The following is a 49,892-nucleotide window of genomic DNA, read 5'->3' as shown; positions in this document are numbered from 1 at the left end:
GCGACGGCCTCAGCCCGAGCGTCCGGTCACATGCTCAGACCGTCTCGGGCAGCTCTTCCAGGCCCTCGGAGACCAGCTTCGCGAGCCGGTCGAGGGCCTCCTCGGCCCCCTCAGCCTCGGAGGCGAGGACGATCTCCTCGCCTCCCTCCGCGCCCAGGCCGAGCACACCGAGCATGGAGGCCGCGTTGACGGGGTTGCCCTCGCCCTTCCGGACGGTGACCGGGACCCCGGCAGCCGAGGCGGCACGGACGAAGATGGAGGCGGGGCGGGCGTGCAGCCCCTCGGCCCAGCCGACGGTGACGCGGCGCTCAACCATGGTGTTGCCCTTCGATCGTTATGGTTGTCTAGACCAGTCTTGCACGGTCGCCGAGGTGCTCCAGGAACCGGCGGACGCGGTCGCGGACGCGGGTGCGGAAGCTGCGGCGTTCTTCCCGCGACGATACGACGCACTGGCGCATCCCTGAGCAGGCGCCCTCCCCGAGCCGTACGCTGGGCCCCATGCCGAGCCCCGAGGAGCGCGCCTACCCGGCCCACTGGGAAGCCGACATCGTGCTGCGTGACGGCGGTACGGCCCGGGTCCGGCCGATCACTCCCGACGACGCGGAGCGGCTGGTCAGCTTCTACGAGCAGGTGTCCGACGAGTCGAAGTACTACCGGTTCTTCGCGCCCTATCCCAGGCTGTCCGACCGCGATGTGCGCCGCTTCACCCACCACGACTACGTCGACCGTGTCGGCCTCGCGGCGACCATCGGCGGCGAGTTCATCGCGACGGTCCGCTACGACCGTATCGACGAGTTCGGCCGCCCGGCCGGTGAGCCCGCCGACGAGGCCGAGGTGGCCTTCCTGGTCCGCGACGACCAGCAGGGCAGGGGAGTGGCCTCCGCGCTCCTGGAGCACATCGGTGCGGTCGCCAGGGAGCGCGGCATCCGCCGCTTCGCGGCCGAGGTGCTGCCCGCCAACACAAAGATGATCAAGGTGTTCACGGACGCCGGGTACTCCCAGAAGCGCAGCTTCGAGGACGGTTCGGTCCACCTCACCCTGGACCTGGAGCCCACCGAGCGTTCGCTGGCCGTCATGCGGGCCCGTGAGCAGCGTGCCGAGGCGCGGTCCGTCGCCCGGCTGCTGGCTCCCGGTTCCGTCGCCGTCGTGGGGGTCAGCCGTACCCCCGGCGGTGCGGGGCGTGCGGTCCTGGGGAGCCTGCTCACCGGCGGCTTCCCCGGACGGCTGTACGCGGTCAACCACGCGCTGGACCTCGGGGCGACGTCGGCCATGCCGGCCGGGGTGCCGGGCCACCGTTCGGTGAGGGAGATCCCCGAGCACGTCGACCTGGCCGTGCTCGCCGTCCCCGCCGACCAGCTGCACACCGTCGTCGGCGACTGCGGTGAGGCGGCCGTGCAGGGGCTGGCCGTCCTCTCCGAAGGAGTCGGCCGGGACGAGCAGCGCGAGCTGGTACGGCTCGCCCGCTCCTACGGGATGCGGCTGATCGGCCCCGGGGCCCTTGGACTGATCAACACGGCGGACGACGTACGGCTCAACGCGACCCCCTCGCTGCGGATGCCGGCGCGCGGCAGGATCGGCGTCTTCACCCAGTCCGGTGCCATCGGCATCGCCCTGCTCGACGGGCTCGACCGGCGCGGCGTCGGGCCCTCCTCCTTCGTCTCGGCGGGCAACCGCGCCGACGTCTCCGGCAACGATCTGCTCCAGCACTGGGACGAGGACGCGGCGACCGACGTCGTACTCATGTACTTGGAGTCCATCGGCAACCCCCGCAAGTTCACCCGGCTCGCCCGGCGCACCGCGGCACGCAAGCCGGTCGTCGTCGTCAAGGGAGCCCGGCAGCGCGGCAGCGCACCCCCGCCGGGCCACGCGGCCCCGGCGTCCCGCACCCCCGACGCCACCGTCTACGCGCTGCTGCGCCAGGCGGGCGTCCTGATGGTCGACACCTTCACCGAGTTGCTGGACACCGGCGTCCTCCTCGCCGAGCAGCCGCCGCCCGCTGGCCCGCACGTCGGCATCCTCGGCAACACCGACGCGATGAGCCTGCTGACGTTCGACGCCTGCCTCACCGACGGGCTGCGCCCGCGCCCCGTCGTGGCGCTGCCCACCTCGGCCGCTCCTGACGACTTCGGCCGGGCACTGCGCGAGGCGCTCATCGACGCGGCCACCGACGCCGTGCTGGTCACCGTCATCCCCACCGTCCCCACACAGCTGCCGGGCACGACCGACGCGAGCGACGCGACGGACCTGAGCGGCGCGCCCGGCACGACGACCGACGTGGCCACGCCCCAGAGCCTGCCCGACGGCCATGTCGAGGCCCTCGCCGACGCGCTGCGGGAAGCCGTCGAGGCCGTCGCCGCCACCGAGGGCGCCCCGCGCAAGCCGGTCGCGGTGGTGCACCTGGCGATGGAGGGGCTGCAGAAGGCGCTGTCCAGGCGCGGCCTGCCCTCCTATCCGACGCCCGAGCGGGCCTCTCGCGCCCTGTCGGAGGCCGTGCGCTACTCCCGGTGGCGAGCGGAAGCCGGTGACCCCGGCAAGGTGCCCGACCTGGACGTCGACGAGTCGGCGGCCGCTGACCTGCTGGCCCGCTGCACGCCCCTGGCCCCGGGCCGCGGCCGTGCCCTCACCGACGAGGAGACGGCACGCCTGCTGCGCTGCTACGGCATCGCCGTCCAGCCCACACTCGCGGCGCCCGACGCCGACGCGGCCGTGGCGGCGGCCCGCACCCTGGGGTTCCCCGTTGCGCTCAAGACGACGGCCCCCCACCTGCGGCACCGCGCCGATCTGGGCGGGGTGCGGCTGGACATCGCGGGGGAGGCGGGGTTGCGCCGCGCCTACGGGGAGCTGACCGAGGCGCTCGGCGCTCCCGAGGAACTGCGCCCGGTGGTGCAGTCCATGGCGCCGCGCGGGGTGGGCACCGTGGTACGGGGGACCCTCGACCCGGCCATCGGCGCGGTCCTCTCCTTCGGGCTGGCGGGGGCACCCTCCGAACTGCTGGGCGACACCGCGCACCGTCTGGTGCCCGTCACCGACAAGGAGGCCGCCGGGCTGGTCCGCGCCATCCGTTCGGCGCCGCTGCTGTTCGGCTGGCGCGGGGCCGAGCCCTCGGACACCGCCGCGCTGGAGGAGGTGCTGCTGCGGGTCTCGCTGCTGATGGACGATCACCCGCAGGTGGTCGCCGTCGAGCTCGACCCGGTGGTGGTGGCGCCCCGAGGAGTGACGGTACTGGACGCGGCTGTCCGTGTCGCCGACCCCGGAACCCGTCCCGACCTGGGCGCCCGTAGGCTCCCGGCGTACTGAGGGCGCGGCGGCGGCGTACGCGGTGGCGTACAGGGGGGAGCGGGCCGGGGCTGCGTCGCCGTACGGCCCTTAGGATGGCTGTCATGGCGAAGACCGGTACGACGACGCAGGGGCTGCGTGAGGCGATCGAGCGCAGCGGCTACTACCCGGCCCTCGTAGCCGAGGCTGTCGAGGCGGCGGTGGGTGGGGAGCCCGTGGCCTCGTACCTCGTGCATCAGGAGACGACGTTCGACTCCAACGAGGTCCGCCGCCACGTCACGGTCCTGGTGCTCACCCGCACCCGCTTCCTCGTCAGCCACACCGACGAGCAAGCGGCCGACGGCACCTCGCCCTCCCCTTACGCCACTACCTCGACCGAGTCCGTGAAGCTGGAGCGGATCTCCTCCGTCGTGCTCTCCCGGGTGGTGGCCAACCCCGAGTCCTACACCCCCGGCACCCTGCCCCGCGAGGTCGTCCTCACCATCGGCTGGGGCGCCGTCTCCCGCCTCGACATGGAGCCCGCCACCTGCGGCGACCCCAACTGCGAGGCCGACCACGGCTATACGGGCTCCGCCACGGCGGACGACCTCTCGCTGCGGGTCAGCGAGGCTGGCGACGGCCCGGACACCGTCCGCCAGACCCTCGCCTTCGCGCAGGCGCTCTCCGAGGCCACCGCCGGCGCCACCCGGGTCGGACCCCCGCAGTGACCTTCGAGCACACCCCGCACCCGCTCCCCACGGCCCCGCACACCCCGCACGGCAGCGCTGTGCCGGGCACCCCGCTCGACCCCCGGACCGCGCCCGTCCCGCGCTACGGCTCCGGCTCGCTGGCTGATCTGCTGCCCTCCCTCGCCGCCGGGCTGGGTGTCCCCGGTATGACGGCCGGACTGCCGCTGGAGGCCGCCGACCGCGTCTGTGTCTTCCTGGTGGACGGCATGGGCTGGGAAGCCCTCAAGGCGCACCCCGGGGAAGCGCCGTTCCTCACCTCGCTGCTCCCCAGCTCCACCGCCGGCACCGGGGAGCCGATCACCTCGGGCTTCCCCTCCACCACGGCCACCTCGCTGGCCTCCGTCGGCACCGGTCGCGTCCCCGGCGCGCACGGACTGCCCGGCTACACCGCTCTGGACCCGGCCACCGGCCGGCTGATGAACCAGCTCCGCTGGCAGCCCTGGACCGAACCGCATGTGTGGCAGCCGTACCCCACCGTCTTCCAGCAGGCAGAGGCCGCGGGAGTGGCCGCCTGCCAGGTGACGGCCCCGCACTTCGAGCACACCCCGCTCACCAAGATCGCACTGTCCGGCGGGACCTTCCTGGGCCGGCTCTCGGCCGAGGACCGCATGGACCTGGCCGCCGAGCGCCTCGCCGTCTCGGGCCGCACCCTGGTCTACACGTACTACGCGGAGCTGGACGGCAACGGCCACCGCTACGGCATGGACTCGGACGCCTGGCGCGGCCAGCTGATGTACGTCGACCGGCTCGCGCAGCGGCTGGCCGAGCAGCTGCCGCCACGCTCAGCGCTCTACATCACTGCCGACCACGGCATGGTCGACATCCCCGGCACCCCCGAGGCCAGGATCGACTTCGACGAGGACTGGGAGCTGAGCGCCGGCGTCGCCCACCTGGGCGGCGAGGGCCGGATGCGGCACGTCTACGCCGTCGCCGGTGCCGCCGGTGATGTGCACACCGTCTGGCGCGAGGTGCTGGCCGAGCAGGCGTGGGTGGCCACTCGCGAAGAGGCCATCGAACTGGGCTGGTTCGGGCCCGGCGTCGAGCCGAGGGTACGCGGCAGGATCGGCGATGTGGTCGCTGCGATGCACGACGACGTCGCGGTGGTCGCGACCCGGCGGGAGCCCAAGGAGTCCGAGCTGATCGGTATGCACGGCTCCGCGACCGCCGCTGAGCAACTGGTCCCGCTGCTGGAGGTCCGCAGCTGACCGACAACCCCTCCGACCCACCCCGCGCACGCCTGCCCCGCGTAGTGCGGGCGCCCGCCCGAGCCCGCGGGGCACCCCCGAGGAACCGCACGAGAAAGGCCCGAACCGCCCATGCCAGAGCTGGTGTTCTTCTCCGGGACGATGGACTGCGGAAAGAGCACGCTCGCGCTCCAGATCGAGCACAACCGCTCGGCGCGCGGCCTCCAGGGCATGATCTTCACCCGCAACGACCGCGCGGGCACCGGCAGGCTCTCCTCCCGGCTCGGCCTGGTCGCCGAGGCCGTCGAAGTGGCCGAGGACCTCGATTTCCAGCACCACCTGGTCCGCCATCTGACCGCCGGAGGGCGCACGGACTACGTGATCGTGGACGAGGCGCAGTTCCTGGCGCCCGAGCAGGTCGAGCAGCTCGCCCGCGTCGTCGACGACCTGGGCATCGACGTCTACGCGTTCGGCATCGCCACCGACTTCCGCACCCGCCTCTTCCCCGGCTCCCAGCGGCTGATGGAGCTGGCCGACCGGCTGGAGACGCTCCAGGTGGAGGCGCTGTGCTGGTGCGGAGCGCGCGCCACGCACAACGCGCGGACGGTCGGCGGCCGGATGGTGGTCGAGGGAGCCCAGGTGGTGGTGGGCGACGTGGGCGAACCCAGCGGTGAGGTCGGCTACGAGGTGCTGTGCCGGCGCCACCACCGCAGGCGGCTCACGGCGGCCTCGGCGGGCGCGGGAGCGCTCTCGCCGGACGTCCTGCCGGTCGACGAGCCCACCTCCGCACCGAAGGTGCCGCCGGGGCGCGGGCTCAGCGATCCGCTGCGACGGGCCGGATCACACTGAAGTGCGCACCCTCCGGGTCGGCGAGCGTCGCCAGGCGTCCGTACGGTGAGTCGTCGGGCCCGCGCACCACATGGCCGCCCAGCCCCTCGGCCCGGTCCGCCATCCCGTCCGGGTCCTCCACCGCGAAGTACGTACGCCAGTGCGGCCCACGGTCGCGCGGCAACGCGTCACCCACACCGTGGATACCGGCCACCGGCGCACCGTCCGTGCACAGGGTCAGATAGTCGAAGCCCGGCGCCTCGATGCTCTCCACCTCGTAACCGAACACCGCTTGGTAGAACTTGACCACCGAACCCGTCTCCCGGGTGACGAGTTCGAACCAGACCGGAGCGCCCAACGTGCCCCGCGGCGCCGTCCCCAGGCCCGGAACGTGCATGTCCTGCCACAGCCCGAACGGGGCACCGTGCGGATCAGAGACGATGGCCATCCGCCCGGCGGACTCCGCGTCCAGCGGGCCCACCGCGACCGTGCCACCGTAGGAACGGACCGCTGACGCCGTCTCGTCGGCGTCCGCCGTGGCCAGATACGGCAGCCACGCGACCGGCAGCTGTCTGCCGTCCGCCTTCTTCCCCAGCCCCGCCACCTCGTGCCCACCCGCGACCGCCCGCACATAAGGGCCCAACTGCTGGGGCCCGGCCCGGAACTCCCAGCCGAACAGGGACTGGTAGAACTCCGTGCCGGCCTCCAGCCCGTGCACCATCAGGCTCGCCCACGCGGGCGCGCCAGGCGTGTGCCGTAGCCGAGTCGCTGCCTCGGTCATCTGCTTCGCTCCTTGACCATCATCGATGCGGTCGTGCGGGTGGAAGTGCTCCGGCGTCCTTGCCGGTGCTCCGTGACTACTCGCCAGTGCAGATGCTGTCACCACCTGTCGTGCCGCGCTCCCCGGCCGCGCCGCTTTTCGCCGCTTCCGGGCGAATATCCCCGATCCGTGTGCCGTCGCCGGGCCCCCGGCCCGGCGAGCGGGCGACTGCGCGAAGATGGCGCCATGACAGCCATCATCTCCGTACCGGCACTCGCGAGCGACCTCGCGGGCTCGGCGGCACCCGTGCTGCTCGACGTCCGCTACAAGCCCGGTGACCCCCCGGGCCTGCCTGCGTACCAGAAGGGCCACCTGCCCGGAGCCGTCTATGTCGACCTGGAGAGTGAACTGGCCGGCCGGCCGGAACAGGGAACCGGCCGCCACCCGCTGCCCCCGCTGGAGGTCTTCGGCGACGCCATGCGCCGCGCGGGCGTCACCACCGGCCGCCCCGTGGTCGTCTACGACGCCGGTGGCCTCGGCGGCGGCTGGGCGGCGGCCCGCTGCTGGTGGTTGCTGCGCTGGGCCGGCCACCCGGAGGTCCGGGTCCTGGACGGCGGCCTGGAGGCATGGCAGAGCTACCGCGACCCCGAGACGGGGGAAGCGCTGCCGATCAGCACCGAGACGCCCGAGCTGGGGGCACCTCCCGGCCGAAGGCTGGGGGATCCCGGCGACTTCACCCCCTCGCCGGGCCGTATGCCCACCCTGGACGCGGACGAGGCCGCGGCTCTGGCCCGGCGCGGCGTGCTGCTGGACGCGCGCGCCGCGGAGCGCTACCGCGGGGAGGTCGAGCCGATCGACCCCGTCGCCGGACACATCCCCGGGGCCGTCTCCGCACCCACCACGGAGAACCTCACCGACGCCGGTACGTTCCGCTCGGCGACAGCCCTCGCCGAGCGGTTCGAGGCCCTGGGCGCCGGTTCCGGCACGGAGGTGGGGGTCTACTGCGGCTCCGGCGTCTCAGCGGCGCAGGAGGTCCTGGCGCTCCACCTGGCCGGCATCGAAGCGGCCCTCTACGTCGGCTCCTGGAGCGAGTGGGTGGCGGACAGCCGCCGTCCGGTGGCCACGGGCCCCGAACGGGGCTGAGAAGTTCCAACCCGCCAGGGGAGCATGAGGGGGCGCTGCACCGCCAAAGGCGCAGCGCCCCCTCGTACACGTCCGCTCGTACACGTCCGCAGCAACTCGGGGCGATGGCCTCAGCCCCGCCGCCCGGCTTCATTCCTTCTTGCGGCGGGTACCGAAGACGATCTCGTCCCAGCTCGGCACGGCCGCCCGGCGGCCCGGTCGGACGCCGTCGGCCTCCGCCTGCCGGTCGGTGTTGCCCTTGAGGCGGTCCCGGTGGGCACCCACCGAGCGCGGCATCAGCACATCCGCGTACGCGGACCCGGCGCTCGCGGCGGGCGCCGGGGGCTCCACGGCCTCCGGCTCCTGCTCCTCCTCGCCCTCGCTGTCGGTGCCCTCGACCGTCTCGGCGGAGGCGGCGGCCTCGCCGTCCTCGTCCGCACCGGCGGGCCTCGGCTCGGGGACCACCAGGTCGCCCCGGAAGCTGGGCACCGCCTCCAGGAGGCTGGTCAGCGAGTCCGGGGTGCCGCTGCCGTCCTCGACGCCGGGCGGCAGCTGCTCGTCCTCGTCGCCGGGCGCTGGCGCCAGGGACGCGGGCTCCAGCTCGTGGCGGCCGCTGCCGGAGCGCTCGCCGCGGTCCGTACGCTCCCGGGGCAGCCGGGCGATCCGGGGCACGAACGGGAAGCTGGGCTCCGGTGTGTCGTCGGTCTCCCCGATGAGCGCCCTGGCCTCGTCGTCCACTGCCTGCACCAGTCGGCGCGGCGGGTCGTAGGTCCAGGTCGCCGAGTGGGGCTGGGCCGCGACGCGGTAGGCGAGCAGCACCTCCCAGGTGCCGTCGTCGCGCCGCCAGGAGTCCCAGTGCACGGAGTCCTTGTCGGCGCCGCGCAGCAGCAGCCGCTCGGCGACGGCCTCGCCGAGCTGCGGCCCGACGTTCTCGCCGGGGCGGCGCACGGGGGTCTTGCGGGCGCGCTCGGCCATGAACGCGCGCTCGGCGAGCACGGGGCCCTCGAAGCGGCGTACGCGGTCGACGGGGATACCCGCGAGGGACGCGACCTCCTCAGCGGAGGCACCGGCTCGTATCCGGGCCTGGATGTCGCGAGGCCGCAGGTGGCTCTCCACCTCGATCTCGATCTGGCCCAGCCGCGCCCGGTCGTTCCGGACGGCGGCGCGCAGCCGCTCGTCGATCGGAAGCGTGTATTCCGTGCTGTCGGCAGCTTTGAGCACCAGTCGTGTGCCGTCGTTGCTGACGGCCACGACACGCAGTTCGGGCATGGGGACCTCCCGGGTGGTGCCTGCCGACGTCACGTGCGTCGCTGCTCCCGCTAGACGAGTGTGGCCTGCCCGGGTGCAGCCTGCCACAACCTTGCCGACTTCCTCGGGGTCCGAGGCTGTGTCCAGATCGTTGTTCGAATCGTTGGGAACTGCCCAGAACCGCCGCTACGGCACGGTTACCTCCTCACAACGCACAGTGAACGAGGTGGTCACTGTGTGCAGCCAGCGCCGGGTCAGAACCGAGACCAGGGCTCGTCACACTACTCCATTAGGGCCACCCGGGTGGACCGGCGCGCCACCGAAGTTGCTCCGGAGTAAGGGAGTTGACGCCCCAAGAGTCCATTTGGCCTGGATACGGGGGTGGGAAGCGTCACAGAACCACCCGAAATGGAACCTTCCCCTTCGCTCGAAAGTCCCCTAATCGTGCACAGTTCTTGGAGTGTGCGATCAAGGGCGGTAAATGGACAAGAGTGACAAACGACCTGCGTCCCCCAAGGAAACCCCTCAACAGGAAGAGAGCAAGAGTGCCGGCAAGCTGGATCTGAGCGTGGCCCAGGTGCTGGGCAGCGCCGTCGCCGCAGTGATCGCCGCGTTCGCGGCGGGGCAACTGGGGGTGTACGGCACCTTCCTGGGCGCCGGCGTGATGAGTCTCGTCGCCACCAGCGGCGGCCCGGTCTTCCAGCACTTCTTCCGCAGGACCGGCGAGCAGATCAAGGAAGTCACCGTCCCGCCCAAGGCGCGGCAGGCCCCGGTGCGGGACCCCGCCGCGGGCTGGAAGGAGGACGAAGGCCACCACACCCGCCAGGCCCTCCACAACGCGGAGGCGCTGCACGACACCGGAGCCGCGGCCACCCAACTGCTCCCCACCGCGGGAGGGGCGGCCGAGGACGCGGACGCCACCCGGCTGCTGCGCGGCGCGCAGACGGCCCAGGCGGGGGAGAGCACGGACGCGACCCAGGTGCTGCGCAGCGTGGACGCCACGCGGATACCGCGCCACGACGACGCCACGCGGGTGCTGGGCACCGTCAGGCGCCCGGCGGACGGTGCGGGCGCGGTGGACGGCGAGGAGGTTCCCGGTGACGGGGAGTTCACCGAGGCCACCACGCACGGCACCAAGTGGCGCGGCTGGCGGCGTACGCTGCTGCCCGCCGCCGTGGTGTTCGTGATCGCGATCGGTGGCATCACGCTGTACGAGGCGGTATCCGGCCACAGCGTCTCCGGCGGGAAGGGCACCTCCCTCAGCGATGTGTTCCGGCCGGACCACGGCTCCTCCACCGGCGACACCCCCAAGGCTCCTGGGGCCGGTACGGATCAGGACGGGGCGGGGAACAGCGAGAGCCCGAGCCCCACTCCGGAGAGCTCCCAGCAGTCCCCAGAGCAGGGCGACCGCGACAGCGGCGAGAGCGGGAAGACCGGCTCCACGGACACCGACGGCACATCCAGCCCGACGCCGGACCCGTCCCACTCCCCGTCGGACGGGACGGAGAGCTCGGGGGACGGCTCGAGCAGCGACCCCGGCTCCGGCGACACCAGCGGCTCGGACAGCGGGCAGGACGGCGACGGAACGGGTTCCGGACAGAGCGACGGAACAGGCAGCGGCTCCCAGCTCCCCCAGGGACAGCAGCCCGGACTCTCCTCGCAGGGCTAGTCCGCTTCCGCGCGCCGCACACGGGCCGCGCCGCACGTCTGCACAGACGGTGGTGCGGCCCGTTCCGTACGCCCGGGGCCGCCCTCGTACGCCCGGGGGCGGCCCCGGGCGTACGAGGTCAGTCGCCCAGCACGCGCCGCAGATAGTCGTTGCCGAAGACCCTGTCCGGGTCCAGGCGGTCGCGCAGGGCCGTGAACTCCCCGAACCTGGGATACACCCGCGCGAGGTACTCGGCGTCCCTGCTGTGCAGCTTTCCCCAGTGGGGGCGGCCGGCGTGTGCCGTCATGATCCGTTCGACCGCGCTGAAGTAACCCTGGTGGGGCGTGCCCCGGTACAGGTGGACCGCCACGTACGCCGTCTCGCGCCCGCTCGCCGTCGACAGCGGGATGTCGTCCGCCGGCGCCGTACGCACCTCGACGGGAAAGCTCACCCGGAAGTCCGACCGCTCCACCAGCGCCTTCAGCTCCCGCAGCGCCTCCACCAGCGCGGCACGCGGAATCGCGTACTCCATCTCCACGAAGCGCACCCTGCGCGGGCTGGTGAAGACCTTGTAAGGGATGTCGGTGTAGCTGCGTGCTGACAAGGCGCGGCTGGAGACGCGGGCGACACCGGGAACGGTCGCGGGCACCGCCTTGCCCAGGGCGCAGGCCGCCCGGAAGACCCCGTTGGAGAGCAGCTCGTCGTCCACCCAGCCGCGCACCCGGGGGAGCGGGGCCGCGGGGCCCGCGCTGCGGTTGTTGCGCTTGGTGTTGCAGCGATCGGTGTGCGGGAACCAGTAGAACTCGAAGTGTTCGTTCTCTGCGACCAGTTGCTCGAACTCATCGACGACCCGGTCGAACGGCATCGGCTCCTCGCGGGCCGTGAGCAGAAACTCCGGCTCGACCCCGAAGGTGATCTCGCTGACGACACCCAGCGCCCCGAGCCCCACCCGGGCCGCTTCGAACAGCTCCCGCTCCTGCGGCGTCCCCTCCGGCGAGCAGCGCACCACCGAACCGTCGGCCAGCACCAGCTCCAGGCCCTTGATCTGGGCCGCTGTCGAGGCCGAGTCCCGGCCGGTTCCGTGGGTGCCGGTGCTGACGGCACCGGAGACCGTCTGCTCCATGATGTCGCCCATGTTCGTCAGCGACAGACCCCGCGCCGCCAGCGCGGCGTTCAGGTCCTTCAGCGGGGTGCCCGCTGCGACGGTGACCTCTCCCGCCGCCCGGTCCACGGCCCGTATCCCCCTCAGCCGTTCGGGACGTATCAGCACCCCGTCCGTGACGGCGGCGGCCGTGAACGAGTGACCGGTGCCCGCGGCCTTGACCCGCAGTCCGTCGGCGGCGGCGCGCCGCACCACCTCGGCAAGCGCCTCTGTGGTGGAGGGCGAGACCGTCCGCTGCGGCGCGGCCGTCACATTGCCCGCCCAGTTCCGCCATGTCGTTGCCCGGTCGTCCGCCGCCCGGCCGCCCGCCGCCCGTATGCCCGATCGCGCGCTCATCTGTGACCGTCCCTTCTCGCCGCGGCACCGGCCGGGGTTCGGCCGGCGGTGGCCGAGGGCCGCGCCACAACCGCCGACGCCCCCGCTCCGACGGGCCCCCACCAGTTGGAGAGGGATCTTACTCACGGGTCTCCTCCGGTCGCCCGGTCGGACACCGGCGCCCAGGAGCCGAGGGCGACGGCTTCCGCTGCGCACCGGATGGCAGGATCGAGACATGTCCGATGCGCTCCCCACCGAATCTTCCGGCTCCGAGCCGGACGCCTCTCCGGCGCCCTACGACGCACTCCTGCTGCTGTCCTTCGGCGGTCCCGAAGGACGCGAGGACGTCGTCCCGTTCCTGCAGAACGTCACCCGGGGACGAGGCATCCCCACCGAGCGGCTCGAAGAGGTGGGGCAGCACTACTACCTCTTCGACGGAATCAGCCCCATCAACGAGCAGAACCGGACGCTGCTGACTGCGCTCCGCGACGACTTCGCCGAGCACGGCCTCGACCTGCCGGTCTACTGGGGCAACCGCAACTGGACTCCGTATCTCACCGACGCGCTGCGCGAGATGGCGCGTGACGGACACCAGCGGGTCCTCGTACTGGCCACGAGCGCGTACGCGTCCTACTCGGGCTGCCGCCAGTACCGCGAGAACCTGGCCGAGTCGCTGGCCGCCCTCCGGGACGAGGGGCTGCGTCCGCCACGGGTGGACAAACTGCGGCACTACTTCAACCACCCGGGCTTCATCGAGCCCGTCGTGGACGGCGTACTCGCCTGTCTGGAGGACCTCCCGGCGCAGGTGCGCGAGGGGGCCCACCTCGCCTTCACCACCCACTCCATCCCCGTCGCCGCGGCCGACACCTCGGGCCCGGTCGAGGCACACGGCGAAGGCGGCGCCTATGTGGCACAACACCGCGACGTGGCAGCGCTGATCACCGAGGCCGTCCGGGAGCGCACCGGAAGGCAGCACCCCTTCAGCCTCGTCTACCAGTCGCGCAGCGGCTCGCCGTCGGTCCCGTGGCTGGAGCCGGACATCTGCGACCACCTGGAGGAGCTGCACGGGCAGGGGGTGCCGGGCGTGGTCATGGTGCCGATCGGGTTCGTCTCCGACCATATGGAGGTCCGCTACGACCTGGACACCGAAGCCATGGCCAAGGCCGCCGAGCTGGGGCTGCCGGCGCGCCGTTCGCCCACCGTCGGCGCCGACCCCCGATTCGCAGCGGCGGTTCGGGACCTGGTGCTGGAGAGAGCCGCGAGTGAGCGGGGCGAGCAGCCCGCACGGTGCGCGCTGGGCGCACTGGGCCCGAGCCACGATGTGTGCCCCGTCGGCTGCTGTCCGGCGCGGACACCCAAGCCGGCGGCGGCCGGCGCCGACGCTCCGGCCCTGTGAGGACGCTCGGGGCCTGTGAGGACGCTCTGGCCCTGGGAGGCCGTGCACCGTCCAACGACACACACATACACCCGCACACACGTACCGACTGGAGCAGCGACAAAAGTGACTGACACCTCGCGGTCCGACACCTCGCAGTCCGCGTCCGAGCCCGCCGACGACGCGCTCAAGGCCGAACTGCTCACCCTCGCCCAGGAGGCCGCGACCCGCGCGGGCGCCCTGCTGCGGGACGGCCGCCCCGCCGACCTGGGCGTCGCCGCGACCAAGACCAGCCCCATCGACGTGGTCACCGAGATGGACCTGGCCTCCGAGAAGCTGATCACCGGCTTCCTCACCGAGCACCGCCCGCACGACGGCTTCCTCGGCGAGGAGGGCGCCTCCAGTACCGGCAGCTCCGGAGTCCGCTGGGTGATCGACCCGGTCGACGGCACCGTCAACTACCTGTATGGACGCCCCGACTGGGCCGTCTCCATCGCCGCCGAGTTCCACGGCGAGCGCGTTGTCGGCGTCGTGGCGGCCCCGGTGCGCGGGGAGACCTGGCACGCGGTCAGCGGGCAGGGCGCCTTCCTGGACGGGCACCGGCTGCGGTGCCGCCCCTCGCCGCCGCTGGAGCAGGCGCTGATCGGCACCGGCTTCGGATACGTCACCGAGCGGCGGGTCGCGCAGGCAGCCGTTGCCCAGGAGCTCGTTCCCAGGGTGCGGGACATCCGCCGGGGCGGCTCGGCCGCCATCGACCTGTGCGATGTGGCCACCGGACGACTCGACGGCTTCTACGAGCGCGGCCTCAACCCCTGGGACCTCGCCGCGGGGGAGCTCATCGCACGGGAGGCGGGCGCCGTCACAGGCGGCCGGCCCGGTACGCCCGCCGACGGTGACCTCACCATCGCCGCCTCGCCCGGCGTCTTCGACGCCCTCCAGCCGCTGCTGGAACGGCTGGGCGCCTGGCACGACTAGTAGGGCGCGCCTCTGGAGGCAAGAACGCGCCCCTGACGGGGTACAAAAAGGTGCGGCCCCCGGGTCGGGGGCCGCACCGTCGGTTGTGCGAAGCGCGCCGTCAGGCGACCTGTACGCCGTGTTCGGCGGCGAGACGGCGGAGGTCTTCCAGTTCCGACTGCTCGACGTCCACGAGGAAGTCGTCGCCCGATTCACGTGCGCGGTGCAGGTCGGACTCGGTGGTCCGTATACGCTGCAGGATGCCTGCGGTGAATGCGTCCATGGTGTGCCCCCTCGTCGCGGGTCGGTGGCACGGGGTGTGCCGAGGGATTGTGGTGCTTCCCCGATCACGGCGTGGTCCCCGGACTCGCGTCAGCGATACGTCGTGGCACGCTGCGCACAGGGCGTGATCGTGGGTGGTGCTCAGGTCCTCCCCAACGGGAACCTCAGAGAAACCTCAAGCGCCCTGAAAAAGTGCCACGGTCCCGTGCCGGAGTCCCTCCCCACCCTCTCACCTCGGCTCTTACCGCCGATTTACCGGGGGTCGAGGCACGATGGAGAGCAACGATCCCCCTTGCGTGTCCAGGGGAGTCCATCCGTACCCAGGGAAGGAAAAGCGCCGTGCGCGTACTCGTCGTCGAGGACGAGCAGCTGCTCGCCGATGCCGTGGCGACGGGCCTCCGCAGGGAGGCCATGGCCGTCGATGTGGTCTACGACGGCGCGGCAGCGCAGGAGCGCATCGACGTCAACGACTACGACGTGGTCGTACTCGACCGCGACTTGCCGGTCGTCCACGGTGACGACGTCTGCCGGCGGATCGTCCAGCTCGGTCTGCCCACCCGGGTGCTGATGCTCACCGCCTCGGGGGACGTCAGCGACCGGGTGGAGGGCCTGGAGCTGGGCGCCGACGACTACCTGCCCAAGCCCTTCGCCTTCTCGGAACTGACGGCCCGGGTGCGCGCGCTGGGACGGCGCACCACCACGGCGCTGCCGCCGGTGCTGGAGCGGGCCGGTATCCGGCTCGACCCCGGCCGCCGTGAGGTCTTCAGGGACGGCCGGGAGATCCAGCTGGCGCCCAAGGAGTTCGCCGTACTGGAGGTGCTGATGCGCGGGGAGGGAACCGTCGTCTCCGCGGAGCAGCTGCTGGAGAAGGCGTGGGACGAGAACACCGACCCGTTCACCAATGTGGTGCGCGTGACGGTGATGACGCTGCGCCGCAAGCTCGGTGAGCCGCCGGTGATCGTGACCGTGCCCGGCGCTGGGTACCGGATCTGACGCCGATGGCTTCCTCATCCTCCCCCACGGGGGCCGGCCCGGGCGCGGGCGGCAGCGGCGGCCCGGGCCACGGTCAGATGCCGTCGGCCCCGCCCAAGCCGAGCTGGGACCCGCGCGAGACACCGCGCTCCTCGCCCTGGCTGCGGCCCACCATCCGGATAAGGCTCACGCTGCTGTACGGCGGTATGTTCCTGATCGCGGGCATGCTGCTGCTGACGATCATCTATCTGCTGGCGGCACAGGCTCTGGACGACGCCAGCCAGCTTCCGTTCCGCATCCTCAACGGAAACGCGCAGCCGACCTCGGACCGCTGTCCGGGGCTGACGGGGACGCTGCCCAGCGATGTGTTCATGCAGCGTCTGTCGGCGTGCGCGGAGGCGCAGCGCAGGATGGCGCTCGACGGGCTGCTGCGCCGCTCGCTGCTGGCCCTGCTCGGGCTGGCCGTGGCCGCTTTCGCCTTCGGCTATGTGATGGCCGGCCGGGTGCTCTCACCGCTGGGCCGTATCACTCGTACGGCTCGACAGGTGGCCGGCTCCGATCTGCACAAGCGGATCGAGCTGGAGGGTCCGGACGACGAGCTCAAGGAGCTGGCGGACACCTTCGACGAGATGCTGGACCGCCTGGAGCGCGCCTTCACCGCCCAGCAGCGTTTCGTCGGCAACGCCTCGCACGAGCTGCGCACCCCGCTGGCGATCAACCGCACGCTGCTGGAGGTGCAGCTCGCCGACCCGGACGCCTCGCCTGAGCTGCAGCAACTGGCCAAGACGCTGCTGGCCACCAACGAGCGCAGTGAGCAGCTCGTGGAGGGCCTGCTGCTGCTGGCGCGGAGCGAGAACGAGCTGGTGGACCGCAAGCCGGTGGACCTGGCAGAGGTGGCCTCGCAGGCGGTCGAACAGGCGCGTGGGGAGGCCGAAAGCAGGGGTGTCGAGTTGCGCGGAGTGCGGCAGCCCACATATGTCCAGGGCAACGGGGTACTCCTGGAGCGCGTCGCACTGAATCTGGTGCAGAATGCCGTGCGCTACAACGTGCGGGAAGGCGGCTGGGTGTCGGTCAGTACCGAGGCCCAGCCGGGGCAGGCGGTGCTGGTCGTCGAGAACACCGGGCCGGTGGTACCGGCCTATGAGGTGGACAACCTCTTCGAGCCGTTCCGGCGTCTTCGCACGGAGCGGACGGGCAGCGACAAGGGCGTCGGGCTCGGGTTGTCGATCGTGCGCTCGGTGGCGCGGGCGCACGGCGGCGCGGTCTCGGCCGTGCCGCGCGAGGACGGCGGTCTGGTTATGCGGGTGACGTTGCCGCTGTGAGAGGGCGCGGAAGCCGTGCGGGACCGCGGCGCTCGGTGAGGCCGTGGCAGGAGTGAGCGAGGGCGAGAGACATGGAGGTGACGAAGAGTGACTGAGAACAGCTCGACGTAGCCAGAATGTCGTTCGCTATATGCGGAATTCACGGCTTCGCACCGCCTACGGCCGAGCTGTGATCGATCACACATACGAATTTTCCAAGGGGTACGCACTGTGGCCACAGGACGGGAACAAATCCCGGAAAGTCCAGGTTTCCGCAGGTGGAGATCGTGGGCAGTACCCCGGATGGCGTGTGTGGAGCACAACCGGGGACCGTTTATGGTCCTCCTCGACAACCGACATGATCACCTCTTCAGGGGTGCGGTTGGGTGTCGATTGAGTAACAGACCTTGATGTGAGGCAAAATCTCCGCCTCAGGCCGGGCACAAGTCCGGCCTCTCACGCGTTACGTGCGCTGGAGACACCACAGACACCCAGAGGGGGAGAGCGACAATGGCTACGGATTACGACACTCCACGCAAGACCGACGAAGACGTCAACGAAGACAGCATCGAGGAGCTGAAGGCCCGGCGGAACGACAAGTCCGCGTCCAATGTCGACGTGGACGAGTTCGAGCAGGCCGAGGGTCTTGAGCTGCCCGGTGCCGACCTCTCCAACGAGGAGCTGTCGGTGAGGGTGCTGCCCCGCCAGGCGGACGAGTTCACCTGCATGAGCTGCTTCCTGGTGCACCACCGCTCGCAGCTCGCCGCGGAGAAGGACGGTCAGCCGATCTGCCGCGACTGCGCGGCCTGACGAGCGGACCGACTGCTCGTGGCGGTCGAAGGCGCACGTGACGACGAGCGAGGTCCTCATGACCGGTCGGCCTCGCTCGTGCCGTACCAGGGCGGCCCCGAGCCGCACACGGGCGGCACAGCACTGACCACGCTGCCCGGAGGCGACCGGAACGGGAGCGGGGGCGAAGACCGGCGCGGCAGGGTGGGCCTGTGGCGTGCCGGGGGGCGCCGTGCCCGGGTCTTTCTGCACGTCGTCGCCGAGCGCATCATCGAGACCGCGCCGCGTGTGCCGGTGCGGGATCTGGAGACACTCCACACGCAGTTCCCGGGGCTTGGCACCGAGGAGCTGGCCGACAAACTGGTCGCGGGAGCCACCAAAGGCTCCGCGACCGTGGGCGCCGGAGTCGGCGCCGCCGCCATGCTGCCGGTGCCGCCCGCCATGCCGGCCGAGCTGGCCGCCGAGATCGTCGGCGTCGCCGGCGTCGAGCTCAAGCTGATCGCCGAGCTCCACGAGGTCTACGGCCGCCGCGCGCCCGGCAACGCCCGCGAGCGTGCCACCGCCTACCTGGGGTCCTGGGCCTCCGAGCGGGGCATCGAGCTCACCCGGCCCGCCACTGTGAGCGTGGCGATGGGCGGGGAGCTCCGCAACCGTCTGCGGCAGCAGATCACCAAGCGCACGCTGCGCAATCTGCCGAACCTCACGCCGTTCCTGATAGGAGCCGCCGTCGGCGCCTTCGCCAATCACCGGGAGACCGCGAAGCTCGCCGAACGCATCCGCGCCGACCTGCGGACCGGCCCGCCTCCAGGACCCTAGGCCCCCGGGACGGCCCCAGGGCTAGGACGCGGAAGCCTCACGGGCGGCGCGCAGCGCCGCGGCCAGCCGCTCCGGGTGCCGGGTGGAGACGTAGACGTACGGTGTCGGGTCACCGGGGTCGGTCACCGGTATCCGCACCGCCGTCGGGACGTAGCCGCGCAGCACCATGTGCGCGCGGGTGTCCGCCTTGTACGTACGCCACGCGCGCGCCTCCTGAGCGTCCAGCGGCTCGGCCTCGCCCAGCGCCGAGACGGGGATACGCGCCTCACCCGCGACCAGCGAGCCCGCCACCACACGCACCCGGACGCCGCCGTACGCGCTCACACACACCGCCGCCAGCGCGGTACCGCCCACCAGCCCGCACAGCAGCGGCAGCGGGCCGAAGGGGAACAGCACCAGTGCGCACGCCACACCGAGACCGGCGGCGATCAGCCACCAGGACCGGGGAGCGGTCAGGCGTTCGTCGTAGGGCGGGGGCGCGGAAACCATGCGTCCAGCTTGGCACGGCGCCGCTTCGCAGCCCGCACGGCGGTAAGGTCTGCACCCGTGAGTGCAGTCAATCCCCCCGGTCCCCCGAAGTCCTCGCTGGTGCCGCCGCCCGACGCCGTCCCTCCGGTCCGCCATCCCGAGGCTCCCGCGCCCGGCGAGCCGCTGGGCGCCCACTACGAGATGTGCTTCGGCTGCGGCGGGGGACAGCCGCACGGTCTGCACTTGGCGGCGCGGGCCGGTGAAGGCGTCAGCGTCACAGCGGAGTTCACCGTGCAGCCCGCCCACCAGGGTGCTCCCGGGCTCGCGCACGGCGGGGTGCTGACCACCGCGCTGGACGAGACGTTGGGCTCGCTGGGCTGGCTGATGCATGTGATCGCCGTGACGGGCCGGCTGGAGACCGACTTCCTGCAACCCGTCCCGCTGGACACGCTGCTGCACATCGAGGCGCATGTCACCGCGGTGCACGGGCGCAAGATCTACTCCACGGCCACCGGCAGGATCGGCGGTCCCGACGGGCCGGTTGCCGTGCGTGCCGACGCCCTCTTCATCGAGGTGAAGGTCGAGCACTTCATCGAGAACGGCCGTGAGGAGGAGATCCGCGCGGCCATGGACGACCCCGACCAGATCAGGCGCGCACGTGCCTTCGAGGTGAACCCGTGAACGAGAGCGTCGAGGTACTGCTGCGCCGCGTCGACCCCGAGGTGCCGGTGCCCTCCTACCAGCACCCCGGCGACGCCGGCTGTGATCTGGTGACCACCCGGAGCGCACAGCTGGCACCGGGGGAGCGGGCCGTGCTGCCGACCGGGGTCTCCATCGCCCTCCCGGACGGCTACGCCGCGTTCGTTCACCCGCGTTCCGGTCTCGCGGCCCGCTGCGGCGTCTCGCTGGTGAATGCACCGGGAACGGTGGATGCCGGGTACCGTGGTGAGATCAAGGTGATCGTGGCCAATCTGGATCCGCGCGAGGCTGTGCGGTTCGAGCGGTTCGACCGTATCGCCCAACTTGTCGTCCAGCAGGTGGAGAAGGTGCGTTTCCGCGAGGTTGAGGAGCTGCCCGGCTCGGCACGGGACACGGGTGGATTCGGCTCCACGGGCGGTCACGCGGCAGCCGGCCCGGCCCAGCGGACAGCCTCCGCCGACGAGCCGGGCGCCACCCGGCAGACAGCCGCACAGCAGAAGGATTACGTTGCGGTCGGTGCCGATCGAGCTTCCGACCTGAGAGGACAGTGACGTGTTCGGACGTCGTCGCAAGAAGAGCGAAACGCCCCAGAAGGGCACCTCGGACGAGTTCGAGACGGAACAGGACGGCCAGGACGAGCCGCAGGACAGTGTGGAAGCCGACTCCGGTGACATGGCCGAGACCGGCGAGACCCGCGTCAAGCTGCCTCCGGCGCCCCGGCCGGACGGCCCCTGGGACATCGAAGAGGTCACCGAGCCCGCCTCCGGACGGGTCGATCTGGGCGGCCTGTTCATCCCCGGCGTCGAGGGAATGGAGCTGCGGGTCGAGGTCGCGGGCGACGCGATCGTCGCGGCGACCGTCGTGCTCCAGGACAGCGCCGTCCAGCTCCAGGGCTTCGCCGCGCCCAAGCGCGAGGGCATCTGGGACGAGGTGCGCGAGGAGATCGCCTCCGGCATCACCCAGCAGGGCGGCGTCATCGACGAGGTCGAGGGCCCCCTCGGCTGGGAGCTGCGGGCCCAGGTGCCGGTGCAGCTGCCCGACGGCACCGGCGGCGTCCAGGTCGTACGGTTCGTCGGCGTGGACGGCCCGCGGTGGTTCCTGCGGGGTGTGATCTCGGGCCAGGGCGCGGTGCAGCCGCAGGCCGCGGGGGTGCTGGAGCAGATCTTCCGGGACACGGTCGTGGTGCGCGGCGACGGGCCGATGGCTCCGCGTGACCCCATCGTCCTCAAGCTGCCGGAGGACGCGCAGATGGTGCCGGACGGTGTGCAGCAGGAGACGGTCGAGGAGGGCTCCCGGTTCGCGGGCGGCCTGGACAAGCTCCAGCGCGGACCGGAGATCTCCGAGGTCCGGTAGCGCGCTGCGCACCCGCTGCGGCGCACAGACCATCGGCGGCCGGGTCCTGTCACGGGCCCGGCCGCCGTCGCGCTCCTGCTCCGCCTCCGGCCTGGTCGGACCGCCGCCGTCCGAGATCCATACGGAACTCTGACGTCCCCGCTGCCCTTCGGCGGCCGGTCGCGCCCCGGGAGCGGTGACAATGGGAGGCATGTCGTCTGGAGCACAACCGCGGCGGGGCCGACTGCGGGTCTTCCTCGGCGCTGCGCCCGGCGTCGGCAAGACGTACGCCGTACTGTCCGAGGCGCACCGCCGGGTGGAGCGGGGCACCGACGTGGTGGTCGGGTTCGTCGAGCACCACGACCGGCCGCGTACCGAGGTGCTGCTGCACGGGCTCGAACAGATCCCGCGCCGGGAGATCACCTACCGCGGTGCCGTGCTCACCGAGATGGACTCCGACGCGGTGCTCGCACGCCGCCCCGCCGTGGCCGTCGTGGACGAGCTGGCCCACACCAATGTGCCCGGCTCGCGGAACGCCAAGCGCTGGCAGGACGTGGAGGAGCTGCTGGCGGCCGGGATCGACGTCGTCTCCACCGTCAACATCCAGCATCTGGAGTCGCTCGGTGACGTGGTCGAGTCGATCACCGGCGTACGGCAGCGCGAGACCGTGCCGGACGAGGTGGTGCGGCGAGCCGACCAGATCGAGCTGGTCGACATGTCGCCGCAGTCGCTGCGCCGCCGGATGGCGCACGGCAACATCTACGCGCCGGACAAGGTCGACGCCGCGCTCTCCAACTACTTCCGCCCCGGCAACCTGACGGCCCTGCGCGAGCTCGCACTGCTGTGGACGGCCGACCGGGTCGACGAATACCTCCAGCAGTACCGCTCCGAGCACCGCATACGTTCCACCTGGCAGGCCCGCGAGCGGATCGTCGTCGGCCTCACCGGCGGGCCCGAAGGGCGCACCCTCATCCGCCGCGCCTCCCGGATGGCGGCCAAGGGCTCGGGCAGCGAGCTCCTGGCCGTCCACATCTCCCGGGCCGACGGCCTCACCTCGGCCTCCCCGAAGGAACTCGCCGGCCAGCGCACCCTCGTCGAGGACCTGGGCGGCACCTACCACCACGTCATCGGGGACGACGTTCCCCAGGCGCTGCTGGAGTTCGCGCGCGGCGTCAACGCCACGCAGATCGTGCTCGGCTCCTCGCGCCGCAAGACGTGGCAGTACATCTTCGGCCCCGGGGTCGGCGCCACCGTGGCCCGGGACTCGGGCCCGGACCTGGACGTGCACATCGTCACCCATGAGGAGGTCGCCAAGGGCCGCGGCCTGCCCGGGGCGCGCACCGCCCGGCTGGGTACGGGACGCGTCGGCGCCGGCTGGCTGACCGCCTTCGCGGCCCCCTCGCTGCTGACGTTCCTGATGCTGGCCGGTGACCCCGGCATCGGCTTCACCAACGACGTCCTGCTCTTCCTGGTGCTGACCGTGGCCGCCGGACTGGTGGGCGGGCTGCTGCCCGCGCTGGCCTCGGCCGCCGTGTGCTCGGCGCTGATGAACTACTACTTCACCGAACCCGTCCGCACCTGGACCATCAGCGACGGCCGCAACATCGTCTCGCTCGCCGTCTTCTTCGCCGTGGCCGTCGCTGTCGCATCGGTCGTCGACCTGGCGGCCCGCCGCACTCAGCAGGCGGCCAGGTTGCGCGCCGAATCGGAGATCCTCTCCACCCTGGCCGGCAGCGTGCTGCGTGGCGAGAGCCGCCATGGCACCGGCACTCCCGGCGCCTGGCCCAGCCTGGACGCGCTGCTGGAGCGGGTGCGCGAGACCTTCGCCATGGACTGTGTGGCGCTGCTGGAGCGGGCCGACGAGCGGTCCGCCTGGACCTGCGCCGGCAGCGTCGGCACCACCGCGTCCGGCAGGCGGCCGGCCACCCCCGAGGACGGCGACACCGACATGCCCGTCGGCGACAACATGATGCTGGTGCTCTCCGGGCGGGTACTGCCCGCCGAGGACCGCCGGGTGCTCGCCGCCTTCGCCGCGCAGGCCGTCGGAGCGCTGGACCGGCAGCGCCTGCTGGGCGAGGCCGAACAGGCCCGCGAGCTGGCCGAGGGCAACCGCATCCGCACCGCGCTGCTGGCCGCGGTCTCGCACGATCTGCGCACCCCGCTGGCCGCCATCAAGGCGTCCGTCTCCTCGCTGCGCTCGGGCGATGTCGAGTGGTCGGCGGAGGACGAGGCGGAGCTGCTGCGGGCCATCGAGGAGGGCGCGGACAAGCTGGACAACCTCGTGGGCAACCTGCTGGACATGTCCAGGCTGCAGACCGGCACCGTCAAGCCGCACATCAAGGACATCAGCCTGGAAGAGGTCGTGCCCAAGGCGCTGGGTGGAGTGCCCGACGGCAGTGTGCGGCTGGCCGTCGCCGAGGCGCTGCCGCTGATCGCCGTCGACCCCGGGCTGCTGGAGCGGACCGTCGCCAACCTGGTGGAGAACGCGGTCAAGTACAGCCCGGAGGGCAAGAAGGTGCTGGTGCGGGCGAGCGCGCTGGCCGACCGGGTCGAGGTCCGCGTCACCGACCGCGGTCCCGGTGTGCCCGACAGCGACAAGGACCGCATCTTCGAGCCCTTCCAGCGCTACGGCGACGCCCCCGGTGGCGCCGGCGTCGGGCTCGGCCTCGCCGTCGCCCGCGGCTTCGCCGAGGCGATGGGCGGCACCCTGGAGGCCGAGGACACCCCGGGCGGCGGGATGACCATGGTGCTCACCCTGTGCGCGGCGCACGGCCGCGGGCCCGTACGCGCCCGCCCGTCCGCACGGACCGGCGCACAGGCCCCGCCGCAGCCGGGCTCCCCGCAGTCGGGCCCGCCCCGGCCCGTGCCGCGTCCCCAGCCGCAGCGCTCCGGCGCCTGAGCGGCCACAACGGAATCGAGAGGAAACCAGCATGCACCGGGTGCTCGTGGTCGACGACGAACCGCAGATCGTCCGCGCCCTCGTGATCAACCTCAAGGCACGCAAGTACGAGGTGGAGGCCGCGCACGACGGCGCGACCGCGCTGCGCCTCGCCGCCGACCGGCACCCCGACGCCATCGTCCTGGACCTCGGCCTGCCCGACATGGACGGCGTGGACGTCATCCGCGGCATCCGCGGCTGGACCCGGATACCGATCCTGGTGCTCTCCGCGCGGCAGACCTCGGACGAGAAGGTCGAGGCGCTGGACGCGGGGGCCGACGACTACGTCACCAAGCCGTTCGGCATGGACGAACTGCTCGCGCGGCTGCGCGCGGCTGTCCGGCGCGCCGAGCCCCCGGCGGGGATGCCGGACGGTGCGGGCGTCATCGAGACCGACTCCTTCACCGTCGACCTGGCGGCGAAGAAGGTCCACCGCGACGGCGGCGACGTACGGCTGACCCCCACCGAGTGGCACCTGCTGGAGGTCCTGGTGCGCAACCCCGGACGGCTGGTGAGCCAGAAGCAGCTCCTGAAGGAGGTCTGGGGGCCCTCGTACGGCACCGAGACCAACTATCTGCGCGTCTACATGGCCCAGCTCCGCCGCAAACTGGAAGCCGACCCCGCACACCCCCGGCACTTCGTTACGGAGGCGGGGATGGGGTATCGGTTCGAGAGGTGAGGATGGTGGGGTTCCGGCCGGGGGTCCGGGGGTTGTCCCCCCGGGGGATGCAGCGTGACGGAGGCGGGGATGGGGTATCGGTTCGAGAGGTGAGGATGGCGGGGGTTCCGGTGGCCGGATTGCCCCGGACGAGTGGGGCACCTGCAGGGGAGACTGCCCGCCGTCCGGCGGTACCCTGGCGGTTATGACTGGCGCCACCCGAGAGCAGCGGGGCACGGGAAGGGGGCGGTTCCGGAGGTTCCTGGAACGGCTCTCCTCCTCGGAGGAGGACCTGCGCTCGGCCGAGCTGCGTGAGGAATCCGAGGACACGGGCTGTGCCCGCATCTCCGAATGCACCGACCGCGAGATGGTGCGGGTAACGGGTACGCTGCGCACCGTGACCCTGCGGCCACGCGCCGGAGTGCCCACCCTGGAGGCCGAACTGTTCGACGGCTCGGCCTCGCTGGATGTCGTCTGGCTGGGCCGCCGCTCCATCGCGGGGATCGAGCCGGGCCGCAAGCTGATCGCCTGGGGGCGGATCACCGTCAACCACGGCCGTCCTGTGTTGTTCAACCCCAAATACGAGCTGCGACCCCTCGGACAGGAGTAGCGGGTGACCTCTCCCGACAAGCGGACGACCGAAGCGGATGAGCCGGCCGGTCGGCCGGCCGGTGAGACCGGATCGCACGCGGTGACGGAAGCCGCGCTGTTCGAGGCGTTCGGCGGCGTGCGGGGCCTGGTCGAGACGACCGTGCCCGGTCTGCTGTTCATCGCGATGTACACGGTGAACAAGGACATCCACCTCGCCGCCATCACCGCGCTGGTGATCTCCGGTGTGATGGTCGTCGTCCGGCTGCTGCGCAAGGACACCGTCAAGCACGCGTTCAGCGGGATCTTCGGCGTCGGCTTCGGTGTGCTCTTCGCGATGATGACCGGGAACGCCAAGGACTTCTATCTGCCCGGCATGCTCTACACGCTCGGGCTGGCGCTCGCCTACATCGTCACCTCGCTGGCAGGCGTTCCCCTGCTCGGGCTGGTGCTCGGCCCGGTGTTCAAGGAGAACCTGTCCTGGCGCAAGCGCAACCCCGGCCGTAAGAAGGCGTACACCAAGGCGAGTTACGCCTGGGGGTTCATCCTGCTCGGCAAGTCCGCCGTGCTCTTTCCGCTGTACTTCTGGGGCGACACCACACAGTTCGGCTGGGTGACGGTCATCCTGAAGATCCCGCCGTTCCTGCTGGCGGTCTACCTCACCTGGATCTTCCTGGCCAAGGCGCCGCCGCCGATCAACGTCATCGCGGAGATGGAAGCCGAGGAAGAGGCCGCCAAGGCTGAGAAGGCGGCAGCGAAGGCCACCAATTCCTGAGACGGCTCCGGACGGGTGGACCGCGAGGGCGGGCTGAGCGCTTGCGCTAAGAGCGCTTGCGGCGCGGCGAGTGTGTCCGCCGGTTCCGCACCGGCCGCGGCCGCTACCCTCGGCGGGACGGAGGCGATGCGGCATGGAAGAGTCCACCCGATCCGAGCAGCCCGCCCACCGAGTGCCCCGCAGAGCCGTACTACGCACCGCGCTGGCGGCCGGCACCGGCGGCTTCCTCGCCGCCGCCTGCGGGCCCGGTGGCGACGACGACGCGTCCCCGTTCACCGGTGAGCGGCGCACGGGCGAGCACGTACTGGCCGTGAAGGTCGACAACGTGGCCGCGGCGCGCCCGCAGACCGGGCTCCAGCACGCCGACATCGTCTACACCGAGCAGGTCGAGGCGGGCCTCAGCCGCATAGTCGCCGTCTTCGCCTCCGACATCCCTGCCACAGTCGGGCCCGTCCGCAGCGCCCGCGAGTCCGACATCGAACTGCTGCGTCAGTTCGACCGGCCCGCGCTGGCCTTCTCCGGCGTACAGGGGAAGCTCCTGCCCACCCTGGAGGCGGCACCGGTGCTCCTGCTGTCACCCGGCGAGCTGAGCGACGGCTACGAGCGCGACCCCGGCCGCCGCGCCCCGCACAACCTCTACCTCAAGGCCCGCCGTGCCGAGCGGGCCGCCGACGACGCCTCCGCGCCCCGCGACATCGGCTTCCGGTTCGGCGCCGCGCCCAAGGGCGGCAGGGCCACGGACCAGGAGACCGTCCGCTACCCCGCGGCCCGCACCACCTTCACCTGGTCCGCCGACCGCCGCCGCTGGCTGGTGGCGATGGACGGCGCCCCGGCACGCTCGCGCGGCGAAGGACGGCTCGCGCCCGCCACCGTAGTGATCCAGTACGTGACCGTGCGCTCCTCCCGCTTCCACGACAGCTCCGGCAGCGTCACCCCGTACACCGAGACGGTGGGCTCGGGCGACGCGCTGGTGCTGCGGGACGGCAAGGAGTACGAGGCGCGCTGGTCCCGGCCCTCGGCGAACGGCGGCACCACCTTCACCGAGGCGGAAGGAGGACGCCGCCTGCGCTTCGCGCGCGGCCAGGTGTGGATCGCGCTGGTGGAGCGGAAGGGCTGAAGCCGGGAGGGAGAGGAGGGGCAGGCTGTCAGCGTGCCGAGAGCAGTTCCTCCAACTGTTCCTCGCGTGCGGGTGCTGCGACGAACAGCAGTTCGTCGCCCGCCTCAAGGACGTCGTCCGTGTCCGGTGTCAGCACCCGGGAGCCCCGGATGATCGTCACCAGCGAGGTGTCCTCCGGCCAGCTCACATCGCCCACCCGGGTGCCGGCCAGGGGTGACTCCGGAGGCAGCGTCAACTCGACGAGGTTCGCGTCACCCTGCGAGAAGCGCAGCAGCCGCACCAGGTCGCCGACGCTGACCGCCTCCTCGACCAGCGCCGACATCAGGCGCGGCGTCGAGACGGCGACATCCACGCCCCACGACTCGTTGAACAGCCACTCGTTCTTCGGGTTGTTGACCCGGGCCACGACCCGCGGCACCCCGTACTCCGTCTTGGCCAGCAGGGAGACCACCAGGTTGACCTTGTCGTCACCCGTCGCGGCGATCACCACATGGCAGCGCTCCAGCGCCGCCTCGTCGAGCGAGGTGATCTCGCACGCGTCCGCCAGCAGCCACTCCGCCTGCGGCACCCGCTCGACCGAGATGGCCGTCGGCGCCTTGTCGATGAGCAGCACCTCGTGCCCGTTCTCCAGCAGTTCGCCCGCGATGGAGCGACCCACGGCGCCCGCTCCGGCAATAGCGACCCTCACGACTCCGGCCCCCCAGTGAAAACTTCCTCGACCCGTGCGACCTCGTCGCAGCGCATCATCACATGCACCAGGTCGCCTTCCTGGAGGACTGTTTGGGACGTGGGCAGTATGGCCTCGCCCAGCCGGGTGAGGAAGGCGATGCGCACACCCGCCTCCTCCTGGAGCCTGCTGACGCGCTCGCCGACCCACGCGGTGGAGGTGTGCACCTCAGCGAGCTGCACCGTGCCGCTCGGGTCGCGCCACAGCGGCTCGGAGCCGGACGGCAGCAGCCTGCGCAGCATCTGGTCGGCGGTCCAGCGGACGGTCGCCACCGTGGGGATGCCCAGCCGCTGGTAGACCTCGGCGCGCCGCGGGTCGTAGATCCGCGCGGCCACGTGCGTTGTGCCGAACATCTCACGTGCCACCCGGGCCGCGATGATGTTGGAGTTGTCGCCGCTGCTGACCGCGGCGAACGCTCCCGCTTCCTCTATCCCGGCCTCGCGCAGGGTGTCCTGATCGAAGCCGATGCCTGTGACCCGGCGGCCGCCGAAGCCCGAGCCAAGGCGCCGGAATGCGGTGGGGTCACGGTCGATGACCGCGACCGTGTGGCCCTGTCGCTCCAGGGTCTGCGCGAGCTCCGCTCCTACTCGTCCGCAGCCCATGATCACAATGTGCAACGCCCGTCCCTTCGTCCCGTACAGCGGGCCGTCTCAGCATCGCACGACTGACCGCATACGATCCTCTGCGTGTCCAGGATGACCGACGTACCGAAACGACTTCTCCTCGGGAGGGCGCTCCGCAGCGACAGGCTCGGCGAGACGCTCCTGCCCAAGCGTCTCGCTCTCCCCGTCTTCGCCTCGGACCCGCTGTCCTCGGTCGCATACGCGCCGGGCGAGGTACTGCTGGTCCTCTCGGTGGCGGGGGTCTCCGCCTACAGCTTCAGCCCGTGGATCGCCGTCGCGGTCGTCGTGCTGATGTTCACCGTGGTGGCCTCCTACCGGCAGAATGTCCGGGCCTATCCGAGCGGCGGAGGCGACTACGAGGTCGCGACGACCAACCTCGGCCGGCGGGCGGGTCTCACCGTCGCCAGCGCGCTGCTGGTCGACTATGTGCTGACCGTGGCCGTCTCGATCTCCTCCGGAGTGGAGAACCTGGGTTCGGCCATCCCCTTCGTCGTCGAGCACAAGACGCTCTGCGCGGTCGTGGTGATCGTGCTGCTGACGCTGATGAACCTGCGGGGCGTACGGGAGTCGGGCAAGCTGTTCGCCGTACCGACCTACTGCTTCGTCGTCGGCGTCTTCGGACTGCTGGTCTGGGGGGTGGTGCGCGGGGTCATCCTGGGCGACGAGATGCGCGCCCCCACCGCCGACTACGAGATCCACACCGAGCAGTCGGGCATCGCGGGCTTCGCGCTGGCCTTCCTGCTGCTGCGCGCCTTCTCCTCCGGCTGTGCGGCGCTGACCGGCGTCGAGGCGATCAGCAACGGTGTGCCCGCCTTCCGCAAGCCCAAGCCGAAGAACGCGGCGACCACGCTGGCCATGATGGGGCTGATCGCGGTCACCATGTTCTGCGGCGTGATCGCGCTGGCGCTCGCCACCCATGTCCGGATGGCCGAGAACCCGGCCAAGGACCTGCTGATCGACGGCCACCCGGCGGGCGCCGACTACACCCAGAACCCGGTCATCTCGCAAGTGGCGGCGGCCGTGTTCGGTGACGGGACGTTCCCGTTCGTCTACCTGGCGGCGGCCACCGCGCTGGTGCTGTTCCTGGCCGCCAACACCGCCTACAACGGCTTCCCGCTGCTCGGCTCGATCCTGGCGCAGGACCGCTATCTGCCGCGTCAGCTGCACACCCGCGGCGACCGACTGGCCTTCTCCAACGGCATCGTGCTGCTGGCGGGCGCGGCGACGATACTCGTGGTGGTCTACGGAGCCGATTCCACCCGGCTGATCCAGCTGTACATCGTGGGCGTGTTCGTCTCCTTCACGCTCAGCCAGACCGGCATGGTCCGGCACTGGAACCGGCTGCTGACCACCGAAACCGACCGCGCCCGCCGCCGCCACATGTACCGCTCGCGGGCCATCAACACCTTTGGTGCCTTCTTCACCGGGCTGGTGCTCGTGGTGGTGCTGGTGACCAAGTTCTCCCACGGGGCCTGGGTCTCCCTGGTGGGCATGGCGCTGTTCTACGCCCTGATGACCGGCATCCGCCGGCACTACGACGGGGTCGCCGAGGAGCTCGCGGCGGAGGACCCGGGCGAGGCGAAGGTGCGCCCCTCGCGGGTGCACTCGTTCGTGCTCGTATCCAAGATCCACAAGCCGACGCTGCGGGCGCTGCGCTACGCCAAGCTGCTGCGTTCGGACACCCTCGAGGCCGTCACCGTCAACATGGACCAGGCGGAGACCGAGCAGCTGCGCAGAGAGTGGGACGAGAGCGGCATCGACATCCCGCTCACCATCCTCGACTCGCCCTACCGGGAGATCTCCCGACCCGTCATCGATTACGTGAAGCGGCTCCGCCAGGAGCAGCCCCGCGATGTGGTGAGCGTCTTCATCCCGGAGTACGTGGTCGGCCACTGGTACGAGCACCTGCTGCACAACCAGAGTGCGCTGCGGCTCAAGGGCCGGCTGCTGTTCACGCCCGGCGTCATGGTCACCTCTGTCCCCTACCAGCTCGAATCCTCCGAGGTGGCCAAGAAACGGGCCAGGCGGCGCGAACAGTGGAACGCACCGGGCTCTGTCCGCCGCGGTCCCGTCATCCAGCCGCGCAAATCCCAGAAGGACGGCAAGTCGCAGCGGGACGGCAAGGACGGCATGGACGGCAAGGGCAAGCAGGGGAAGGGCGGCAAAGGCCCCGGAAACGGACCGGGACCGACGGGCAGTCTGACCCGGCAGCGCGGGAAGTAGACTGGACGGCTGCGGCCACGTCAGCGGGCCGCCCCCCTCACGCCCCTCCCTCTCCGCACCTCTTTTCTTGGAGCCACTCACCGATGCCCGAAGCCAGCGCGTCCGCCAGCGACTCAGACCAGCTCGCTCCCTCCCTGGTGGGGGAGGAGTACGAGGTCGAGGTCGGCCCGGTGGCGCACGGCGGCCACTGCGTCGCCCGCACGGAGAGCGGCCAGGTGCTCTTCGTCCGGCACGCGCTGCCCGGCGAGCGGGTCGTCGCGCGGGTGACCGAGGGCCGTGCCGACTCCCGTTTCCTGCGGGCCGACGCCGTGCGGGTGCTGGAGGCATCCAAGGACCGTGTCGAGGCTCCCTGCCCCTTTTCGGGCCCCGGGCGCTGCGGCGGCTGCGACTGGCAGCACGTCAAGCCCGGAGCGCAGCGCCGCCTGAAGGCCGACGTGCTGACCGAACAGCTGCAGCGGCTGGCCGGTATGACCCCCGAGGACGTCTCCTGGGACGGTACCGTCGAGCCCGCACCCGGTGACAAGGTCGCCCCTGGCGAGGTGCCGGCCTGGCGCACCCGGATGCGCTACACCATCGACGGCGAGGGCCACGCCGGGCTGCTCAAGCACCGCTCGCACGAGGTCCAGCGCATCGACCACTGTCTGATCGCCGCGCCGGCCGTGGAAGAGTTGGGCATCGAGGAGCGCGAGTGGCCGCAGATCGCCACCGTCGACGCCATCGCCGCCACCGGCTCGGCCGACCGGCAGGTCGTCCTCACCCCGCGCCCCGGGGGCCGGCTCCCCATCGTGGAGCTGAACCGTGAGGTCTCCGTGCTCCGCGTCGGTGAGAAGGACCGTGCCGTACACCGCGTGCACGGCCGCGACTTCGTACGCGAGCGTGCCGACGGACGCACCTGGCGCGTGGGCGAGGGCGGCTTCTGGCAGGTGCACCCGCAGGCCGCCGACCTGCTCGTCGACGCCGTGATGCGCGGCCTGACCCCGCGCAAGGGCGAGACAGCGCTCGACCTGTACTGCGGCGTCGGCCTGTTCGCCGGAGCGCTGGCCGACCGCATCGGCGAGAAGGGCGCGGTGCTCGGCATCGAGGCGGGCAAGCGCGCGGTGGCCGACGCCCGTAAGAACCTCGCCGACTTCCCGCGCGTACGCGTCGAACACGGCAAGGTCGAAAAGGTCCTGCCCCGCACCGGCATCACCGAGGCCGACCTGGTCGTCCTCGACCCGCCCCGCACGGGCGCCGGCAAGCACCTCGTGGACCGCATCGCAGGGCTGGGCCCCCGCCGCATCGCCTATGTCGCCTGTGACCCGGCCGCCCTCGCCCGCGACCTCTCGTACTTCTCCACCGCGGGTTACCGCCCCCGCTTCCTCCGCGCCTTCGACCTCTTCCCGATGACGCAGCACATGGAGTGCGTGGCGATCCTGGAGCCGGCTGAGAAGGGCAGCTGATCCATTCACGCCCCGACCGTAGGCGTGGCTCAGAACTCCTCGGCGCTGCTCACGTGGCCCGGCCGCCTGTGGCGGGGCTGAATGTGATCTGCGTCTGCCTGCCGTCGTCCGGGTGCGTCAGGGCTGGCGCCCGGCCTGGTGGCCTTCTTGGTAGAAGGCGCGGACGGCGAAGCTGATCCACTCGGGGTTCTCCCAGGTGGCCCAGCGGGCCCGTACGTCCTTCTCCAGTGCTGCCGCCGCCTCATCGGCCGGTACGTCCCCCGCGCGCGGGTCGACGAATTCGACACCCTCCAGCTGCGCCGCGATGTGCGGGCCGAGGCCCCTGAACATGTCGAGGTAGCCGGCGCCCTTGCGGCGCAACTCGTCGCGCTGGCCGCGGTTGCAGACGAGGGTGCCGAACGCGTCGTCCGCGCCGTCGTCAGCGGCCTGGCGACGGAGACGGCGCCGCCCCTGCCGTGGCCGGCCCCGCGCTCGGCGCACACCGAGCACCTGGCCGCCGTACGCTTCGGTGCGGCCGCGCCTGGAGAGGTCAACGAACCCCGCTCAATTGACAGTTGAACGAATCTGTTCACGGGCGTGCGGGACTGGCAAGCTTGGCATGTCCCCGGCGAACCCCACCTGGCCGGGGCATCGGGCTCGTCCCCCTCGGAGGTTCCATGAGAATGTGCCGCCGCTTCGCTGTCCCGCTCACCGCCGCCGCTCTGGCGCTTCCCGCCGTACTCGTCCCGGCCGGCTCCGCTTCGGCAGCCCCCGCCGACAAACTGCAGGTCCTCAGCTCGTGGACGCAGACCAGCGCGTCGAGCTACAACGCCTGGTACGCCGCCCGGCAGAATCAGGGCGACTGGGCGGCGTACGGGTTCGACTGGTCGACGGACTACTGCAGTTCATCCCCCGACAACCCGTTCGGCTTCCCCTTCCAGAACGCCTGCGCCCGCCATGACTTCGGCTACCGCAACTACAAGGCGATCGGCGCCTTCTCCGCGAACAAGTCGCGTATCGACTCGGCGTTCTACGAAGACCTCAAGAGAGTGTGCAACCGGTACTCCGGGGCGACGAAAGCCGCCTGCAACTCGACGGCGTGGACCTACTATCACGCCGTCGATATTTTTGGCCTGAAGGGCGCTGACAAGGCAGCCTGACCGCGATGGAACTCCCCGGTTCGGCGGGGCTCGCCGTAGGGGCGCGGGGGAGCGTCCGGCCGACTGCCGGTAGGGCGGTGGCTGGGCGCGCAGTTCCCCGCGCCCCTTCGGGACGCATTCCTCTCTGAGAAGGCGCACTCACGTGCGGGTGAAGACCCAGGCACGGAAGAGGAGAAACCGCAGCACCGTGGCGGCGAGGTTGGCGCAGACGAGGACGGCCAACTCGGCGCTGTGCGGAGCACCGGCCGCGGCAGTGTCCAGCGCGGCGAGCGAGCCACTGGTCAGTGCCAGACCGACGCCGAACACGAGCAGCCCCTGGGCCTGATGGCGCACGGCGCGTTCGCGGCCGCGTACGCCGAAGGTGAGCCGCCGGTTCGCTGTGGTGTTCCCGAGCGCCGACAGCAGCAGGGCGAGCGCATTGGCAGCCTGGGCGCCCATGCCCTGCCGGAGCAGTGAGTAGAGCGCCAGATACAGCAGCGTGCTCAGCGCGCCGACGAGGCAGAAGCCGATGAGCTGCCGCGGCAGCCCGCCGGGCACGTCGGCGAGGTGACGGTCGCGCGGGTCGTCGCCGAAGGGGCGGCGCAGCCGGTCGAGCGGCAGCGCGCCGCTCGCGAGTGCCCGTCCGACCCGCCAGACGCCCTTGAGGTCGTCGGTCACGGTGCGCAGGATGTCGACGCGCGAGTCCGGGTCGTCCACCCAGTCGACCGGCACCTCGTAGATGCGCAGTCCGGCACGCTCGGCCAGTACCAGCAACTCGGTGTCGAAGAACCAGCCGTTGTCCTGCACCAGGGGCAGCAGCCGGTCCGCCACCTCGCCGCGTACGGCCTTGAAGCCACACTGTGCGTCCGAGAACCGGGCAGCCAGCGAACCGCGCAGCAGCAGGTTGTATCCGCGCGAGAGAACCTCGCGTTTCGGGCCGCGTACGACACGCGAACCGGAGGCCAGCCGGCTGCCTGTGGCGACATCGGAGTGCCCGGAGATGAGCGGTGCGACCAGCGGAAGCACCGCGTTGAGGTCGGTGGACAGATCGACGTCCATATAGGCGCGCACCGGAGCGTCGGAGGCGGCCCACACAGTGCGCAGGGCGCGCCCTCGCCCCTTCTCCTCCAGACGCACCAGCGAGACCGAGTCGAACTCCTCCACCAGCTCGCGGGCCACCTCCTGGGTGCGGTCCCGGCTGGCGTTGTCCGCGACGGTGATACGGAAGCCGTAGGGGAAGTGGCGGGTCAGGAAGGAGTGCAGCCGCCGGACGCAGGGCCCCAGGGACGCCTCCTCGTTGTAGACGGGCACCACCACGTCCAGCACGGTGGCGGGCGTCCGGGACGGCAGATGGCGGCGGGCCGGAAGGGCACCGCCCGCGGTGAGATCGGTTTGAACGCTCATGTGACCGACCGTCGCGGGCGGGCCTGTCAGCCCGGTGTGGCCAGGCTGTGAGGCGCCTGTGAGCTGCCGGAGCCGGCGCAACTCGCGGGCAGGCGTACCGTGAACACGGTGCGCCCCGGTCGGCTGACGACCCGGACGTCGCCCTGGTGCGCTGCCACCACGGCGGCCACGATCGCCAGTCCGAGTCCGGTGCTGCCATGGTTGCGGGAGCGCGAGGCATCACCCCGTGCGAACCGTTCGAAGACCCGCTCCTGGATGCCCTCGGGGATACCGGGACCGTCGTCCACGACCCGCACCTCGACCTGCTCGCCGTCGAGCGCGAGTCGGGCCCTCACGGTCGTCCCCGGTGGAGTGTGGGTACGGGCGTTGGCCAGCAGATTGGCCAGCACCTGCCGCAGCCGCCCCTCGTCACCCGTCACCGACAGCGGCGACGAGGGCACTTCCAGCCGCCACACATGCTCGGGCCCGGCCACCCGCGCGTCGCTTACCGCGTCGACCACCAGCGCCGAGACGTCCACCGGGCGGCGCTCCAACGGGCGGCCCGCGTCGAGCCGCGCCAGCAGCAGCAGATCCTCCACCAGCCCCGTCATGCGCACGGCCTCGGACTCGATCCGTTGCAGGGCGTATTCGGTGCCCGCCCCCGCGTGGGAACCCGAGCCGGGAGGCGGGTCGCCCCGTTGCCGGCGTGACAGCTCCGCGTACCCGCGGATCGACGCCAGTGGGGTACGCAACTCGTGGCTGGCGTCGGCGATGAACCGGCGCAGCCGCTGCTCGCTGTCGTGCCGTGCCGCGAGGGCCGATCCCACGTGCCCGAGCATCCGGTTGAGGGCTGCGCCGACCTGCCCGACTTCCGTCTCCGGGTCGGTGTCCCGCACCGGTACCCGCTCGCGCAGCCGCACCTCGCCGCTGTGCAGCGGCAGTTCGGAGACCCGCGTCGCGGTGTGCGCCATCCGCCGCAGCGGCCGCAGTGCGACCCGTACCGACGCCGCGCCCGCGAGCCCGGCGCCCAGCAGCCCGGCACCGGCCACGCACACCTCGACCAGCACGAGGGTGCTGATCGTGTCGTCGACGCTGTCGGTCGGCAGGCCCACCAGCAGCGTGCCGTCCGCCACGTGTACGGAGGTCACCCGGTAGCTGCCCAGCTTCGGCACGCCGGCCGTGTGCGGTCGGCCGTCCCGCGGCACCGAGGCGAGCGCCGCTGACTGCTCGCTGCTCAACGGCCGGATACCGACGCCGGGCCTGCCGTCGGCCGGCTTCTGCTGCACGCTGCGCGCCGCGGAGGCGAACGCGCGGTCGGATGCGCGGCCGGAGGTGCCCTTGTCGGACTCCTCGGCAAAGGCTCCGATGGTGCCCACCGGCTGCCCGCCGACTTCCAGAAAGCGCAGCTTCTCCAGCCCCGGTGGCCGCGGATGGCCCGGGGGCCCCGGTCCGGCGGCGCGGAAGGAGACATCTGCGAGCTGGTTGTCGAGCTGCTGGTACAGATACGTGTGCAGGGCGATCGTCGTCACCGCTCCGATCACAGCGGCCACCACAGCGATCATCGCCACCGCCGAGAACACCAGCCGGGCCCGTAGGGAGCGGCGCATCCGCAACCGGGCTCGCAGCCGGCCGAAGAACCGGGACATGTCCGTGCTCCCTTGCTCTTCCCTCACTCCGCGGCGGGCTTGAGCAGATAGCCGGCCCCGCGCCGTGTGTGGATCATCGGGGACCGCCCGGCGTCGATCTTCCGCCGCAGATACGAGATGTAGAGCTCCACGACGTTGCCCTGGCCGCCGAAGTCGTAGGACCACACCCGGTCGAGGATCTGCGCCTTGCTCAGCACCCGGCGCGGGTTGCGCATCAGATAGCGCAGCAGCTCGAACTCGGTGGCGGTCAACTGGATCTCGGTTCCGCCCCGCGTCACCTCGTGGGTGTCCTCGTCCAGGGTCAGATCGCCGACCACCAGGAGCGACGACGGCTGCCCTGCGGCGGTCGCACCGGCCCGCCGCAGCAGCCCCCGGAGCCGCGCGATCACCTCTTCCAGGCTGAACGGCTTGGTCACATAGTCGTCCCCTCCCGCCGTCAGCCCGGCGATCCGGTCCTCGACCGCGTCCCGCGCGGTCAGGAACAGCACCGGGATCCCCGGCGTCCCCGCGTGCAGCCGCCTGAGCACCGTGAGCCCATCCACATCGGGCAGCATCACATCGAGCACCACGGCATCCGGCCGCCACTCCCGCGCGGCACGGACCGCCGCATCCCCGCCGCCCTCGGCCCGCACCTGCCACCCCTCGTACCGCAGAGCCATCGACAGCAACTCCGTCAGCGACGGCTCGTCATCGACCACCAGGATGCGCACCGCCCTGCCGTTCGGCCGCCGCAACGGCTCCTGCCCCAGCGCCCCGGCACGCGCAGCGGACACCGTCTTCTCGTCCATGTGCCGCACCCTGCACGCCGAACCTGAGAGAACGCTGTGAAAAGGCTGGGGGACAGCTGAGAACGGGTGCCGCCGACAGCGGCCCTGCTTACTACGGCGTTACGTGGAAGCGCACCGGCTCCCGCAGTGCCGCCGCAGCGCCGTCGAAGTCGGCGAGCCGGGCCGCGACCGTCGCGACCGCCAGCCGCTCGGGCAGGGCGGCGGAGAACTTCAGCCCGCGCACCGCACGCGGGTCCACGTCCGGCAGGACCAGCGCGGTCCCGCCATCGGCGCCTTCATGGGCGGTGCGCCACATCTGGGGTGTCAGGTCCTCGCGCAACCGGACGAAGCAGTCGGTCGGCCGCTGGACGGGATCGGCCACCGAGGGCAGTGTGGCGGCGAGCGTGGCATTGGCGCGGTAGCCGGCCCAGGTCCACCACCGCACGTCGGTGCCGCACCGGGTCACCAGCGTGCCGCCAGGGTGGACCAGTCCCGGAGCGTCCTCCTGGCGCCACTCGGCCAGACACGCTTCGGCTCGCCGGGTGCGGGAGACAGGCGGATCAGCGCCCAGGAGCACGTCGCGCATCGCACGGGTGAGCGCGTGCGACAGTCCTGCGAGCGAGCCGTTCGTCCACTTGGCGACGCCACCGCCGTCCGCCGGTTCGACGAAGACGCGCTTGCGGCCCCAGTCGATGAAGGTCACCTGCCAGCTTCGGCCACCGAGCAGCAGCCGACGCGGCCCGGGGCGTTCCTCGGTCAGCACCGAGGGGTCGGTCTGCCCGATCTCCGTGCGACCGGAGACCACGGTGAACTGCGGGGGAGCGGTGAACGAGGCCGTGAGTTCGATGAAGTGGCGACGCCCGAAGCGCCGCTCCGCCTCCGGGCCGATGAAGAGCAGTTCGCCGTCCTGATCGAGGAACCCCTCGGCCACCAAGTGGCGCAGGATGGGTTGTGCTGAACGGTCAAAGGGCGCCAGGCCGCTCCACTGCTCCGGCCACAACCGGCTGCCGATCCTGTGCTGCTGGAGGACGAGAGCCAGGAGCTGCTGCGCCACCAGGTGGCGTGGCTCGGGCGGTGCGGTCACCGGCTCGACCCAGCCTCGCCCCCAGAGCACGAGCAACGCCGCCGCCTGGAGCAGGGCGTCCTTGCGGGTTGCGAGGAACAGGCAGTTGCGGATCGATCCCGGACGGCGCCCGGTGCGGCCGATGCGTTGCAGGAACGCGGCGACAGTGGTGGGGGAGTCGATTTGGATGACGCGGTCCAGGTCGCCGACGTCGATGCCGAGCTCCAGGGTGGACGTGGAGACGATGACACAGTCGCGCGCCTCGGCGAACGCCTGCTCCGATCTGGTGCGCTCCTGCGCCGACAGCGAGGCGTGCGACAGGAAGACCGTCACCTCACGCTCGCGCAGCGCGGCGCCCAACTGCTCCACCTGCCTCCTGGAGTCGCAGAACACCAGGCGCTTCTCGCCCCGGTGCAGCGCGGCGATGAGCTTGGCGGCGTTGTCGAGCGAGCCGACGTAGTCCAGCTCGACTTCGCCCGGGGGGTGTTCACCGGCCGCGCTCGGTGCGGGCGCCGGGGTGACCGGTGCGATCACCCGGCCGGGCCGTTCCCCGGCACCCGAGCCCTGCAGCCAGGTGAGCAGTTGCCGCGGGTTGCCGACGGTCGCCGACAGGCCGATACGCTGCAAGGGCCGCCCGGTGACCTGCTGCAGGCGTTCCAGCACGGCCAGCAGATGCCAGCCCCGGTCGTCGTCGGCGAAGGCGTGCACCTCGTCCACGACGACCGTGCGGACATGGCCCAGTACGGTGGCGTGATCGGTCTTCACTCCGATGAGCATCGCCTCCAGCGACTCCGGCGTGGTGAGCAGGATGTCCGGTGGATCGGTGCGGATGCGCTGCCGCTGCGACTCCGTGGTGTCGCCGTGCCACAGTTGTGCGCGGCGACCGAGCCACTGCGCATACGCGTCCACGCGAGTGACGAGGTTGTTCAGCAGCGCCTTCAGCGGACACAGATACAGCACCGAGGTGTCGGACCAGCCCTGTGCGGACATCGCGGAGAGGACCGGCAGACAGGCCGCCTCCGTCTTGCCGCCGGCCGTGGGGGCGAGGAGGATCGCGTCCTCGCCGTCCATCAGGGGATCGATCGCCGCACGCTGCAGGGACCGCAGATCGGGCCAGCCGAGCGTGTTGACCACGTGGTGCAGGACGACGGGGTCGAGCCGGTCGACCGGGTCGGGCGACATCACACGTTCAGTTCGACGTCGTCGGCCGAGGCCGCGCTGTCCGACGCGGCGGCTGCCAGGTTCCGCTCCACCTCGGTCAGTTCGCTGGGCGAGACCGTCAGCCGGTAGTGCTGCCGGGGATCGAAGTCCGCGAACTGGTCGATCCTGTCCAGCACATCGCCGACGAGCTTCTTCAGGAACAGCCGCGGTGCCACCCCCACCTTGCCGCCCAGCGCACCACCGACGGCTGTGGCGAGGTCGGCGACGTACGCGTCGTCCGCGAGCTGCCGTATCCGGTCCGGCGCGGACGCTCCGTCCGCGTACAGGTCGCGGATCGTGGTGCCGAGGTCGATCAGCGACTCCTGGGTGAAGCCCGGCAGCCGCATCTGCACCGCACGCGGATTGTCGAAGCGCGGATCGGTGGTGAAGTCGGTGGCCAGCCGCTGGGCGAGCGGTGCGAGTCGCTGCACGCCCTGCTGGCCGTCGTAGAAGGCGGGCGTTCCGGTGATCACCAGATACAGACCCGGGAACCGTCCCGAGTGCACCTCGTCGATGAGCTGCCGAAGTGCGTTGAGCGCCTTGTCCCGGGCGTCCGACCGCACCCGCTGAAGCGTCTCCACCTCGTCGAGGACGACGAACAGCCCGCGGTGCCCCGAGTCGCGCAGCACCGTCAGCAGACCCTGCAGGAAGCCGAACGCGCCGAAGTGGTCGAGGTCGCCCCGGACCCCGGCGGAGCGCCGGGCCGCGGCAGCCACATGCGGCTGACCACCCAGCCACGCCAGCACGGCCGCCGCTGTTGCCTCGTCTCCTCGGACGAGCGCCGTCCGGTACCCGCGCAGCGCCGTCGCGAACGACGGGGCATGACGGGAGACCTCGGCCAGCCGCGCGGTGAGCAGCCGCTCGACCTCCTCGGTCAGTTCCTCCTCATCGGCTCCGGCCGCGAGGGCGTCCTCCTCCAGCGCGTAGAACCAGGCGTCGACCACCGGTCGCAGCGCGCTCGGCGGGAAGCTGGAGGTGGCGAGCCGCTCGGTCAGCCGCCGGTACACGGTCTCCAGCCGGTGCAGCGGAGTCTCGGTCTCCGACACCTGGATCTCGGCAACCGCGTAGCCGAGCCGCTTGGCGCGCTCGCCCAGCCACCGGGTGAAGAACGTCTTCCCGGACCCGTACTCGCCACGGACCGCTTTGAACACGGCCGCACCGGAGGCGACCGCGTTCAACTCGGCGTCGAGAGCGTCCTCGAACCGGTCCAGGCCGGTCGCGAGCAGATCCAGTCCGCTGTCGGGTACGGCGCCGCGCCGCAGGGCGTCGATGACGGCACGCCGCCGAACGGCGGAGACGCTGGAGGCACGTGGAGCGGTCACCTTCCCAGTCTCGCATTCCCCCAGCGCCGCCCCGCGCCCCTCACGCCAGCCCGAACTGCGCGCGCAGCGCGTCGGCGTGCAGCCGCAGCGTCCGCCCGTCCGGCATGGTCTCCAGGACCTGCACACCGTCGTAGTTGAGGAGCTGGCGCAGTACGGCGGCGAAGCCGTCGGCGCGGGTGGCGGGGAAGCCGACCCGCTGCGCCAGCGCCGTCACGGGCAGGGTGCCGCCTGCTTCGAGAAGGGCGAGCACCGCGTGGCGGAACTTTTCGAGTTCCCGTTCGCGCGGCTTACGGGCCAGGAGCTCCAACTGGTCCCGGAACGTCTCCGAAGCGAAGAGCTCCGCCACGATCGCCTCCTCCGGTGCGACCGGCTCGGGCTGCTCCGGCCGCTCCGCAGGTTCGACGGGCTCGGGCACGGGCGCCGGGGCCACATCGAACAACGAATCGTGGGTGGCGGCAAGTTCCGCCTGCGCTCTCGACGGCTTGTGCCGGGACGGCTGCTTCTCGCCTGGTCCCGCGTCCTTCGTCGCAGCGCCCGAAGGCGGGTCGCCGAGCAGCCGGGCGTCCTTCTCGTCGGTCTTCCACCACGGAGGCTGCTGCTCACCCAGCTCCCGCCACCCCCGGGGCGGTGCGGCGCCGAACGGCAGGAACGCGAGAACGGGGATGGCCACCTCTGCGAGGGAGGCCCCGCCGTGGTAGCCCGCCTTGAGCCCGGTGAAGCGGGAGTCGGCGTCCCACAGGGCGACGACGGATGAGCCCGGCTCGGGCCACACCACCCGTGGCCCGGACAGCGCCACTTCGGCTGCAGCAGCAGGCTCCTCGGCCTCGCCGGCCACCCGATGGCGCGCCGACTCCGGTGCTCCTGCCTCGACCTTCGCACCGTGCCGGTCCACCACGTGCCCGTGGTCGCTGGTCAGCACCACGGCCATGCCCTCCACCGCCGCCACGCGCAGCAACTCCGCCAGCCCTGGGATGTGCTGGACCTGCCAGGCGCCGTCGCCGAGCTTCTGCTCCTTGCCGAGCCGGTCGTCGATGGCGTTGAGAACGACCGCCACATGCGTACGGCCGTCGCCCAGCGCTTCGGTGAGCTGCGGACCGAAGACCTCCCCGGCGGTCTCCGCGCGCAGGTCGTCCTTGTGGAAGACGGCAGCCGGAGCCCCGCCCCACAGCTTCTGCTGGGGGAAGAGTCGCTTCTCGTCCGCCTGCGCCCCCTTCACCAGCCGGCCCGCGAACAGCGACGTACGGGAAACCGCCGTCACGGTCGGCAGCGCGGCGGCCATGGCGCGGCGGTGCGGCGAACCGTCCGCCACCGGGTCGAACTCGGCCCAGGAGGAGCGGATCTCCTCGCCCAGTTCCGTGGCGATGGCCGCGCTCATCCCGTCCAGGACGACGAGCAGCACCCGCCGACCTTCCCCACCTTGGACGATCGGCTTGACCACCCTGTCGAGGAAGGACTCCACCGTCAGCATGGAGCCCGGCGGCGTGCCCGCGGCCGTCCAGGTGGCGAGCGCGCGGGCGAAGTCCCGGTCGATCTCGTGCCGGGCTTCGCGCACCCGTAGGGCGAGTTTGTCGTACGCGGACTTGAGCACCGGGTCGGGATCGCCACCCGCCTCGATGTGTTCGAGTGCCTGGTCCACCCAGCCGGTCTCCAGGATGTGGCGCTCGATGCCATCGGCCGCCGAACGGCATGCGGTATCAGGGCCACCGGCGAGCCACTGGGCCAGCCGCTGTGCCATGTGCGCCCGCTGGACGCGTACCCGCGCCTGGGGCTCTGCGGCCCGCTTGTGGTCGTCCAGAACCTCCAGGGCGGCTCTCACGGGCTCGGGGCCGCTGTCCGGCAGGGCCAGCGCGTGCCCGACCGCCGCGAAGCGGGCTTCCAGCCCCGGCAGCAGCAGAGGGCTGGCCCGGGCGGCGTGCTCGGCACCGAACTGGCGGCTCAGAGCGGTGGCCCGATCGAGCACGGTGTCGGCGGTCCGGCGGGCCGCGCGCGCCTCCAGTGCGGCACTCTCCTGCTCCCTGGAAGCGGTGGTGAGCAGCACACTGACGTACTCCTCGCAGGCCCGCCCGAACGCGGCGGCCAGCACGTCCAGAGCCTCGCCGACCGCCGGCGGCTGTTCCCCGAACCAGCGCTCGGCGCGTCCCCGTGCCCGGTAGGTGTCGGCGTCGGCGGGGGCGTGCAGCCACAGCGCGCCGCACACCAGGCCGAAGGCCACCGCGTCCGGCCCGTGCTCGGCCTCCACCAGTGCCAGCAGCGCCTGCCCGGCCGGACCTGCCTGCCCCTCTTCACCGAGGAACTCCGTCAGTCCCTTGCGTTCGGGAGCGCGCAGTTCCAGCAGCCGTTCAGGGCCGCCAGGGTCCAGGGACCAGCCGAGCAAGGTGTGGATGTCCAGGGTGTCGCTCACCGGAGCGCGGTGCGCCCGTCCGGCCTCGCTGTCGTAGCGCCCCAGCCGCAGCCGCCGCAGTGCCAGCGTGGACAGCGCCGTACGCCGCGACAGCACGCTGCCCGGGTGCGGGGGCCAGCCGCCCGGCGGAGTGGCGTCCAGCAGCGCCTCTGCAGCCCAGCTCGCGTCCTTGAGACGCGTCTCCAACTGCTCGGCGCCGAACGCCTCACGCACCACGTCCCAGCCGTCGACGGTGTTGACGCGCTTCTTGTGCGTACGGGCCACGATCGACGCGTCCAGTTCGCCCTGCTCGCGGTCGGTCAGCACGACCAGCACGGCGGGTCCGTCCCCGCCGTCGGACGATTCGGCGAGGTGGTTCAGGACGAGCTCGTGGACGGCGAGCGGAGAGAGCGCGACGGCTACCCGGGCGGTGCAGCCCTCCCCCCACGTGGGCCGCGGCGGACCGTGCCACTCGGGCACGGAACGCAGCAGCACCGCACGCCGTTTGTCGTTGCCGGTGAGCGCGTCGGCGAGCGAGGTCTGCGAGGACAGGTACTGGGTGACGGTGGCGACGTTCAGCCGCGCCGCCGCCGAGACCGCGGGCGCGGCGGCTCCTGGGGTGTCGGTGACCGGGGCGCTCATGACTCGACGACCCGCCAGGTGACCTCGACCGTGGCATCGGGCTCGGCTGCCGCCAGTGCGGTCAGCTCCTCCCGCAGCTCGGCCGCGGCGCGTGCGGCGGTGGTCCGGCTGCCGCCGGAGCGCTTCACCTGCCCCGCGCGCCCTCCTGCCCCGGGCGACAGTTGCTCCGGGACGGGCGGGTGGCTGCTGTCCGTGTGCAGCGGAACGTCGCCGGGGCCGGGCGGCCGGGTGGGCTCGGCATCGGGCTGCGGCGCTGCCGCCGCCCGGTTGCGCTTCACCAGGGCCAGCACCTCGCGCTGGGTGCGCTCCAGCGCGGCGCACAGGTCGCTCGTCCGCTGGTCGCTGCGCGCCACGTTGCGCAGCGACTCCAGCAGCGCCCGGCCCTCCGGCCCCTCGCTGGAGGCGAGGTCGAGGGTGGTCCAGGACGCGGCGTCCAGCGCGCGGGCCACGGCTCCGGCCTGGGTGATCGAGGTGCCGTAGCGGTGGGCGGAGACCTCTCCGAGGTCGAAGGCGGCGAGCGCCTCCACCGTCTTCTTGGCTCCGGCGGCGCCCTGCCCCATGCCCTGGGTCAGCGCCTTCAGCAGTTCGACGCAGCGGCGGCCCAGCGCCAGCCGCCCGCTCTCGTCCGTGTCGTCCAGCTCCAGGAACGCCGAGTGCTCCTCCAGTTGCCGCACCAGCCCGGCCGCCTGCTCCTGGTGGGTGCGGGCCTCCTCCGCGATCTGGCGGGCGAACTGGTTGACGATCCGGCCGCGCCGCAGCGTCGGCGCGGTCTTTCCGAAGATCGTGGCGAACCGCTGCCGCGCGCACTCCCAGTCCTCCTCACCGGGCAGCGGCTGGCTGCGCAGCGCGTCGTGCTCCTTGAGCTGTGCCATCTCCGGCGCCGGGTCCAGCGGCATTCCGCCACGCACCCACACCCGGTCGTCCATCTCGGCGAAAGCCGCGACCACGAGCCGCGCCAGATACCCGGGCAGCCCGCGAGGCTGCGGCAGGTCCGTCCAGTCGGTGAGGGTGATCAGGCTGAGGTCACCGGTGTGGCCCTGCTCGCGCGCCAGCCGCCGGAAGTGGTCGGCCCAGTACAGCGAGAGCTCGAAGTACGCCTCCTTCTGCTGCCCGAGCCGCAGCGGCCCGGCGATGCGCTGCATCGCCTTGCGGTCGGCGGCCGGAACCTCCGTACGCTGGTCGCGCGCCTCCGCAGCCGCCCGAACATGGGCGAACACCTTGCGGACGTCGGACGACTTCACCGGTGTGCCGGTGTTGTCGGGGTCGAGGTCCGGGTGGTCCGGGTACTGCGCCGCCAGCAGCCTGCCCACGACATGGCGCAGCCCGTCACGCAGCGACTGGCCGAAGGAGAGCGTCAGCCCGTCGACCTCCCGCAGCGACTGGAGGTGCTCGCCGAAGCCCAGCTCGACATCGGTGGCCTTCTTGTCCGCCAGCCCGTACGCCTGCTTGAAGGCCGCCTTCACGTTCTTCAACAGCGACTCGCGCTGGGTCTCCAGCAGCCCCTTGGCCCGCGCCCGGTTGTCGGCGTTCAGATGGCCCGCGTACTGGGACTCGAAGCGCTGCTCGTCGGCGAGCGCCTTGTCGATGACGACCAGGCGGCAGAAGTCCGCGTACCGCTGCGCCGACAGATGGGTGGGCAGCCAGGCGACCGTACGGGACCGTTCGCTCTGCTGCCTCTCGCGCAGCCGCTGCATCCGGTTGACGTCGTCCCGGGGGCCGAACTCGCCCTCGTCGAAGGGGAGGTCGACGACGATCCGCCACAGGCCGTCCTCCTGCGGCATCAGATCGTGGTCTGCCAGCTCGTCCTCGTCCGCGACGTTCCCGAAGACGACCTCGGCGGCGCGCTCCGTACCCCGCCACACGAAGTCGACCCTGCTGGCCAACTGCCCGTGCGCCACGCCCAGCTCCTCGGACAGCAGCCGCTTGGCCAGCGCCTGCCGGTTGCCCGGGTTGTCGTTGACCTTGGCGTTGGCGATCACGGAGTCGACGTCCACACCGGAGAGTTCGAGCCGCACCCCCGGGTTCGCCTCGGTGCCGGTCTCCTTGATCTCGGGGAAGCGGCCCGCCCATTCGGCCACCTTGTTCTTCAGGATGCCGTACTCGCGCCCCGGTATCGGCGCGACGACGGAGCCGTAGTTCAGCGCGGAGAGCCTGCGGATCGTCAGGTCCGCCAGCGCCGGGACGCTGGGCGCCAGCGCCGACAGCAGCAGGGTGCCGACGATCCTGTTGTCGCCCACGAACGTCTTGATCCGCCCGCGCAGCTCCGGGTCCTTGATGCTGTCCGGCCCGCGGTGCGCGTACTGCTCGACGTCCTCCTCGGTCACGTTGTACGTGCCGAGCAGATACGGCCGCAGCTTGGTCTTGTACAGCTTGTCCGCCGCCTCGAAGACGACCTTCAGGCTGTCGGTGAACGGCTTGTCGCCCCCGTCCGCGATCAGCGGGTACAGATCGCCGACCGGGATGAGATCCCCGAGCCGCAGCTCGTCGCGGTGGTCGGCGAGCAGTTGCCCCATCAGCTTCATACCGGTCCGGTTGCGCTGCAGCGCCGAGGACACATGGACGAGCGTGTCCATGAACGCGGGGGAGAAGGGATAAGTGAGCCGGAAGCTGTCCTCGTCGGCCCCCACCCCGTCCGCACCCCGGTCCGAGCCGAGCAGGGTGTCCCACACTTCCTGGCGGACCTTGCGCGTCTTCTCGAACTGCGCCTCGATGCGCGCCCCGGCCTCGGCGTTCTTCGGCTTCAGCAGCCGTGCGTGCGCGACCTGGGGCAGGTTCCGGTCCTCCAGGGTGATCTTGTCGAACCGGCCCGAGGCCAGATTGAGCGTGTCCTGGATGGACGACTCGGCGGCACCCGACACCTCCTCACCCACCAGCTCCCGCAGATCCCTCTGCCGGGCTATGAAGGAGACGACCGGGATGGCGCGGCGCGCGTCGCCGCCCTCCACGAAGTTGGTGATCTTCCCGGCCTCGCGGGCCACCCACTTCTGGTCGTGGATGAGGGTCGCCAGCCACAGGATCAGCTCGTCCAGGAAGAGGATCAGGCCGTCGTAGCCCAGCGATTTGGCATGCTCGGCGACGATGCCGAGCCCCGCGTCCAGCGAGACGAACCCGTGCTCGTCCTCCGTGGCGTTCTTGGCGAACCCCGGCAGCAGATACGTACTAGCGTCCTCCACCAGCCGGGCCCGCAGCTCCGCCGGGGTCGACGGGCTCACCAGGTTCAGCGCCTGCCCCGACTCGTGCACCTCCTCGGCGGCCAGCGCGGTGTCCAGCAGCGCCGGCTGCCAGGCGAACGACTCACCCCACTCGTCGTCCTCGTCCCCGCCGGACCCCTCCGGGGAGGTGAGGCCGTTGATGACCGCCGCGTCCCCCATCCGCGCCCGCATGGCCCGGATGTCGTCGAACAGCGCGTCCGTCCGGTACACCTGCGGCGTCGGCGCCTCCGGGTGCAGCCGCTTGACGTGGCTCACGTACCCGCCGAGCACCCGCTGCTCCATGGCCTTCGCCCCGAGCATGTGGTACGGCACCAGCAGGAACTTCTTCCCGTCCGTGCCCAGCCACTCGTGCTTGGTCAGCACCGGATCGAAGTCGCCCCGGCTGCGCGCTGCCGGACTGCCGCTCAGCAGCGCGTGCAGCACCGCCATGAAGTGCGACTTACCGGAACCGAACGAGCCGTGCAGATACGCCGCCTTGGACGCGTGCCCGTCCAGCGCCGACTTGATCAGGCCCAGCGCCTCGTCGAAGTTCTCCAGCAGCCGCTCCGTGACCACATAGTCCCGCAGCGCGTGCTCGGCCCCTTGCGGCGTCGTCGCCTCGGACAACTGCAGCACGAAGTCCGAGGTGGAAATGGACTCCTTGATGTCGATGACATCGCGAAGCAGGGGCGCCTGCGACTGCTGGTCCTGGGCCATCGAGGCTCTCGCTCTCCTTCCGGCTCCGGGCACGCTGGGGGCCGTGGCCGTGCCATCCGCCGTATCGACGGGTCTACGGATCGTCTTCTGTGCGGGTCTTCATCCCGGTACCGGGACCATTCTCCGACACATAAGTCCGCTGAGAGAGCAGGGTGGTGAAACGCAGTCACATCGAGGCGGGGGTCGGGGGATACGCGGCGCCTGTGCACGGGCGTGCACAGGCGTGGACGGGCGTACCTGGGCGCGTGCGGGCGGGCCGGGCGCCATGCGGCTGTCGCCGATGGCCCTCCCGGACGCGTCAGGGAGTGCTCAGCCCGCTGATGTCGAGGGTCCGTCTGCTGCGCGCGTTCAGCTCCGCGACCCGGGCGCTCAGCACTTCGGCATGGGTCAGGAGCCGGACGCGGTCGGGGTCCGCGTCCCACTCCCGTCCCCCGCTGAGCGGCCGGAGCCGGAGGCGGGCGCCCTCCCGCCCCCTCACGACCCCGACCCGGGCGTTGGTGAGGTCCCGTACGGTCGAACCGATAACCGGCTCAACGGGCGTGGCCATGGTGGGCGCCTGCGGCTGAGGCCGGCCGTCCGTCACCGGTCCGCACCGCGCGCGATCACGGCGGCCAGCGCGAGAGCGACGGAGGACGAACACACGCCGAGGTGTACGAGCGCGTACCGGGCGGCCCGCGCGCAGTCCGGGTCGTCCTCGCCGCTGCCGTCGCCCGCCACCACGTCGCGCCACGGCGTCCGTACGTCCATGGCCGGGAGTTGGATTCCCGCCCGGGTCAGCGCACGGGCGAGCGCGTCACGCGCCTCCACCGCCTCCCGAATCTTGGCGGCCCCGGCCGGTGTCCGGCCCTCCGTCCAGCCCCGGAGCTCGTTCTCGTGTGCGGTCTCGTCCCGGTCGGCTCGCTGCGGGCTCGTCATAGGGGGTGCTCCTGAACTTTTCATTGTTTGTTCTGATATTTCGCCACCCGGAGTGCACCGTCTGGACTACCGTGCGTAATGGGCGCACTACGAGAATGCGGCCTCGCTGAGCTGCGCACACCGCAGACCGGTTGTGCTTCCCCGGCAGACCAGCGCATGTTCCACACCTTCCACGGAGCACACCATGCCGACGAGGCGAGCGGTCACCGGCCGCAGCCGCGAACCACGCGCCCGGTTCGCGGAGGAACTGCGACACCTGCGGGCGCAGCGCGGGGAGAGTCTCCGCCAGCTCGGCGATCGCCTGGGCTGGGACTGGTCCCTGTTCGGAAAGATGGAGAGCGGCGAGACCCTGGGCGGACCCGAGGTGGTCGAGGCCCTGGACCAGCACTACGGCACCCCAGGGCTGCTACTCGCCCTGTGGGAGCTGGCCATCAACGACCAGACCCAGTTCCGCGAGCGCTACCGCCGCTACATGGATCTGGAGGCGAAGGCGACGAGCCTGTGGCACTTCGCGGTGAGCGTCGTTCCGGGTTTGTTGCAGACCCCTGAGTACGCAAGGGAGGTTCTCTCCGCTGGTGGGCTGAAGGGCCCGGAGCTTGAGCAACAAGTACAGGCTCGAATGGGACGACGCTCTCTGCTGGAAGGCGACGACGCACCGCCGTTCCGGACCATCGTGTCGGAAGCAGTGTTGCGGACGCCGCTGCGGGACGTCGGAGAGTGGCAGCAGCAGTTGGCGTACATCAGGGACGTGACACAGCGAAGCAACGTCACCTTGCATGTGCTGCCGTTCGACGCTGGCTTGCACGGCTTGGTAGGAACAGACATGTGGTTCCTCCGATTCACGGACGCACGTACCGTGGCGTACAGCGAAAGCACCTACCGTGGCGACCTCATCGAGGAAAACGCGTCGGTTGAGCGTTTGCAGCGTGCGTACGATGCGTTGCGCGACTTGGCGCTGTCCCCGGCTGAGTCGCGGAAGTTCGTCCTGCGCATGTTGGAGGAAGTGCCGTGCGATCCCTCGATCTGAGCGCCGTTACCTGGCGCAAGAGCTCCTATAGCAACCCAGACGGTGGCGCATGCGTCGAGGTCGCGGACGACCTCCCCGCTGTCGTCCCCGTCCGTGACAGCAAGACCCCGCACGGGCCGGTGCTGACGTTCGCGGCGGACGGCTGGTCGGCGTTCGTGTCGGCCGTCAAGGGCG

43 protein-coding genes are annotated in these 49,892 nt (G+C 71.6%); 25 read left to right on the top strand and 18 right to left on the bottom strand.

Annotated elements, in window-relative coordinates; genetic code table 11:
* Window positions 1-34: 34 nt before the first annotated feature.
* Complete coding sequence (locus tag JW592_RS30825) at window positions 35-316, bottom strand: HPr family phosphocarrier protein (protein WP_209268563.1); 282 nt, start codon at window positions 314-316, stop codon at window positions 35-37.
* A gap of 182 nt (window positions 317-498) precedes the next feature.
* Between JW592_RS30825 and JW592_RS30820 the strand changes: the two genes are divergently transcribed.
* From JW592_RS30820 to JW592_RS30805, 4 genes are all read left to right on the top strand, one after another.
* Window positions 499-3,297, top strand: a complete 2,799-nt coding sequence (locus tag JW592_RS30820) for a bifunctional acetate--CoA ligase family protein/GNAT family N-acetyltransferase (RefSeq protein ID WP_209268562.1) — start codon at window positions 499-501, stop codon at window positions 3,295-3,297.
* A gap of 83 nt (window positions 3,298-3,380) precedes the next feature.
* On the top strand, window positions 3,381-3,983 hold the full coding sequence (locus tag JW592_RS30815) for a DUF5998 family protein (protein WP_099884820.1): 603 nt from the start codon (window positions 3,381-3,383) through the stop codon (window positions 3,981-3,983).
* Window positions 3,980-5,209: an alkaline phosphatase family protein gene (locus tag JW592_RS30810; RefSeq protein WP_372446609.1), complete on the top strand. Its 1,230-nt coding sequence runs from the start codon at window positions 3,980-3,982 to the stop codon at window positions 5,207-5,209. Before JW592_RS30815 ends, JW592_RS30810 begins: the two co-directional genes overlap by 4 nt.
* Before the next feature lie 111 nt (window positions 5,210-5,320).
* On the top strand, window positions 5,321-6,037 hold the full coding sequence (locus JW592_RS30805; protein WP_209268561.1) for a thymidine kinase: 717 nt from the start codon (window positions 5,321-5,323) through the stop codon (window positions 6,035-6,037).
* Here JW592_RS30805 and JW592_RS30800 read toward each other — a convergent pair.
* Window positions 6,003-6,797, bottom strand: coding sequence for a VOC family protein (locus JW592_RS30800; protein ID WP_209268560.1), 795 nt, complete (start codon window positions 6,795-6,797; stop codon window positions 6,003-6,005). The genes JW592_RS30805 and JW592_RS30800 overlap by 35 nt on opposite strands.
* A gap of 225 nt (window positions 6,798-7,022) precedes the next feature.
* On the opposite strand from JW592_RS30800, the gene JW592_RS30795 reads away from it, so the two are divergent.
* The gene (locus tag JW592_RS30795; protein ID WP_209268559.1) at window positions 7,023-7,919 is read left to right on the top strand and encodes a sulfurtransferase; all 897 of its coding nucleotides are present in this window, start codon (window positions 7,023-7,025) and stop codon (window positions 7,917-7,919) included.
* A 129-nt stretch (window positions 7,920-8,048) separates the two neighbouring features.
* Here the strand turns inward: JW592_RS30795 and sepH are convergent, their stop codons facing one another.
* Entirely contained in the window at window positions 8,049-9,167 is a 1,119-nt protein-coding gene (gene sepH / locus JW592_RS30790; RefSeq protein WP_209268558.1) for a septation protein SepH, read from the bottom strand.
* Between the two features lie 460 nt (window positions 9,168-9,627).
* On the opposite strand from sepH, the gene JW592_RS30785 reads away from it, so the two are divergent.
* Window positions 9,628-10,815, top strand: a complete 1,188-nt coding sequence (locus JW592_RS30785) for a hypothetical protein (protein WP_229377128.1) — start codon at window positions 9,628-9,630, stop codon at window positions 10,813-10,815.
* Between the two features lie 118 nt (window positions 10,816-10,933).
* Here the strand turns inward: JW592_RS30785 and JW592_RS30780 are convergent, their stop codons facing one another.
* A complete protein-coding gene (locus tag JW592_RS30780) occupies window positions 10,934-12,292 on the bottom strand; it encodes a D-arabinono-1,4-lactone oxidase (RefSeq protein WP_209268557.1) in 1,359 nt (452 codons plus the stop codon).
* A gap of 214 nt (window positions 12,293-12,506) precedes the next feature.
* Here JW592_RS30780 and JW592_RS30775 point away from each other — a divergent pair, with 214 nt between their 5' ends.
* Both JW592_RS30775 and JW592_RS30770 read left to right on the top strand, forming a co-directional pair.
* Window positions 12,507-13,667, top strand: a complete 1,161-nt coding sequence (locus tag JW592_RS30775) for a ferrochelatase (protein WP_209268556.1) — start codon at window positions 12,507-12,509, stop codon at window positions 13,665-13,667.
* A gap of 105 nt (window positions 13,668-13,772) precedes the next feature.
* The gene (locus JW592_RS30770) at window positions 13,773-14,621 is read left to right on the top strand and encodes an inositol monophosphatase family protein (RefSeq protein WP_209268555.1); all 849 of its coding nucleotides are present in this window, start codon (window positions 13,773-13,775) and stop codon (window positions 14,619-14,621) included.
* Between the two features lie 100 nt (window positions 14,622-14,721).
* Here JW592_RS30770 and JW592_RS30765 read toward each other — a convergent pair whose 3' ends face one another.
* The gene (locus JW592_RS30765) at window positions 14,722-14,883 is read right to left on the bottom strand and encodes a hypothetical protein (RefSeq protein WP_019359798.1); all 162 of its coding nucleotides are present in this window, start codon (window positions 14,881-14,883) and stop codon (window positions 14,722-14,724) included.
* Window positions 14,884-15,221: 338 nt separating this feature from the next.
* Here JW592_RS30765 and JW592_RS30760 point away from each other — a divergent pair, with 338 nt between their 5' ends.
* The 4 genes from JW592_RS30760 to JW592_RS30745 all read left to right on the top strand — a co-directional run bounded on the left by JW592_RS30760 (window position 15,222) and on the right by JW592_RS30745 (window position 18,760).
* Window positions 15,222-15,875: a response regulator transcription factor gene (locus JW592_RS30760; RefSeq protein ID WP_209268554.1), complete on the top strand. Its 654-nt coding sequence runs from the start codon at window positions 15,222-15,224 to the stop codon at window positions 15,873-15,875.
* A 5-nt stretch (window positions 15,876-15,880) separates the two neighbouring features.
* A complete protein-coding gene (locus JW592_RS30755) occupies window positions 15,881-17,176 on the top strand; it encodes a sensor histidine kinase (protein WP_372446608.1) in 1,296 nt (431 codons plus the stop codon).
* Window positions 17,177-17,665: 489 nt separating this feature from the next.
* A complete protein-coding gene (locus JW592_RS30750) occupies window positions 17,666-17,965 on the top strand; it encodes a DUF4193 domain-containing protein (RefSeq protein WP_209268553.1) in 300 nt (99 codons plus the stop codon).
* Window positions 17,966-17,983: 18 nt separating this feature from the next.
* On the top strand, window positions 17,984-18,760 hold the full coding sequence (locus tag JW592_RS30745) for a hypothetical protein (protein ID WP_209268552.1): 777 nt from the start codon (window positions 17,984-17,986) through the stop codon (window positions 18,758-18,760).
* Between the two features lie 21 nt (window positions 18,761-18,781).
* Here the strand turns inward: JW592_RS30745 and JW592_RS30740 are convergent, their stop codons facing one another.
* Complete coding sequence (locus JW592_RS30740) at window positions 18,782-19,249, bottom strand: DUF3093 domain-containing protein (RefSeq protein WP_209268551.1); 468 nt, start codon at window positions 19,247-19,249, stop codon at window positions 18,782-18,784.
* 57 nt (window positions 19,250-19,306) lie between these two features.
* Here JW592_RS30740 and JW592_RS30735 point away from each other — a divergent pair, with 57 nt between their 5' ends.
* The 8 genes from JW592_RS30735 to JW592_RS30700 all read left to right on the top strand — a co-directional run bounded on the left by JW592_RS30735 (window position 19,307) and on the right by JW592_RS30700 (window position 27,335).
* The gene (locus JW592_RS30735; protein WP_209268550.1) at window positions 19,307-19,909 is read left to right on the top strand and encodes a PaaI family thioesterase; all 603 of its coding nucleotides are present in this window, start codon (window positions 19,307-19,309) and stop codon (window positions 19,907-19,909) included.
* Window positions 19,906-20,478, top strand: a complete 573-nt coding sequence (gene dut, locus JW592_RS30730; protein WP_209268549.1) for a dUTP diphosphatase — start codon at window positions 19,906-19,908, stop codon at window positions 20,476-20,478. The genes JW592_RS30735 and dut overlap by 4 nt, the downstream gene beginning before the upstream one ends.
* Window position 20,479: 1 nt before the next feature.
* Window positions 20,480-21,280, top strand: coding sequence for a DUF3710 domain-containing protein (locus JW592_RS30725; RefSeq protein WP_209268548.1), 801 nt, complete (start codon window positions 20,480-20,482; stop codon window positions 21,278-21,280).
* Window positions 21,281-21,470: 190 nt separating this feature from the next.
* The gene (locus JW592_RS30720; protein WP_209268547.1) at window positions 21,471-24,158 is read left to right on the top strand and encodes an ATP-binding protein; all 2,688 of its coding nucleotides are present in this window, start codon (window positions 21,471-21,473) and stop codon (window positions 24,156-24,158) included.
* Window positions 24,159-24,189: 31 nt separating this feature from the next.
* Window positions 24,190-24,876 (top strand): response regulator, encoded by a 687-nt coding sequence (locus JW592_RS30715; protein WP_209268546.1) that lies wholly within the window; start codon window positions 24,190-24,192, stop codon window positions 24,874-24,876.
* A 184-nt stretch (window positions 24,877-25,060) separates the two neighbouring features.
* A complete protein-coding gene (locus JW592_RS30710; protein WP_209268545.1) occupies window positions 25,061-25,465 on the top strand; it encodes an OB-fold nucleic acid binding domain-containing protein in 405 nt (134 codons plus the stop codon).
* 3 nt (window positions 25,466-25,468) lie between these two features.
* Window positions 25,469-26,218, top strand: a complete 750-nt coding sequence (locus JW592_RS30705) for a DUF3159 domain-containing protein (RefSeq protein ID WP_209268544.1) — start codon at window positions 25,469-25,471, stop codon at window positions 26,216-26,218.
* 133 nt (window positions 26,219-26,351) lie between these two features.
* The gene (locus tag JW592_RS30700) at window positions 26,352-27,335 is read left to right on the top strand and encodes a DUF3048 domain-containing protein (RefSeq protein ID WP_209268543.1); all 984 of its coding nucleotides are present in this window, start codon (window positions 26,352-26,354) and stop codon (window positions 27,333-27,335) included.
* Window positions 27,336-27,363: 28 nt separating this feature from the next.
* Here the strand turns inward: JW592_RS30700 and JW592_RS30695 are convergent, their stop codons facing one another.
* Both JW592_RS30695 and JW592_RS30690 read right to left on the bottom strand, forming a co-directional pair.
* Window positions 27,364-28,023, bottom strand: coding sequence for a potassium channel family protein (locus tag JW592_RS30695; protein WP_209268542.1), 660 nt, complete (start codon window positions 28,021-28,023; stop codon window positions 27,364-27,366).
* Window positions 28,020-28,679 carry a potassium channel family protein gene (locus tag JW592_RS30690; protein WP_209268541.1) on the bottom strand — a complete coding sequence of 220 codons (660 nt, stop codon included), beginning with the start codon at window positions 28,677-28,679 and terminating at the stop codon, window positions 28,020-28,022. The genes JW592_RS30695 and JW592_RS30690 overlap by 4 nt, the downstream gene beginning before the upstream one ends.
* Window positions 28,680-28,748: 69 nt before the next feature.
* Here JW592_RS30690 and JW592_RS30685 point away from each other — a divergent pair, with 69 nt between their 5' ends.
* Window positions 28,749-30,908: an APC family permease gene (locus JW592_RS30685; protein ID WP_209268540.1), complete on the top strand. Its 2,160-nt coding sequence runs from the start codon at window positions 28,749-28,751 to the stop codon at window positions 30,906-30,908.
* An 83-nt stretch (window positions 30,909-30,991) separates the two neighbouring features.
* The gene (locus JW592_RS30680; protein WP_209268539.1) at window positions 30,992-32,347 is read left to right on the top strand and encodes a class I SAM-dependent RNA methyltransferase; all 1,356 of its coding nucleotides are present in this window, start codon (window positions 30,992-30,994) and stop codon (window positions 32,345-32,347) included.
* A 117-nt stretch (window positions 32,348-32,464) separates the two neighbouring features.
* Here JW592_RS30680 and JW592_RS30675 read toward each other — a convergent pair whose 3' ends face one another.
* A complete protein-coding gene (locus JW592_RS30675; RefSeq protein WP_209268538.1) occupies window positions 32,465-32,827 on the bottom strand; it encodes a hypothetical protein in 363 nt (120 codons plus the stop codon).
* Window positions 32,828-33,009: 182 nt separating this feature from the next.
* Between JW592_RS30675 and JW592_RS30670 the strand changes: the two genes are divergently transcribed.
* Window positions 33,010-33,486, top strand: coding sequence for a phospholipase (locus JW592_RS30670; protein ID WP_209268567.1), 477 nt, complete (start codon window positions 33,010-33,012; stop codon window positions 33,484-33,486).
* A 138-nt stretch (window positions 33,487-33,624) separates the two neighbouring features.
* On the opposite strand, the gene JW592_RS30665 is transcribed toward JW592_RS30670, so the two are convergent.
* The 9 genes from JW592_RS30665 to JW592_RS30625 all read right to left on the bottom strand — a co-directional run bounded on the left by JW592_RS30665 (window position 33,625) and on the right by JW592_RS30625 (window position 48,691).
* Window positions 33,625-34,869 carry a bifunctional glycosyltransferase family 2/GtrA family protein gene (locus tag JW592_RS30665; RefSeq protein ID WP_209268537.1) on the bottom strand — a complete coding sequence of 415 codons (1,245 nt, stop codon included), beginning with the start codon at window positions 34,867-34,869 and terminating at the stop codon, window positions 33,625-33,627.
* Between the two features lie 26 nt (window positions 34,870-34,895).
* Entirely contained in the window at window positions 34,896-36,494 is a 1,599-nt protein-coding gene (locus tag JW592_RS30660; protein ID WP_307805607.1) for a sensor histidine kinase, read from the bottom strand.
* 23 nt (window positions 36,495-36,517) lie between these two features.
* Entirely contained in the window at window positions 36,518-37,282 is a 765-nt protein-coding gene (locus JW592_RS30655; protein WP_307805606.1) for a response regulator transcription factor, read from the bottom strand.
* Between the two features lie 91 nt (window positions 37,283-37,373).
* On the bottom strand, window positions 37,374-39,506 hold the full coding sequence (locus JW592_RS30650) for a DEAD/DEAH box helicase (protein WP_209268536.1): 2,133 nt from the start codon (window positions 39,504-39,506) through the stop codon (window positions 37,374-37,376).
* Entirely contained in the window at window positions 39,506-40,846 is a 1,341-nt protein-coding gene (gene brxD, locus JW592_RS30645; protein WP_209268535.1) for a BREX system ATP-binding protein BrxD, read from the bottom strand. The genes JW592_RS30650 and brxD overlap by 1 nt, the downstream gene beginning before the upstream one ends.
* Window positions 40,847-40,886: 40 nt before the next feature.
* On the bottom strand, window positions 40,887-43,868 hold the full coding sequence (pglZ, locus tag JW592_RS30640; RefSeq protein ID WP_209268534.1) for a BREX-2 system phosphatase PglZ: 2,982 nt from the start codon (window positions 43,866-43,868) through the stop codon (window positions 40,887-40,889).
* Window positions 43,865-47,776, bottom strand: a complete 3,912-nt coding sequence (gene pglY / locus JW592_RS30635) for a BREX-2 system ATPase PglY (RefSeq protein WP_209268533.1) — start codon at window positions 47,774-47,776, stop codon at window positions 43,865-43,867. Before pglY ends, pglZ begins: the two co-directional genes overlap by 4 nt.
* A 298-nt stretch (window positions 47,777-48,074) precedes the next feature.
* The gene (locus JW592_RS30630) at window positions 48,075-48,323 is read right to left on the bottom strand and encodes a hypothetical protein (protein WP_209268532.1); all 249 of its coding nucleotides are present in this window, start codon (window positions 48,321-48,323) and stop codon (window positions 48,075-48,077) included.
* Between the two features lie 32 nt (window positions 48,324-48,355).
* Window positions 48,356-48,691 (bottom strand): hypothetical protein, encoded by a 336-nt coding sequence (locus JW592_RS30625; RefSeq protein ID WP_229377127.1) that lies wholly within the window; start codon window positions 48,689-48,691, stop codon window positions 48,356-48,358.
* Window positions 48,692-48,875: 184 nt separating this feature from the next.
* Here JW592_RS30625 and JW592_RS30620 point away from each other — a divergent pair, with 184 nt between their 5' ends.
* Entirely contained in the window at window positions 48,876-49,718 is an 843-nt protein-coding gene (locus tag JW592_RS30620; protein WP_209268531.1) for a helix-turn-helix domain-containing protein, read from the top strand.
* A partial coding sequence (locus JW592_RS30615) for a DUF397 domain-containing protein (protein WP_209268530.1) occupies window positions 49,700-49,892 on the top strand: 193 nt, incomplete at its 3' end. The genes JW592_RS30620 and JW592_RS30615, both read left to right, overlap by 19 nt.

The sequence above is a fragment of the Streptomyces spirodelae genome, assembly GCF_017676385.1.
Lineage (GTDB): Bacteria > Actinomycetota > Actinomycetes > Streptomycetales > Streptomycetaceae > Streptomyces > Streptomyces spirodelae.
This window is presented reverse-complemented; position numbering and strand designations above follow the sequence as displayed.

Bases quoted from the DNA above. Each gene is read 5' to 3' on its own strand.
- JW592_RS30825 (WP_209268563.1), bottom strand. From the start codon at position 316: ATGGTTGAGCGCCGCGTCACCGTCGGCTGGGCCGAGGGGCTGCACGCC.
- JW592_RS30820 (WP_209268562.1), top strand. From the start codon at position 499: ATGCCGAGCCCCGAGGAGCGCGCCTACCCGGCCCACTGGGAAGCCGAC.
- JW592_RS30815 (WP_099884820.1), top strand. From the start codon at position 3,381: ATGGCGAAGACCGGTACGACGACGCAGGGGCTGCGTGAGGCGATCGAG.
- JW592_RS30805 (WP_209268561.1), top strand. From the start codon at position 5,321: ATGCCAGAGCTGGTGTTCTTCTCCGGGACGATGGACTGCGGAAAGAGC.
- JW592_RS30800 (WP_209268560.1), bottom strand. From the start codon at position 6,797: ATGACCGAGGCAGCGACTCGGCTACGGCACACGCCTGGCGCGCCCGCG.
- JW592_RS30795 (WP_209268559.1), top strand. From the start codon at position 7,023: ATGACAGCCATCATCTCCGTACCGGCACTCGCGAGCGACCTCGCGGGC.
- sepH (WP_209268558.1), bottom strand. From the start codon at position 9,167: ATGCCCGAACTGCGTGTCGTGGCCGTCAGCAACGACGGCACACGACTG.
- JW592_RS30785 (WP_229377128.1), top strand. From the start codon at position 9,628: ATGGACAAGAGTGACAAACGACCTGCGTCCCCCAAGGAAACCCCTCAA.
- JW592_RS30780 (WP_209268557.1), bottom strand. From the start codon at position 12,292: ATGAGCGCGCGATCGGGCATACGGGCGGCGGGCGGCCGGGCGGCGGAC.
- JW592_RS30775 (WP_209268556.1), top strand. From the start codon at position 12,507: ATGTCCGATGCGCTCCCCACCGAATCTTCCGGCTCCGAGCCGGACGCC.
- JW592_RS30765 (WP_019359798.1), bottom strand. From the start codon at position 14,883: ATGGACGCATTCACCGCAGGCATCCTGCAGCGTATACGGACCACCGAG.
- JW592_RS30755 (WP_372446608.1), top strand. From the start codon at position 15,881: ATGGCTTCCTCATCCTCCCCCACGGGGGCCGGCCCGGGCGCGGGCGGC.
- JW592_RS30750 (WP_209268553.1), top strand. From the start codon at position 17,666: ATGGCTACGGATTACGACACTCCACGCAAGACCGACGAAGACGTCAAC.
- JW592_RS30740 (WP_209268551.1), bottom strand. From the start codon at position 19,249: ATGGTTTCCGCGCCCCCGCCCTACGACGAACGCCTGACCGCTCCCCGG.
- JW592_RS30720 (WP_209268547.1), top strand. From the start codon at position 21,471: ATGTCGTCTGGAGCACAACCGCGGCGGGGCCGACTGCGGGTCTTCCTC.
- JW592_RS30715 (WP_209268546.1), top strand. From the start codon at position 24,190: ATGCACCGGGTGCTCGTGGTCGACGACGAACCGCAGATCGTCCGCGCC.
- JW592_RS30710 (WP_209268545.1), top strand. From the start codon at position 25,061: ATGACTGGCGCCACCCGAGAGCAGCGGGGCACGGGAAGGGGGCGGTTC.
- JW592_RS30700 (WP_209268543.1), top strand. From the start codon at position 26,352: ATGGAAGAGTCCACCCGATCCGAGCAGCCCGCCCACCGAGTGCCCCGC.
- JW592_RS30680 (WP_209268539.1), top strand. From the start codon at position 30,992: ATGCCCGAAGCCAGCGCGTCCGCCAGCGACTCAGACCAGCTCGCTCCC.
- JW592_RS30670 (WP_209268567.1), top strand. From the start codon at position 33,010: ATGTGCCGCCGCTTCGCTGTCCCGCTCACCGCCGCCGCTCTGGCGCTT.
- JW592_RS30665 (WP_209268537.1), bottom strand. From the start codon at position 34,869: ATGAGCGTTCAAACCGATCTCACCGCGGGCGGTGCCCTTCCGGCCCGC.
- JW592_RS30660 (WP_307805607.1), bottom strand. From the start codon at position 36,494: ATGTCCCGGTTCTTCGGCCGGCTGCGAGCCCGGTTGCGGATGCGCCGC.
- JW592_RS30655 (WP_307805606.1), bottom strand. From the start codon at position 37,282: ATGGACGAGAAGACGGTGTCCGCTGCGCGTGCCGGGGCGCTGGGGCAG.
- JW592_RS30650 (WP_209268536.1), bottom strand. From the start codon at position 39,506: ATGTCGCCCGACCCGGTCGACCGGCTCGACCCCGTCGTCCTGCACCAC.
- pglZ (WP_209268534.1), bottom strand. From the start codon at position 43,868: ATGAGCGCCCCGGTCACCGACACCCCAGGAGCCGCCGCGCCCGCGGTC.
- pglY (WP_209268533.1), bottom strand. From the start codon at position 47,776: ATGGCCCAGGACCAGCAGTCGCAGGCGCCCCTGCTTCGCGATGTCATC.
- JW592_RS30630 (WP_209268532.1), bottom strand. From the start codon at position 48,323: ATGGCCACGCCCGTTGAGCCGGTTATCGGTTCGACCGTACGGGACCTC.
- JW592_RS30625 (WP_229377127.1), bottom strand. From the start codon at position 48,691: ATGACGAGCCCGCAGCGAGCCGACCGGGACGAGACCGCACACGAGAAC.
- JW592_RS30620 (WP_209268531.1), top strand. From the start codon at position 48,876: ATGCCGACGAGGCGAGCGGTCACCGGCCGCAGCCGCGAACCACGCGCC.